This is a genomic window from Rhodococcus sp. 06-462-5 (assembly GCF_002258315.1).
In the GTDB taxonomy this organism is placed as follows: Bacteria; Actinomycetota; Actinomycetes; order Mycobacteriales; family Mycobacteriaceae; genus Rhodococcoides.
Map to the genome: position 1 here is coordinate 1 of NZ_NOYD01000045.1, position 51,994 is coordinate 51,994.

A 51,994-nucleotide genomic window follows, 5' to 3' on the forward strand; every position below is an offset into this window, starting at 1 on the left:
AATCACTAGCAGAAAAACTCAACTAGCATTTCAAACAACACCCGACAACAACCACCACAAGCGGATGGCTGATACATCGAATGCTTTCACCAAAACAAAATATTTCGGCACTGACATTCATCGACACACTGTTGAGTTCTCAAAGAACACGCACACACTCTCACCCCACGAACACACAGTCCGTCGGCCTCAAGGGCAACTGTTCCAGCCTATCCCAGCTTGGTCTCGGACACAAGGCCCGACTCTTGGGGGATAAAACCTGCCAGGCCACACGTCCAACCTCGTATCCCAGTCCGTGAAGACCGGGTCGGTGTCCGTCGCTCTGACTCGACAAAAGTTACGCCACCGACAACACCAACGCAAATCGCCTGCTCAGCGGCGGTCCTTCGCGGCTCGAGCCCCAATTCGGCCTTCCTGGGACCGCTTCTCGACCACTCAGCTCAGCAATGCGTCCCGTGCGAACCTGCGCGACCAGCTCGGCGAGTCCGATACCCCTTGCCGGAAGTAGAACCGCGGACCGTGTGCACCGATGAGATCGAGGAAGCTCACCGTGGCCTGCGCCGCGAACTGAGCGTCGAAGACACCGGAATCTTCGCTGGCCCAACCTAATTCGGCGACAGTCTCGATCAGCATCTCGTTGCGATGCGTCGCAGATGCCGATGCTGCGAGGGAGATCAGGAAGAGAGTCGCTGCGTCGGTCTCGTAGGTCTCCTTACCCAGGGGAAGACGAGAAGCCGCATGTCGCCACATGCCTACCGGGTCGTCGGCCAAAGCTGCACCGAGCTTTGTGCGCAGCAACCTGCCCTTCGATGTGCGGGTCAACCCGAGGTGTCGCGCCGCCTCGCGAAGATCGGTCACCTGGTGATGGTCGATCTCGCGATTGCTCGGCCCTACCCACCCCAGACCCCAGTCGAGCTCCTCGCGAATCGCCGCCACGAATGCGGGCTTGAGGTAGCCGGCACCGGTCAGGTCGGCTCCGTCGTCGCCGATTCTGCCCAGAAACCACGACAACTTGGCCATCGCAATCTCTGCGACGGGCAGATCGACCGAGCTCTCGATGGTGAGTTCGCATCGTGGAAGCAACGCCATCAGTGAAGGGACCTCGGTAGGACGCACTCGATCGAACAGCTTTCCGATGGCCGGAGCAGCAGCCACAGCTTCGGCAAGCACCGAACGCCCCACGTCGAACGAGTGCAGCACTGTGTTGACTGCATCGGCGTCGAACAGAGCCGGGTCGAACGCCGCGCCCCACCGCGCCAGCAGAGCTGCGTGTTCGGGATCGGACGGGTCGGCCGCGATCTCCAACGCCTGTGCGTAGCGCGAGGGCCCGCCGGATTCCTCGGGGGGGCACGCGCGCTCCCCGTCCAGGCAGACTGATCGGAGGTCGTCGATATCGGAATCGATCTGCTCCAGAACGATCGTGTGCGTCCATCCGTCACCGAAGTCGTACTCGTACGTCATGGTGGAACCCGGTGCCGTGAGTACTTCGTCGATCCGCACTCGCTCCTCGCTCGACGACTCGTCGTCCGGTTCGTCGTCGAGCGTCTCTTCCATCTCGAATCGACGCGTGGCACCGGCGGTCCTGACGCTGAACGCATGCAGATGCCGGTCCTCCCAACCGAGAGCCCTCTGCAGCACCGCGTGCAGCTCGGACAACAGCAGATCCGAGCGCACCCGCACCCGACGCCAGATCTGCGGACGGGTGTGATCAACGGTCACCCGAAGCACCAAGTTCACCAGGCCCCGCCGCGTGGCTTCTGTCGCGCTGTCGTCGGCCGGTTCGTCGGTGTCGGACAAATTCGGCACCACCGACAGGTGCCGGACGCGACCGGTTCTCATCGACATGAACAGGACCCTAGTCGGACCCGTGCGTCGGACGCAGGGGGTCGCGGTTCTCTAAGTACCGGTGGTCAAACCGTCGTTGATCGCAGCGACGTCGAACGCCAACGCATCGAGCTGAGATGCCAACGTCGTCACCGTCAACTGCACCAGGTACTGGATATCGACGCCCACCACCACATACCGCGTCGTCACGGCGGCTTCGAGTTGCTGCGCGACGTACGTACCCCGAATGAATCGCGACGGCCAGCCGAGCCACGACGCCGCGCTCGCCTCGCGCTCCACCCAGCCGGGCATCGCACGACCGTCGCCGAAACCCAATGCCATCAACGCTTCCGGGTCGATCGTGCGCGACAACGCACCGACCAGAAGCACCGCGTTGGGCGCGAACCCGTTCTCCACCAGGTTCGGTTCCACGATCACCTGAGTCGCCCCGGGAAACTGCGCGGGATCGAGCGTCTGCCATCCCGCAGGAATCGGCACGGTGATGCCGATCTCGGCCGCCGCGGCACCGTCGAGCGGCGACACGCGCAACGCGTGTGCGTTCAGGTACTCGGCGATCGTGGTGGGCTCGGAGGATTCCGTCGACAGGGCGTCGTTCACAGCAGGGCCTTTCGTGGTGGACGATTCACCGACACGCCAGAGGCTACCCGCGCCGGTCCGCTCGTCCGTAGATCCTAGAGGCAGTGACCGGCGGGGAGCTGAGCGCTGCGCGACTCCAACCATGCACCGACCGCGTCGAGCATGGCTGTTCCGTCGGTGAACGAACCCGAATTCGGTTGCGCGGCAATCGCTACACCGACTCGACCGGCAACGGTGGTGACGATACCGACCTGCCGCACGTCGTAGCCACCTCGGACGCTCGGCCCCCAGCCGCCTTTGAAAGCCGCATCGGAGAGCTTCGCCAGACCCCAATGCTGCTCGGGCACAACACTGTTCATCATCTCGACCACCGGTGCAGCGTCCGGGATACACGACAGACCCGCCGCGAACGTCGCCTGATCCTGCGTCGACCACTCGGTCTGTCCGAATGCGCTGAATTCAGGCCGGATTCGCTCCCTCTGCACCGCAGTGGCAGCGTCACCGCCCTGTCGCAGAACCGATTCGACTGCGGCACCTGCGGCAGCGGAATCTCCGAGCGACCCCCACAGCGCCTCGGCTGCTGTGTTGTCGGAGCTCTCGATCGCAGCAGTGGCGTCCGCGAGCGCGGCGTCGCCACCGCCACGCAATGCGGCCACAGCAAGCGGCACCTTGACCGTCGACCACGCCACACCGGAAGTCCAGGTGCCGAGCACCGTCGACGGGCCGCCACCGACCGGAACCAGAGCGAGGCCGATGGGCCCACCCGCCGTCGCCTCCAGTGCGCCGAACTCCGCGGCCAGATCCTCGGCCGGCAGCGTCTCGACGGACGGCGCGGTGGTCCACACTCCCGAATCGGACGTCGGCGGACTCTCCGGCTGCATCGGAGCAGCCGATGTGTCCGACACGACGGGTGCATCCGAGGCCGGGTCGTCATCGGTGGCGATGGTGCAGCCGGACACCAGAACACAGAATGTCAGGGCCACCGCTCCGACTCTTCCGACGCCGCGCGCCGAACTAGAAGAGGTAGACAACAGCGTTCTCGCCACCGGTACACGTCACCAACTGCGCAGACGAGACGCAGTTCATCTCGTACCGCTTGCCGGTGACCGGGCTGCTGGCCACCACCGTCCGCGAATTCCGATCCGAACCGGCCCGGGTGTATGCCAAGCGAACTTCCTCGGCGAACGGGCACGACGTGACCGTCGACCCCACTGCCGAACCTCGGAGGCCGCTGCTCGACGCCACGGTCGCCGGGCAGGTCTGCGCACCCGCGGGCAGAGTGGCCACGCCCGGTTGCGGTGAGCTCGCCGTGGGTGCAGGTTCACCGCCTGGAACACTGCCGTCGGACATTGCCGAGGACGGTGCAGCACCCGCCGACGACGCCGTTGGAGTTGCGTCGTCACGTGCGACCGACCAGGCGAACACCCCGCCGAGAATCACCGCGACCACAACCAGGACGGCCACCACGATCCAGATGCCACCGCTCCCGCGTCTCGGCGGTCCCGGTGGAGGAGCACCCGGGACACCACCGGTGCCGAACACCGGTGACCGGGGAACCGCACCGTACCCACCTGGCTGCGCCGTGGCACGAGACTGTGGTGCGCCATGTCCGGAGGACGGCGGCGGAATGACTCGATCGGATGGATTCGGTTGCGCGCCGTACTGTCCGTACGCGCGCTGCGAGGGGTCGCCCGAACCTGGATAGCTCACTGGTGTCCTTCTGCCGATGATGAGGCCAGCCTCTCACACGGCGTCGCAACGAGCAGACCGGACGTTACAGTCTCGCTCGGCGCGCGGTGAGTTCCTCCAGATAGCGCGCAACCGCGTCGTCGTCGTTGGATTCGAGGACTCGATCGGCAACGGATCGCACGGGCTCAGCAGCATTCGACGGGCACAACGCCGTACCCGCCCAGTTCAGCATCGGCAGATCGTTGCGCGCATCCCCCACTGCCGCAACCGAACCCGCAGATATCCCCCATCGCTCGCATAATTCCTGGAGCGCACTGGCCTTCGAGACTCCCGCTGCGGACATCTCGATGTACGGAGCACCGGAATGCGTCAACTCCACTCCGTCCACCCCCACAGCGGCGACGAGCTCGTACAACTCCTCGCTCGTCGTATCACTGTGCCGAGCAACGATTTTGACCGTCGGCTCGACGTCGGCCGACAGCCCGTGCTCCGACAGCTCCATCTCGTGCGGCTGCCGGTGATGGTCGGCGAACACGCACAGCTCGGCGTACCGAGCCTCGGCGACGAATCGCGTTGCACCGACGGTCGCGAAGGCCACGCCGGGAACGAGCGAGCGCACGACCGACTTGGCCGAGGCCACCGTCTCGGCCGGTACCGATCTGGTGCCGACGATGGCCGGGAAACCGTCGGCCAGGTCGAGGACGACAGCACCGTTGGCACCGATCGCCGTCCCGCGAAATCCGCAGGACGCTGCGAGTTCGTCGATGGAGTGGCGCGCGCGAGCCGTGGCCCACACGACCCTGATTCCGGCTGCGTCTGCGGCAGCCATCGCGGCGGCCGTCCGCGCAGACACGGTTCGATCCGAACGTAACAGGGTGCCGTCGAGATCGGTTGCGACAACGACGACCTCTTCGGTGCTCTTCACCCCGCCGATACTGCCAGGTGTCGATCGATCAGCCTGCGACCAATGTCAGAACGGAAATCTCACTGGGCGCGAACACCCGGAACGGCGGGCCCCAGAATCCCGATCCACGGCTGGTGTAGAGCTGAGTTCGCTCGCCGTGCCTGCTCAGACCGTGCACCACCGGTTGGTCGAGCCGAACCAAGGCCGAGAACGGCCAGATCTGACCGCCGTGTGTGTGGCCGGAGACCTGCAGGTCGACGCCTGCGTCGACAGCGTCACCGATCTGTTTCGGCTGATGAGCCTACAACAGCACGGGCATCGAGGGGTCGGTTCCGGCAAGTGCGCGAGCGAGATCGGCACCGTGGCCTGGCGCACCCGACCCTGCGGCGGTGGCGTCGTCGACACCCGCGATGATCAGTGCGTCCTCACCGCGATGCAGCACCACGTGGCGATTGTGCAAGGAGTTCCATCCGAGGTTCTCCATGTGATCGAGCCACTCCTGCGCCTCGCCGAAGTACTCGTGATTGCCGGTGACGTACACGCGCGCCGCACTCGCGAGCATCGACTCCAACGGCGCGGCCTGCGCTCGACGCCGATCGACCGAGCCGTCGGCGATGTCGCCGACATGAGCCAACACGTCCGGTTCGAGCGCATTGACGGCGTCGGTCAATCGATGCGACCACGTCGTGCGATCGAGCGGACCGAAATGCGTGTCGGTCACGAGAACCACTCGTAGACCGTCGAATCGAGCCCCGAGCCGATCGATCCTGACGGTCGTGTGTCGCACGCGGGGAGTTCGCATCGCCTCGTAATGACCCCACAGCGCCAGGACGACTACGACGACCACGGTTGTCACCGACACGATCCGCGACCGAAGGGGGTCGTCGACACCTGCCACCCACAGACCGAGCCGCAGCAGCAGCGAGAGTGCCGACCACACGAACGCGATCCAGACCGAGCCCAACAACACGTCTCCGACGCGAGCCCACGCGTCCTTGGAGGCACCCTCCGCGCTCGGCCGGTGGCCCAGATACATCGCTGCAGGCAAAGCCACGAATGCGGCGACCGCAACCGCGGAGCCGACCAACTGTGCAGCCAACGGCCACTGCGCGCCGGCTAACACGACGGTCCAGGTCGGCAGCGCGACAAGCGCAGCGCAGACGACGAGGACGATGGTCGGCACGACGATCCGCCTAGCGCGCGGCGACCGATTCGGTGCGACCGACTGTTCCGGTTGCTGCGTCTGTCGATCCGTCATCGGCGTCGAACCCTCTTCACTCGTACGTGCGCGCAATTCGAGGCCCAAGACTACGTCGACTTCGCTGGTTCGGCGCGGGCGCTGAACCTGCCTGACGTGAGCGGGAGTTACGGACGACGGCGGGTGGTGTATCCGCGAAGTCCGTTGAGCGGCAACTCGTGCTCTGCGATGTCCTCGTCCTCGGCTGCCTCTAGGCCGCTCGGCTCGCTATCGGCATCCGTTTCTTTCGCTGAATCGCCCTGCGCCTCGGCCGAATCGGACCCGTCGAGCTCGGCAGCCTCGACGCTTGCCCCGGCCTCGTCCTGTGCGACCGTCTCGTCGGCTTCCCCGATCCGGTCCGTGGGCGCAGTCGTGCTGTTCGCGGTTTCGCCGAGCTCGGTGGCCGAGCTGCTGCTCACCTCGGCCTCGCGCACCCGCGCGGACGCATCGCTCTCTGCATCCTTTGCCGGTGCGGATCCGTTGGTCATCGCCGAGCGGCTCGACGCCGAAGACTCGACCGGCCGAGCAGTGCCGTTGGTGGCGGCGGAGCCGTTGGTCCTTCCCGATCCGTTCGTCATGCCCGAGCCGTTGGTCGGCCCCGACCCGTTCGTCATACCCGAGCCGTTGGTCGGCCCCGACCCGTTCGCGGTGCCCGAGCCGTTCTCGACTCCGGCTCCGTTGGTGGTTCCGGATCCGTTTTCGGTCTTCGGTGCCGATCCTTCGCGGTCGGCTCCTCGCGCTTCCGAGACGGCCGGCTCCTCGGCGGGGATATCTATGCGCGGCATGGTCCACAGAGACAGCACCGACTCGTGGCGCGCGGGTGAGTCCGCGTACGTGGACGTCTCGAATACCCCGGAATCGTCGAACTGCGAGGACTCGAGTGGGACCGGGGTCCAGGCCCCGTCCGAGCTCTCCAGACCGTCCACGACAACGCTGTTGGGCTTGATTCCCAGACGGGCCAACGTGGCCCAGAGGCTTTCCAACGCCGCGTCACGGTCCAGGTAGTACTCGGATTCACGCACCCGCCAGAACGTCCAACCGCACCGCTTGAGCTCCTGCTCGCGCTGCAGATCCGCCAACCGCTGCGCGGGGGTCGACAGGAACGTGTCACCGTCGCACTCGACGGCGAGGCGCGAGGAATCGCCGGTCACCACCAGTGCCAGACGCCTGTTGTTCACCTCCACACCAGGATTGACGTGAAAACCTCGCTCGACGAGGTCGTTCCACAACTGCTGCTCGAGCAGCGTCTCGAACGGTGCCTTCCGGACCTCGCGCGAGACATCGACCGGCATGGGATCGGCCGGAGCGGGCGAGACGGAGGTGACGTAGCTCAGCAACGAGTTGCGCAGGTCCGCTCGCTTGAGTCGGTCGACGGTCACCGAGTGGAAGAGCCACAGCTGATCCTGTGCCCGTGAGGCCGCCACGTTGAACCGCCGCTTGTACTGATTGGCGGTGAGGGTTGCGAAGTTCTGATCGGGTGCCACCACCATCGACAGAAACACGACGTTGCGTTCGTCGCCCTGGAAGTCCGGTGGCGTACCGACACGCAGCCGACGCTGTTCCCACTGCTCGATACCGATCCGCTTGATCAACTCGTTGCGAATCTCGTCGACCTGCGATTGACCCTGCAGCACAACCACTCCGAAGGTCAGGTTGTCGTATGCGGAGTCCTCGAGGCAGTCGGCGATCTGGTCGGCGATCGCGATGGCCTCGGTACGGTTGACCAGTGATGCGTTCTTTCCGGTCACCGTCGCTCCGCGAACGTACGTGTGCCGCAACGGCGGTAGCCGATCCGCACCGAACTGTCGCACGGGAACGAGCGGGGAGTCCCCGTAGAACTGCTGACTCGACCAGTTGATGATCTCGGGCATCGAGCGGAAGTGCTCACGCAACCGCACCACCTGACCGAATCTGGTGCGCAGCATGGAGAACAGGCTCGACCTCGGGGTCAGCGTCGCTCGCACGTGTTCGGGTAGATCGGGCAGATAGACGTCCAACCGATCGAACACGTCCTCGAGCGTGCCGGTCTGCGGGACGTCCGCCGGTGCGCACTGCCGGTCGTCGCCCACCACGATCACGCGGGGTGCGAGGTACAGCAGGAAGAGACTCGTGATGTCGGCCTGACTCGCCTCGTCGACGATGACGACGTCGAAACTGCCCGGCACCGGCGGAATCGATGCCAGCACCTGGGACAGTGGCATGACCCATGCGGGGACCGCACTCTGCGCCTCACGCATCGCCGATCGTGCTGCACTGCGGTAGGTTTCGGCGTACTTACCGGCTCCCGAGCCGATGCTGGAGATGTGCTCGCGGTAGGTCTGCAGCGCACGCACCTCGACGGCGGTCATTCGTTGGAGACTGTTACGCCAGGCGCTGGCGGCGGCGAGACGTGTTGTGAGGTAAGCGATGTCGGTGTCGGCGGCGGCGAGCTCCGCTTCCAGTTGCTGTTCGAGACCACCGTGGTGCTGCTCACCGACCCACTCGCGTGCCCGACGCCACGCCCAGGCCTTCGACATCTGCCAGCTCAGTTCGTCCCATTCGACATCGCCTGCGGTGTCCTCGACCAGGTCGAACAATGCGGGTGCGACCTCGGACAGCGACGCCGACATCGATTCGAGCAGAAGCTGATCCTCCTGCTCGGAACACGCCTGCGAGTAGGCCGCAACGGCGGCAGCCAGTTCCAACGGATCCGCAGTGCTCAACGCGCTCACCAGATTCGAGCCCTCGGGCGACGGCCCGGCATCGATCCGAGTGGCGACCGCGAACTGCAGGGCGTCGAGCTCGGCGCGTGCGGCATCGATGTCGATGCGCGTGGCGATGGCGTCGGCCGCCCCGGCGATTTCCTGTGCTTCGGCCAGGCTCCGAATCCACGGTGCCGCAGGCGAAATGGTGTACAGCCGTTGCACCAGGGCGTCACGGGCAGCGACGACGGCAGACACCAGGCCCAGCCGATCGGCGATTCGCGCCACGTTGTTGACGCGAATCGAACGCGTGCCGTCGAGCGGAACGACGATCGTGAGGTCGGCCAGCAGCACCGCTGCGGTCTGCACGGTCTCGAGTGCGCGAATGTGCTCGGCCACCAAACGTGCGGCCCTCGCCGTCGTCGCGGGTTGTCCGTCGACGGTGGCGACGATGTCGAGCGCCTCGACTGCCTTCTGCTCCTCGCTGCGACGGAACCGGGGCTTCCACTCGATACCGGACTCCAGCGCGCCTGCGAACGCATCCATGGCCGACAGTGCCGCAGGCGAGCTCGACGAGCACTGCACATCGTGGGCACCGACGTAACGATCGGACGCAGCTGCCGTCTCGACCATCGCGTCGATTCCGCTGACCCGAGACCACAGGTGGGCGGCCTCGCCGGACAGCACGGAATCGGTCAACCGCGGGTAGGAGCCGTCGAGTTCGACGACCGCTCGCACTCGGGCGGCGAGCTCCTCGCACAGTTGCCTGATCTCCGAGGACACGCCGGGTTCGACGCCGTCGAGCAACGCCACGAGGTCCGCGGCCTGGGGCGAGAGAGTGTCGATCTGCGCACCTGCACGCTGGCAGAGCGAGGCGAGTTCGGCCGAATTCGGCAGCATGGTCTCCGGACGCGGCAGTACCTGGCGAGAGCGAAGTTCGCGAGTGCCGTCGGAGCCGGCAATGAGTTTGCGAAGCTGATCGACCTGTGCACCGTCGAGGGGTGGCCGATCGGCCAGCAGTGGGCCGGGTAGCCACTCGTGGGCACCTTCGGCCGCTTTGACCTTGCGCACGATGGACGACACGGTGCCGTCGTAACCGTCGGAAACATACTCGTGCACAACGGTTTCGGACTCACGAAGCGCGCTGACACGATCGAGCAGCTCGGCCCGGCGGGCAAGAGCCGCTGCGCGCTGCGTCGTCAGCGCCTCGATCTTCTGCACCTCACTGGCCTCGTCGAACGAGGTCTTGCGCTCGGCGATCTTCGCGACGCTGCGATTGAGCTCGTCCGAACCACCGCGAGAGAGGTCGGTGATGGACACACACAGCTCTTGCAGCTCCGGCGGGAGCTTGTCGCGCAGCACGCGCAAAGCTTGTGACTTTTCACTAGTGACCAGAACCCTTTGACCGCGCGCCAACAGCCCGGACATGAGGTTGGCGATCGTGTGGGTCTTGCCCGTTCCCGGCGGCCCCTCGACCACGACGCCGCTGTCACGCCCCAGCCGTTCGATGATCTGCGACTGCTCGGCGTTGGCCGGCAGCGGAAACAGCGGGTCCTCCGCCAGTGCCGCCGACTCCCCCGCCCCCGTGCGTTCGAGCCACGCCATCCGATCTGCCGGCTCGATGGCATCGACCAGTTGCGCGAGTCCCAGCGGTACCGGGGAGTCGGCGAACTCGAGGTCGGCGATCATCTGTTCGTAGTACTCGACCAGCGCGAACGAGTCTCGAACGCGGAGAACGAGGGCAGGCGAGACGGTCAGCGTGCGGTCGTCGTCGATATACGCGAGAGCCCCGGGCGGCCCGAGACGACCGAGCACCTCGATCTCGTGGCGTGGCACCCGCGCCGCCCAGTTCCTCAAGAACTGTTCGACGCCGTCCCCGATCGGCGAGCTGACAGTCTCACGCAGTTCCCGAGCCAGCGCGACGGAGCCGGAGGTGTCGAAATCGTCCGACCCGGTCAGCAGCTGGCCGTCCTCGAGCCTCGGGGTGGTACTCGCGGCGAGGCGAACCAGCAGGTCACCGGTGCGTACGTCCCGTTCGATGCTCGCCGATTGTGTGATCAGGTGAGTGCGCACGCTGCGCTGCGGATCGGTGTTGCTCGACGTCAACAGGCCGGACGCCACCACGAGCTCGATCGACTCCGGCCGCGACGCGAGCTCCTGCATCATCAGCTGCAGAGCCTGGTACAGAGCGGCCTGCGGTCGCCGCTCCCGATCCTCCTGCGCCCATTCCTTCCACGATTCGGAGTACTCCTCGAAGGCCTGCTTGATCTCGTAGGCCTTGCGGATGTCGAAGTCGGCGTCGGACTCCTGCGCCTCCTCTCGACGGCGGGACGTCACCGAGGATGCGTCGGCCAGCTCGAGCTCGCGGTAGCGGCTGTCTGCGACGACCTGAGGATCGAGCCAGCCCGATAGCAGCGCCGGCGGCTCGGGCGGCTCGTCGACCGCGATGCGAGGTGCACGGAGCACCACACCACCCTGCTTGGCTCGGGGGTCGAGCTGCATGGGAACGTCCCCGGCGTGGACCCACTCGATCTGCATGTGGTCGTCGAAACGCAGCACCGGGTTCGAGCGCGCCTCGACGATTTCGCGAAGGAAGCGCAGCAGGCGTTGCACCCTGCTCTTGAGCTCGTCGTCGTGTTCACGACCGGTAGCCGCTGCAGCCGTCACAGTTTCCCCACAAATACTCGAATGGTCGTCCGTTTCAGGGACGGTGTTTGCACACCCGGGCCAGACTAGCCGCTGAAAACAAGTTGTTCATCGCGTCCTGAGAACACAAAATACGTTCTAGTGCTGGGTCACAAAGACCCACTTCGGTCGCTGGATCCCCCACAGCGGACCGACCCGCCCTGACCACGGGTTCTCACCCCGTCGACCACGACAGGAACCGAATGCGCAAGCTGGTCTACTACATCGCCGTCACTCTCGACGGGTTCATCGCCGCGCCGGACGGCAGCTACGACAGTTTCGTGGCCGAAGGCGATCACCTCGATGCCATCGTGGCCGAGCTGCCCGAGACGTTGCCGGTGCACGTGCGGGCCATGTTCGGCCTGGACGGTCCGCCCGCTCGATTCGACACCCTCGTCATGGGGCGCGAGACGTTGCAACCGGCACTCGACGTCGGGATCGCCAGCCCCTATCCCCACCTGCGCCAGTACGTGTTCTCTCGCACCCTCGCCCCGTCGAACGACCCGACCCTCACCGTGGTGAACGACGATCCGATCGGACTCGTCAGGAGCCTCAAAGCCGAGGACTCCGAGCTCGACGTCTGGATCTGCGGCGGGGGAAACCTCGCCGGTCAACTGCTGCCCGAGATCGACGAGCTGTTCCTCAAGGTCAATCCCGTCGTACTCGGCCGGGGCATCGGCCTGTTCTCGTCCGGGACGGGTGTCGATCCGTTCCCCGCTCAGCGGTTCGCGCACCTCGAATCGCGCCAGTTCGAGAGCGGAGTGAGATTCACCCGGTTCATCCGACCGGAAGCTCGCGGAGAATGACGTATAAAGACTGAATGCCTGCCGCGCCGGAGTCCGACCCTGTGCTGCCGAATCGGGAGCTGCCGATCACCCCGCGCGGGCTGCGAACTCGATCCTCGCTCGTGGCGGCCGCCCGTCGAGTCTTCGAGGACAGTGGGTACCTCGACTCCCGGCTGATCGACATCACCAGCGCCGCTCGATGCTCGGCCGGCACCTTCTACACCTATTTCACCAGCAAGGAAGAGATCCTGGCCGCTGTGCTCGAGCAGGCCAGGGACGACATGCTGCATCCCGGTACCGAGCGAGTGAACCCGCACGACGATCCGGTTGCCGTGATCGCCGCCAGCAACCGTGCGTACTTCGAGGCCTACCGACGCAACGCGAAGCTGATGGCGCTGCTCGAGCAGGTATCGAACATCGATCCCGAGTTCCGACGCCTGCGCCGTGAACGCGCCGATGCCTTCGTCAGGCGCAACGCCCGAAGCATCGAGAGCCTGCAGAGCCGCGGTCTGGCCGACGCGGAACTCGATCCTCTGCTGGCCTCCCGCGCACTGTCGTCGATGATCAGCAGGCTGGCGTTCAATCACTTCGTCGTCGACGCCGCCGACGGCCGTCCGCCCGAGGACTCCGAGGAACTGCTCGCAACGGCCACGAGGCTGTGGGTCAATGCGCTGAGACTGCCGCCTGCGAGCGAGAGCGACAGGTGAGGGAGACCGCACTCGGCGACGAGCGAAGCAACTCGAGCCGATCGGCTCGAGTTGTACCCGTCAGTAATGTACTCGTCGGTAGCAACGAAAGTCGCCGAATGGCGAATTACGCCTCGCGCCAACGCTACTCGCGAGTACGTTTGCGAGGTGAACGGAACTCGACAGCCGGTACGCAGCCAAAGTGGTTGCCACAGAATATGATTCACTTGTTGGTGATCAATCACACTCACGCCGAACGCCGTTGGCGATGCACAGGGCCTCGTTACCGTTAGAATGAGCCGATCGGAGTGCCGCACGACGAGCGAGAAAATGGCATGCCCGGCACCAATCCACGTTCCATCGAGTGCACCGACGCGGTGCGCCCACACCGAGCGAAGAGAGATACGTTGTTCAAGCGGATTGCAGTAGTCAACCGAGGCGAGGCAGCAGTACGCCTGATCCGAGCCGTCCGAGAGCTCAACGCCGAACACGATTACGGCATCCGCACCGTAGCGCTGCACACCGAGGCGGAGAAGCGGGCCATGTTCGTCCGCCAGGCCGACGAAGCGGTCACGCTGCGCAAGCCTGCGCCCGGATCGGCCTACCTCGACTACGGCGTCCTCGAGGCCGCCCTGGTCGAGTCCGGTGCCGACGCGGTGTGGGTCGGCTGGGGCTTCGTCGCAGAGGACCCGACGTTCGCCGATCTCGTCGCCCGCCTGAACATCACCTTCATCGGCCCGTCGGCCGACGCGATGCGTCTGCTCGGTGACAAGGTCGAGGCGAAGATCCTCGCCGAGAAGGTCGGCGTCCCCGTCGCACCGTGGTCCGGCGGCCCCGTCGAGACCCGCGCCGACGCCAGGCGTCACGCAGCGGCGATCGGCTACCCGCTGATCATCAAGGCCCGCTCGGGTGGCGGTGGCCGCGGTATCCGCAAGGTCTTCCACGAGGACGAACTCGAACTCTCCCTCGAGCGCACCCAGGGTGAGGCCGAGCGCTCGTTCGGCGACCCCGTCGTCTTCCTCGAACGGCTCGTCACCGATGCCCGCCACGTCGAGGTTCAGGTCATTGCCGACAGCCACGGCAACGTCTGGGCCCCGGGCGTGCGCGACTGCTCCATCCAGCGACGCAACCAGAAGGTCATCGAGGAGTCCAGCTCGCCGCTGCTCACCAAGGAGCAGGCCGACCAGCTGCGCACCGCCTCGGCCGAGCTCGTCAAGGCCGCCGGCTACCAGGGCGCAGGCACCGTCGAGTACCTGTACCAGCCCGAGCAGAAGATCTTCACCTTCCTCGAGGTCAACACCCGACTCCAGGTCGAGCACCCCATCACCGAATACACCACCGGCATCGATCTGGTGAAGCTGCAGATCCTCGTCGCCGACGGCCAGGCACTGCCCGGCGAATGCCCGCCCGAATTCGGCCACGCCGTCGAAGCTCGCCTCAACGCCGAGGACGCCGACAACGGCTTCGCTCCGGCTCCCGGCACCGTCGAACTCCTCAAGTTCCCGCTCGGCACCGGCATCCGCGTCGACACCGGCATCGCCCAGGGCGACGTGATCCCGCCCGACTACGACTCGATGGTCGCCAAGGTCATCGCCTGGGGACGTGACCGCAGCGAAGCGCTGGCGCGGTTGCGCAACGCACTGCGTGAGACCACCGTCGTCATCGACGGCGGCACCACCACCAAGTCGTTCCTGCTGAGCCTGCTCGACCGCGAGGAAGTCATCTCCGCCTCCGCCGACACCGGCTGGCTCGACCGCACCGAGGCCGGCTCCCAGGTGGGCCCGACGGCCGTTGCCGACATCGCCATCGTCGCCGCAGCCATCGATGCCTACGACGCCGAGGAAGGCCGCGAGCGCACCGCGTTCCTCAACTCCGCCCGCGGCGGCCGTCCACGCGCCACCCACGCCATCGGCCGCACGGTCGAACTGAACTACCAGGGGCAGGCCTACAAGCTCGAGGTCGGCCAGACCGGCACGCACCGCTACAGCATCGACGGTGACGGCATCGGAGACCTTCAGGTCGACGTCGAACGCCTCGGCACGTACGAGAGCCGGCTGGTGATCGGCGACCGTCGATACCAGGTGGTCACCGTCGCCGGAGCCGCGCACTTCCTCGTCGAGGTCGACGGCATCAGCCACCAGATCTCGCAGGACGAGGCCGGGTTGGTCCGCGCACCGGCTCCCGCCGTCGTCGTTGCCGTGCCCGTTGCCATCGGCGACGAGGTCGAAGCGGGACAGACACTCGTCGTCCTCGAATCGATGAAGATGGAAACCGCCGTCCGGTCCCCCTACGCGGGCACCGTGCGTGAGGTACTGGCCTCGGTCAACGGACAGGTCGACGCCGGAGCGGCACTGCTGCGCGTAGATCAGGCCGGTGAGCAGAAGGTCTCCGAGCAAGCGCCGCGCGTGCAGTTCCGCGGTATCGACGACGCCGAGCAGCGTTCACCGCAGCGTCGCGCACTGGACCGACTCGACGAACTCGCCGCCCTCATCACCGGCTTCGACGTCAGCGGAGCTCGGGCTCGAAACCTGTTGTCCACCTACGAGACTCTGCGTGCCGACGTGCCGCGCAACGATTCGGGACTGGTCTCGGCCGAGCTGGATCTGCTCAACACCTTCGCCGACATCTGCGAGCTCTCCCGCAACCGGCCGACGATGGACGAGGAGAGCACCGACGAACGCGTCCACTCCCCTCGCGAGCACTTCCACTCGTTCCTGCACTCGCTCGACGCAGACGTTCAGGGGCTCCCGGATTCGTTCCGCACCAAGCTCACTCGCGCACTCGCGCACTACGATGCCGCCATCGACGAGGGCCGTACCCCCGAACTCGAAGAAGCCGTCTACCGCGTCTTCCTGGCACTGCAGCGCATGGAGAACCAGGTTCCGGTCATCGCGGCCCTGCTCGGCCACTGGCTCAGCGACTGCTCGGCACAGCCCGAGGCCACCCCGGCCATGGCCGAGGTACTCGAGCGACTCATCGGTGCCACCCAGGCCCGCTACCCCGTCATCGGCGACGTCGCCCGCAACCTACGCTTCCGGCTGTTCGACGAGCCACAGATCCGCAGTGCACGCGAGAAGATCTACGACGGAGTCCGCGGCAGCCTGCAGTACCTCGCCGAGAATCCCGACGCAGCCGACTACTCGGCGCGCATCGCAGCTCTCGTCGCCACCCCGGAACCGCTGATCGAGCTACTGGCACAACGGATCACCGATCCCGGTGCCCTGCTCGAAGTGATCACTCGCCAGTACTACGAGATCCGCACCCTCGAAGACGTCAAGGCCTTCGACCGCGACGGCAGGCACTTCGTCACCGGCAACTTCGAGCTCTCGGGCGAACGGCTGCATCTGGTGTCGACGGCAACCGACTTCGATTCGCTCGCAGCAACTCTGGATTCGGTCGACGACATCGCCGGACCGGCGCCGGAGAACCTGGCCGTCGACCTCTACCTGTCGTGGCCGGACGCACCGACCGACGGCGACGAGCTCTCGGCCCAGCTCCAGGCTGTGCTGGCCGCGCACCCCGGCACGGGCCGCTGGCGCCGCGTGACGGTGACCGCGTTCGGTTCCGCAGCGCGAAAGATGACCTACCGTCGCACCACGGTAGAGGGGTCCGAGCCTCTCGCCGAGGACACGATCATTCGGGACATGCACCCGCTGACCGGTCAGCGACTGGACCTGTGGCGACTGAAGAACTTCGACGGAGTTCGGTTGCCCGCCAGCGCCGGAACGTACCTGTTCCACCTGACGTCGAAGGCCAACCCGTCCGACGAGCGTCTGGTTGCCCTGGCCGAGATCCGCGGCGTCACAACGCAGTTGGACGACGCAGGCAACATCGTCGCGGTACCGGAGATCGAACGCACCGTCGCGGCCTGCCTCGACGGCATCCGCCGCGCTCAGGCCGGACGTGGCAAGAAGCGACTCGACGCCAACCGCGTCGTGCTCTACGTCTGGCCGGTACTCAACGTTCCCGCCGACCGCATCGCCACCATCGCCCGGCACATCGCGCCGCTGACGATCGGTGCAGGCCTCGAGGAGATCACCCTCATCGCCCGCCTGGCCGAAACACCGGGCGCGACGCCACGCGAGGTGGCACTGCGCCTGTCGTACCGCTCCGGTGCCGGCATCGTCGCCAAGGTGACGCCGCCGCCGACCGAGCCGATGCGTCCGCTCGACGAGTACACCCAGAAGGTGCAACGCTCGCAGGCCCGCGGCACCGTGTACCCGTACGAGCTGATTCCGTTGCTCAGCAGCAACGGCGGCACGTTCACCGAGTACGACTTCGACGCCGACGGCGTGCTCGCACCGGTCGATCGCCCCTACGGCCGCAACACCGCGGGCGTCATCGTCGGTGTCGCGACCACACCGACCGCCAAGTACCCCGAGGGCATCACCCGCGTCGCGCTGTTCGGTGACCCGACCAAGGCACTGGGCACCGTCGCCGAGGCCGAGTGCTCGCGAATCGTTGCGGCCATCGACCTCGCCGAACAACTCGGCGCACCCGTCGAATGGTTCGCATTGTCCTCCGGAGCAACGATTTCCATGGAATCGGGCACCGAGAACATGGACTGGGTCTCGCGCGGACTGCGTCGCATCATCACCTTCACCCAGGCCGGCGGTGAGATCAACATCGTGGTCGCGGGCATCAACGTCGGCGCGCAGCCGTACTGGAACGCCGAAGCCACGATGCTTACCCACACCAAGGGCATCCTGGTGATGACCCCCGACAGTGCGATGGTGCTCACCGGAAAGCAGTCACTGGACTACTCCGGCGGTGTCTCGGCCGAGGACAACTTCGGCATCGGCGGCTACGACCGCGTCATGGGCCCCAACGGCCAGGCGCAGTACTGGGCACCGAACCTGCGGGCCGCGTGCGACATCCTGTTCGCGCACTACGACCACGCGTATGCCGCTCCGGGAGAACGCTTCCCGCGCCGCGCAGCCACCGCAGACCCGACCGAGCGCGACGTACGCACGTACCCGCACGTGCACCCGTCGAGCGACTTCACCACCGTCGGCGACATCTTCTCCTCGGTCACCAACCCGGACCGCAAGAAGCCGTTCGACATTCGCACCGTGATGCGCGCCGTGGTGGACCAGGACCACTCGGTACTCGAGCGTTGGGCCGACATGGCCGACGCCGACACCTCCGTGGTGTTCGACGCCCACCTCGCCGGAATTCCGGTGTCCGTGATCGGCATCGAATCGCGGGCCATCCCCCGCAAGGGCTGGTTCCCGTCCGACGGCCCCGATCAGTGGACCTCGGGCACCCTGTTCCCGAACTCGTCGAAGAAGACGGCACGTGCCATCAACGCCGCCAGCGGAAGCCGGCCGATCGTGGTGCTGGCCAACCTCTCCGGCTTCGACGGATCACCGGAATCGCTGCGCAACATTCAGCTCGAATACGGTGCCGAGATCGGCCGCGCCATCGTCAACTTCGACGGACCGGTCGTGTTCTGTGTCGTATCGCGCTACCACGGCGGCGCGTTCGTGGTGTTCTCCGGAGCGCTCAACGACAACATGGAGGTCCTCGCAGTGGAGGGCTCCTTCGCCTCCGTGCTCGGTGGTGCCCCCGCCGCAGCAGTGGTGTTCACCCGCGACGTCAACGCCCGCACCGCAGCGGACCCGACCGTCAAGGAACTCGAGACTGCGCTGAACGCAGCCGAGGACGACGCTGCCCGCTCGGCCCTGCGCGTGGAACTGGCCACCGTGCGAGCGAACGCCCGCAACGCCAAACTGGGTGAAGTGGCAGCCGAATTCGAGGCCATCCACAACATCCAGCGTGCGCAGAACGTCGGATCGGTGCACCACATCGTCCCCGCCGCCGAACTGCGTCCGCAGTTGGTCGCCGCCATCGAACGCGGAATGGCGCGGTCGTTGGCCAAGTAGGGCCTGGGCTCGCTCAACGCAAACGCGCGCGCGTTTGCTGGATGCTCGCGGAACGGCTACCTGTTCCGCGAGCGTCTGGCGAATGCGCGCGCGTTTGTCGGTTCGGCTCAGGCCGCGTTACCAGTAGGTCACGTCTGTGGCGACGACACCGGTGCATTGACCGGTGAAAATGGTGACCGCGCAGGCCTCCCAGAGCCGCGACAGCATGTCGAAACCACCCAACACTCCGCTCGCGCTACCGGTGCTCGCGCTTCCGGTATCTGCCACCGCGACTGCCGGCGACGCGATGGCGATTACGGCCGCTCCCAACACAACAGCAATACGACGCTTCACGCTGTTCTCCTCTTCGACTCCGTCGGACATGGTTCGCTCGACACGCTAACCTCGCGTCCCCATTGTCGCAATCGTCCGATCGAACGATGCCGGGCCGTCAGCGCTCGAGGGTTCGGGCACTGACGAAGCGTCTCGGCTCACCGGTGAGCGGGTCCGTGAAATTCAGAGCCCGGGCCAGAAGTTGCAACGGCCGGGTGAAGTCATCGGCCGGGACCGATGTGTACACCGGATAGTACGGGTCGTTCACGATGGGAATCCCCAACGACGACAGGTGAATTCGCAGCTGATGGGTCTTACCGGTCTTGGGGAAGAGTCGATATCGGGCGGATGTGCCGAAAGTGTCGACCAGGTCGATCGAGGTCTCGCTGTTCGGCTCCCCCGGCTCCTCGTATGCCGTCATGACCCCGTGTTCTTTGAGGATTCGACTCCGGACGACGCGTGGAAACTCCAGCGCTGCATCGAATCCCGCAACCGCCTCGTATTCCTTGGTGACATTACGGGACGAGAAGAGTTCCTGATACGGCCGTCGGGCATGCTTGGTCTTGGTGAAGAGCAACACCCCGGCGGTGGCGCGATCGAGTCGGTGCGCGGGCGTCAGGTCGGGGCAGTCGAACCGCCTGCGGAGCCGTACCGTCGCCGTTTCCGTCACGTGTCGGCCACGTGGGATGGTGGCGAGGAAGTGCGGCTTGTCGACCACCAACAGGTCGTTGTCCTCGTGCAGGATGCCGATCTCGAACGGAACCGGAACCTCCTGCGCTGGAACGCGATAGAAGTACACCTGGCTGCCGGCGCGGTAACGCGTCGCGTCGGAGATGGGCCTGCTCTTCTCGTCGACCACTTCGGCGTCGCGCATCGCTCGTCGCCAGTCATCCTCGGGCATCGCACGTTCGAGATACTCCACGATGGTGGTGGCCGAATCACCGTGCGGCAACAGCAGTCTCAGCGGTGCGAGACCGTCCCGGAAGGGCAGCATGTCTCTACGCGCAGTCGAGACAGATCAACCGCAGACCACGGCCGGCGTCGCCGTCGAAGTCCTGATAGCGGGATGTCGGATTGCCACAGGCACTGCAGCGACCGATGACGGCGGTGTGATCGGAGAAGTTCTGTGCCATCCGCTTGTCGAACACGAACAGCGAACCCTCCCAGAGCGCGTCGTCGCCGAAAGTCTCTGCATACCGGACGATTCCGCCGTCGAGCTGATACACCTCCTCGAATCCGCGCGCGACCATCAACGACGAGAGCACCTCGCACCGCACTCCCCCGGTGCAGTACGTGACCACAGGGGACTGCTTCAGATGGTCGTAGGCACCGGAGTCGAGTTGGGAGACGAAATCTCTTGTCGTCTCGACGTCGGGCACCACTGCGTTCTTGAACTTGCCGATCTGTGCCTCGAAGGCGTTGCGGCCGTCGAAGAAGACGACGTCGTCGCCGCGGGAATCGACGAGCTCGTGCACCTGCTCAGGGCTCAGGTGAGTTCCGCCGCCGACAACCCCGTCGGCGTCGACCTTCAGTTCCCCGGGGGCACCGAAGGTGACGATCTCGTCCCGGACTCGAACGGACAGCCGCGGGAAGTCGTTACCGAGCCCCTCGGACCACTTGATGTCGGCCGCCTTGAACGCCGGATAGCTACGGGTGCCGCGGACGTACCTCTTGACGTCGTCGACGTCACCGCCGACCGTCGCGTTGATGCCGTGTTCGGAGATCAGGATGCGTCCGGTCAGATTGTTCGACGCGGCCAGCGTCTGCTGCCACAACCGGATCGCCTCGGGATCGGGTAGCGGAGTGAACACGTAGAACAGGACGATTTTCGGTACAGCCACACCGATAAGTATGGCGCGTTGTCAGGCAGGCGGTGCCGCCGCCCGGACGCGCTGGGTGCCGGAGTCCACGGTGAAGCCCGCTCCCCAGTACACGCCGGTCTGCGGATCCTCCTTGGCGGTGAGGAACCAGTGGTCCATCCGAGCCGCCGTCCGGGTGACCTCGAAGACGCCGAACCCGTGGCTGTCGAGGTCGACGAACTTCACGTGCTGGTTGAGCGCTTTGAATGCTTCCTCGGCGACGCGGCCCAGGGTGTGCGGCGGAGTACGCGTCAGGTCGTCGATATTGGCCGAACTCACCGAGGTGACCACTAGCTCGGTGGCGGCAGGCTCGGTGGTGGCATAGTGCGCCGCATCGAGCGGCACCTCGCAGGCCCATGCCGAGTGGATGTCACCGGTGATGAAGACCGTGTTGTCGACGCCCGCGTCGACGATGGCACCGAGCAGTTTGCGGCGGTCGGCGGTGTAGCCGTCCCACGGATCGGCGTTGTACGGCAGGCCGCCCTCCGGGATCCCGAGGAGCGAGGTGACGGCCCTGGCTGCGTCCCGGTCGAGCGGCGGGATCAGAGTGGGCGTGATCATCACCGGGTTGCCGACGATCTTCCACTGCGTCGGCGACGAGACGATGCCGTCGGTGAGCCACTGCATCTGCTCCGCGCCGGTGATGGTCCGGTTGGGAGAATCGACCTCGGGCCCGTTGAACGGCAACACCTGCTGCGAGCGGTAGGTACGCAGATCCAGCATCGACAGCTCGAGGAGGTTGCCGAACCGGAGCCTGCGGTACAGATGACGGTTGGTCGCGGTGCCTGCGGCGCGGACCGGCATCCACTCGTAGTACGCCTGCTCCGAATTGGCCTTGCGCGTGTACCAATCACCCTCGGTGGCCGGGGTGTGGTTCTCGGCACCGCCGTCGTACGCGTCGTTGGCCGACTCGTGATCGTCCCACGTGCAGATCCACGGCACGCCGACGTGCGCGGCCTGCAGATCGGGATCGGACTTGTACTGTCCGTGACGCTGGCGGTAATCGGCGAGCGAGACGATCTCGTGGGTGGGCGAATGCTGCCGGATCACCCCGTCGCGGCCCGGGAAACCGCCCGTCTCGTACTCGTAGATGTAGTCGCCGAGATGGACGATGGCATCGAGGTCTCCCCGGGCGGCCAGATGCCGGTAGGCACCGAAGTACCCCGACTCCCAGTTGGAGCACGACACGACGCCGAAGCGCATCGCGTCGATATCGGCATCGTTGCGCGGAGCGGTGTGAGTGGTCCCGACGGCCGAGGCCGCGTCGCTCGTCCGGAAATCGTAGAAGTACGTCGTGTCGGCAGCCAGGCCGTCGACGTCGACCTTCACGGTGTGGTCGGTGTCCGGGCCGGTCGAGACAGTTCCGGAGGACACGACGTCCCCCATGTCTGCACTGCGGGAAATCCGCCACGTCACCGATACCTGCGGTCCGACGCCGGAGCCAGGGGTGGCGTCGGGCGTGGGAGTGACGCGGGTCCAGAGAACGATCGCGTCGGGCAACGGATCTCCCGACGCCACCCCGTGCAGGAAGCCCTGATCGCTGCCCTGCGCGTGTGCGATTGCGGGCAGCGTCGTGGCGACTCCGGCCACCGCGACGGCCACCGACGACGAGCGAAGAAACGTCCTTCTGGAAAGCGCAGACTCAGCGTGCATCGGGTCAGTTCATGCGATGGATCGTCGGTGGTCAAGTAAGGCGCGCCTGGGTCGGCCACAGTGTTCACCGGACGGTCATGCGCCGGATGCTGGTTTGCCTTCGTCGCTGCGGGAGAACACTCCGGGAATGGACGCTCTGTGGTTGTTCGGTGATCAGCTCGGTCCGCACTTTCACTCGGTCGACGAGCATGCCGATCGGGATGTGCTGATGATCGAGTCGCGGCGCGTGTTCCGGCGTCGGCGATACCACCGGCAGAAGCTCCATCTCGTGTTGTCGGGGATGCGTCATCTTGCCGACGAGCTGGGCGACCGCGTCACCTACCTGCAAACCGAGACGTACCGGGAAGGATTGGCCGAGTACGGCAAGCCCGTGGTGGTGTTCGAGCCCACCTCACATGCGGCCGAGAAGTTCGTCGCCGCGCTGCACGAGGAGGGACTGGTCACGGAGATTCTGCCGACGCCGATGTTCGCGCTCCCCCGCGCCGAGTTCGCGGACTGGGCGGCCGAGCGTGGCACCTTCCGGATGGAGACGTTCTACCGGGAGCAGCGCAAGAAGTTCGGGGTGTTGATGGACGGTTCCGAACCGGTCTCCGGGAAGTGGAACCTCGACGCCGAGAACCAGTCACCGCCCCCGAAGGGACGCCTGACACTCGGAGTCGAAGAACCGTGGTGGCCGACCGAGGATGCCATCGACGATCAGGTGCGCGCGGACCTCGACTCTTGGGACCTCGACACCGTCGGAGTGGACGGACCTCGCGTGTTCGCGGTGACCGCGGCCGAGGCATCGGACGCGTTGGCGCACTTCGTGAATTACCGCTTGGACAACTTCGGCAAGTACGAGGACGCGGTGATGGCCGACGACTGGACGATGTCTCACTCGCTGCTGTCGGTGCCATTGAACCTCGGCCTGCTGCAACCGCTGGACGTGGCGCACGCCGCCGAGGACGCCCACCGCGACGGCACCCCGCTGGCGAGCGTGGAGGGCTTCGTTCGGCAGATCCTCGGCTGGCGCGAATACGTGTGGCACCTGTATTGGCATCTGGGTCCGGAGTATCTCGAGCGCAACAAACTCGAAGCCCATGAGCCACTACCGGATTGGCTGCTCGAGTTGGACGGCGACGCGGTGGTCGCGAAATGCCTGTCGTCGACGGTGGACGGCGTGCGCGAGCGCGGCTGGGTGCACCACATTCCCCGCCTGATGATCCTGGGAAACTTTGCGCTGCAACATGCCTGGGACCCACGAGCGCTGACCGACTGGTTCGCAACGGCTTTCGTCGACGGGTTCGCCTGGGTTATGCCGGTGAACGTGATCGGCATGAGCCAGCACGCAGACGGCGGCGTGATCGCCACCAAGCCCTACGCCTCGGGCGGGGCGTACCTGAACCGCATGACCGACTACTGCAAGCCGTGCGAATTCAACCCGAAGAAGCGACTGGGCGACGACGCATGCCCCTTCACCGCCGGCTACTGGGCCTTCGTGCACCGGCATCGAGAGATGTTGGCGCTCAATCACCGCACGGCGCGGCAGGTGTCGTCGATGAACCGATTGAGCGACCTCGAGCAAGTATTGGAACAGGAACGGCAGCGCGAGGTGTACTGATAAATCAGAAAATTCGGCGCCTCGCCCAAACCCGCATGCGGACGACCGTCAGGATCGACGGTCCAGAGGAAACGCACCAAAAATCGGGTGTGCACTCTTCGCCCACAATGACCGAGACTTGCGATCTTCGGGTGCCGACGGTCCCTTACCACGACGCACCGACAGGTTCAGGATCGCGAATAATTAAGCAGAGCAACAGTTTTCGAATCAACTATGGTTGTCAATCGAACGCGCGTTCGATACACTTGCTCCCATGACCGCAGCGATCTGGCAACTGAGCGAGAGTGAACTCCTCGCCGACGCCGCCGCGGTCTCCCACCAGATCCAACTGCTCGAAGCCCGACGCATCGCCCTCGTCGCCGACATCGACACCCGCGTGAGCCGGGAGAAGCTCGGCTTCCCCGGACCCGCCGGCTGGCTGACCTCCACCACCCTTCTCTCGCCGTCCAAGGCCACCAAGATCGTCGCCCTCGCCCGCGGACTGAAGAACTTCCCCGACATCGCCGACGCCGTGAACACCGGAGTCATGTCCGTCGACCACGCCGCGTTGATCCTCACCTTCGCCGAAACCCCACCGAAGGACCTCCCGGAAGAGGGGCGCGTTATGGCCCGCACCGCGATGATCGCCGCCGCGACCGGGCCCGACGCGCGCACCGGCCGGATCCGGGCAGCGATCACCAAGCTCGAGGACGAGTTCGGCGGCAAGACCCCACCACCCGAGAACACCGACCGCAACGAACTCTTCGCCTCCAAGACCTTGAACGGGCGGCTGGTACTCAAAGGAGACTTCGATGCGATCACCGGAGAAAAGCTGCTCACCGCACTCTCACCGCTGACCGAACCCCACCCCGCCGCCGACGGCACCCAAGACGAACGCAGCCCCGCCAGGCGCAGAGCCGACGCCTTCGGACACATCCTCGACCAGTACCTCGCCTCCAGTGATCGACCCATCGAAGGCGGTGAACGCCCGCACCTGAACCTGCACATCAGCCTGCGCGACCTCACCGACCTCCGCGACAGTGCTGACAGCGCCGACGCCGACGACATCACCGACGACGAAACCTCACGCGCAGCAGCCGAATCCGGCACCGACACCGTCGATCCGGTCGACATCAACACCGGAAACCCGATCCACCCCGACACGGCAGAGTCGGACGCGGCGGATGAACCCGAGGGCGGCAGTGCTGCCGGAGCGGCCGCCAATCGTGGCGCGTATCGCGACCTGTTCGGCGACGGCACTTCGGTTGGGTGGCTGCCCTGGATGGGACCACTGTCCCGCAACACCTCCCGCCAACTCGCCTGCGACTGTGTCCTGACAGCGATCGTCATGGACGAGAACGGCTCCCCGATCAACCTCGCCCGCACCGCACGCACCGTCACCGCAAAACAACGCAAAGCCCTCATCGCGAGAGATCACACCTGCGCCTTCCCCGGCTGTGGCAAACCCGCATCCTGGACAGAGGCGCACCATATTTGGCATTGGGCCGATGGCGGCCCCACCGACATGAACAACCTCGTCCTACTCTGCGGATTCCACCACCGACTCCTCCACCACAGTGACTGGGAAGTGTTCATCGGTATCGATCAGCACCCCTGGTTCGTACCCCCGGCGTCCGTGGACCCGTACCGACAACCCAGACCATCCCACGCCCGAGCAGGCCCCCACATCGCCTGAACCCGCCCAAAGACCACTCCAGCCCCGCACCGAAACACCGGTGCGGGGCTGGAAGAGATTGTTCGACAAGCTGATTCGGTCGAATCAAGGATCAGACACCGCGGTCGTGCCACATCACCTCGAGCAGGTGTTGGAACAGGAACGACAGCGCGAGGTCTACTGGCCTAGTTCGCGTCGAGCGTCGCCACCGCCTCGTCGATCATCGGCACGTATCGCTCGAGTGCCCACGGCACCGTCAGCGGGTTGATGATGGACGACCCGGTGACGAAGGACTGATCCGTCGGTGCCACAACAGAACCGCGAGATACGGCCGGGATCTGCTTGTACGCAGGCTGATTCTCGGTGTCGGTGCGGTTCTGGGGATCCGAGTAGAAGGTGAAGATCAAGTCGGAATCGTTCAGCAGATTCGCGTTCTCCAAACCGATGACCGCCGAGTCTGTGCCCTCGGTCTCGTCGAGCGTGTTCACTACCGGATCGACCTGCAACCCGAGCGCACGTACCATCGCGACGCGCTGCTCGTCGGCGAGGAACACCCCCAGCGTCCCCGGACCGGTGTTGTAGATGTACGAAAAGCTCACTCCGGCATATTCGGGATGATCGGTGGTGGCGTCGGCGAAGCGGGCCTTGATCTTGTCGATCTCCTCCGCTGCCTTCTGCTCCTCACCCATGGCCTTGCCGATGACGGTGATCTGATCTTCCCAGGTGATCGTCCACGGCTGCTCCTCGTAGGCGACCACCGGAGCGAACGCACTGAGCTTGTCGAACTGGTCCTGCGTCACTCCCGACCACGGCGCCAGGATCAGATCAGGTTCGAGGGCGGCGATGGCTTCGATGTTGAGTTCGGTTCCACCGGTGAATTGTTCGGGAAGTTCGGCACCCAACTCGGTGACTGCGTCGTGAACCCACGGCAGATACCCCGATTCGTCGGCACCCCACGAGTACTCCTCGACGCCGACCGGGACGGTGCCCAGTGCGATCGCCGTCTCGGACGACCCCTGACCGAGAGTCACGATGCGCTCGGGCTTCTCGGTGATGACGGCCTGCCCCAGAGCCGATTCGATGGTGACGGCCGCGAAATCACCGCCTCCCGACTGCTCGGGCTCGGTAGTGTCGGAGGACGAGCATGCACCGACCACCAGGGCCGACACCGCGAGCACGGACAGCAGGGACGCGCGGCGGGCAGTCCGTGGACCGGGCGAAGAAACAGAGAACATGGTTACCTTTCGACAAGCAAAGAAGCGTGAAGTAAGAGTAGGCTAACCTTCAGTACGGATTCAAATGCGCTGCGCAACGCATGTTCGCTACGGTGGGAGCCATGAGCCTTCCTCGTCCCGCCCCTGATCGGACAGCCGTCGTGACCGGAGCGTCCTCGGGAATCGGAGCCGCGATCGCCCGCGTGCTCGCATCCCGCGGCCATGGCGTCACCCTCGTCGCCCGGCGGGCAGACAAGCTCGAAGACTTGGCACAGGAGATCCGCGCACGGGGAGTCCGAGCCGAAGTGCTCGCCGCAGACCTGTCCGATCGCAGCGCTCGCGCCGAACTACTGGGCCGCATCACCGAACTCGGCCTCATCCCGGACATCCTGATCAACAACGCCGGGCTCTCCACCCTCGGACCGGTCGCAGAATCCGACCCGGACGCCGAGATGCACATGATCGAGGTAGACGTGGTCGCCGTCGCGGACCTGTGCACCCGATTTCTCCCCGGCATGATCGAACGACGACGCGGCGCACTGCTCAACGTGGCCTCGACGGCTGCTTTTCAGCCTCTGCCCGGACAGGCCGGTTACGGCGCGTGCAAGGCGTTCGTGCTCTCCTACACCCAGTCCCTGACCGGCGAGCTGAAGGGAACGGGCGTGACCGCAACTGCACTGTGCCCCGGCCCGGTGCAGACCGGGTTCGGCGAAGCCGCCGGCTTCGCGAAAGACGATGCAGAGAAAGCACTTCCGTCGATCATGTGGGTCTCTGCCGAGACGGTGGCCAGAACTGCCGTCGACGACATGACCAAGGGACGCATGGTGTCGATCCCCGGGCCCGCCAATCGAATCGGATCGATCTTCGCGCAGATAACCCCGCGCACACTGTTGGTCCCGATGCTCAGTCGTGTTCATCCCGGCCTGAAGAAGGGTGCGTCGTCGTGAAGCGCGAACTCACCGTTTCCGACAGCATCGTCGTCGATGCCGACGCCGACACTCTCTACGCTGCCATCAGCGACCCCACGAAAATGGGTCAGTGGAGCCCCGAGAACACCGGTGCCACCGTGCACGAACCCCGCGACACCGCGTACGTGGGAATGGTGTTCGACGGAACCAACAAACGCGGCCCGGCTACGTGGGTCACCCGCTGCACCGTCACCGCGGCCGACCCGGGCAAGACCTTCGAGTTCCGCGTCCACGCCATCGGCAAGAGCGCCCCGAAGATCAAGGGCGCGAACGCAACCTGGCGATACGACTTCGAGCCGGTCGAGGGCGGCACGAAAGTCACCGAGACCTGGACCGACGACCGCACGAAGTGGCCCGACGCACTGGCCCTCGTGTTCGACAAGATCGTCACCAGCGGAAAGACGTTCCCGCAGTTCCAGCGTCGCAACATCCGTAAGACGCTGGAGAACCTGCAGAAGCGTTACGCCTGAGCGTTTCTGGAGTACATCCCGAGCACGTACGACGCCTGCCCCGCGTGCTGGAGGTCGTCGGACAGGACCGAGACCAGCCTGGTGCCCAGGGTGACCGGCGGGTTCCAGTTCTCGTCGACGATCCGGTCCAGATCGTCGACCCCGACACTGCCCAGGTACGCAATGGTTTTCGAGTGCACTGCGTCGTAGTACTCGCGTAGTAGCTCGGCACTCGAGGCGACCTCGGCGACGTCGGAGGATGACTGGCCGTACCCGATGTCGGACTTGTCGAACGGGAGGCCGAAACGCTCGAACCACGAATCCGACGTCCAGACCTGTTCGCTCCCGGCCACACCCGCGATGTGGTCGTCCTGCACCCGAGTCAGGTGCCACACCAACCACGCGATGCTGTTGGCATCGGCGTCCGGTCGATAGGTCAACGCAGCCGCGGGGATGTCGTCCAGGACCGAATGAACAAGTTCCTTGATTCGATCGAACGTGTCGGTGAGCAGGTCGTTGTGATTCATGAAAGATCCATCTCTTCTGTGACAGCACTGATGACCACTCATGCATACCCCGATGGGGCCGCAGGGAACATCGGGGCGGGTTGAGCGCGTTGGACCTGACATGACTGCTCCAGCAATTGTGTACACCCGCACCGGCGACTCGTCCGTCCTCGAACTGAAGGATCGTGTGGTGACCGAGCCCGCCGCAGGTGAAGTGCGTGTTCGCATCGTGGTCTCGGGCGTCAATCCGACGGATTGGAAGAATCGAACCGGTTCCGGACCGGGTGAGAAGCTGGCTTTCGACGAGGTGGTACCCAACCAGGACGGTGCCGGAGTGATCGACGCCGTCGGCCCCGAGGTCGACGGCATCTCCGTCGGAGATCGAGTTTGGGTCTACCTGGCCCAGCATCAGCGGCCGACCGGAACAGCACAGTCCTTCGCAGTCCTGCCCGCCTCCCGGGTGGTCCCTCTGCCCGACGGCGTCGGCTTCGACGTGGGCGCGAGCCTCGGCGTGCCCGCGATGACGGCACACCGCGCATTGACCGTCTCCGAGGACGGACCCACGCGGCTGCACCCGGGTGCACTGGACGGCAAGTCGGTGCTCGTCGCCGGTGGTGCCGGTGCCGTCGGCCATGCCGCGATCCAATTGGCCCGCTGGGCAGGCGCGACCGTGGTCACGACGGTCAGCGGACCGGAGAAGGGCGCACTGGCGACCGCTGCGGGCGCGCACCACGTCGTGAACTACAAGACCGGCGACGCCGCCGCAGAGATTCGCAAATTGATCCCCGCCGGAATCGATCTCGTCGTCGAGGTTGCTCCCGCGCAGAACGCCGCGCTCAATGCTGCTGTGGGAGCGAACCGCGCCTCGATCGCGGTGTACGCCAACAACGGCGGCGACACCGTCACGCTCGACGTCCGACCGAACATGGTGCTGAACACTCGCTACCAGTTCGTGCTGCTCTACACCGTGGGCGACGAGGCTCTGCGTAACGCCGAGGCGGACGTCAGCGCGGCTGCGAAAGCAGGCGTTCTCGACGTGGGCGACGCCACCGGCCTGCCGCTGCACCGCTACTCGTTGAGCGAAACCGCAGCAGCACACGACGCCGTGGAGAACGGTGCCGTCGGCAAGGTGCTGATCGACGTCTCCAGCGAATGAATCAGGTGATGACCGGCAACGTGGACCAAGGAAAGTTGATCCACTTGTCGGTCTCACGCCACGAGTAGTCCGGCTGCACAATGGTTCTCGGCTTGGTGTAGATCACGGCCGACCGCACGTCGGGCGTATGCGCCTTCAGCAGGTCGATCACCAGCGCCAGGGTGCGGCCGGAATCGGCGACGTCGTCGACCACGAGCAACTTTTTGCCTACGATCGCATCGGTGTCCAGAAGTGGTTCGAGGACAACGGGATCGGGAAGGGTCTCCTCGATGTCGGAGTAGAACTCGACATTGAGGGTGCCCGCTGCCTTGACGCCCATCGCGTAGGAGATCGCTCCCGCGGGAATCAGTCCGCCGCGAGCGATCGCGATGACGATGTCCGGGACGAAGCCGTCGTCGACGATCTTCCTGGTGAGTTCGCGCGAGGCATCCCCGAACGTCGCCCACGTCAGTACTTCACGTTCCTGATCACTCACGAAGGACCACTCTACCCAGAACCCGATTTTGCCAATCGAGCAAATTTATTTGCGCACCCGTCCGTGAGCGGGCATTCTCGAACCATGGCCGACCACACGCACGCTCACACTCATGCCGCCGACCGGACCCCCGCAGAGCCGGACTTCGAGAACGGTGCCTTCGACGAAGCATTCTGGGACGACCTCTACAACCAGCGCACCACCATCTGGAGCGGGAATCCCAATGCCGTGTTGGTACAGGAAGCGTCCGAGCTGACTCCGGGCCGCGCCCTGGACATCGGCTGCGGGGAAGGTGCCGACTCCCTGTGGCTGGCCGGTGAAGGCTGGCACGTGACCGGCGTCGACATCTCCGACGTCGCCCTCGGCCGCGCCCGCGCGGCACAACAGGGACTCGAGCCGAAGGCAGTCGCGGTGAACTGGCAGCAGCAAGACGTTCTGGACTGGACTCCCCCGGCCGATTCGTTCGATCTGGTGTCGGTGCACTTCCTTCAGGTGCCACCGGACGAGCTCGAGTTGACCACCCGCAGGTTCGCCGCAGCCGTCGCACCGAAGGGGCGTCTGCTGATCGTCGGCCACAGTCCCAGCGACAGCCACGCCTCACAGCATCCGGCCAAGCACCGACTCTTCGCGCCGGAACCGGTCGTCGCTGCGGCGGGCGACGGGTTCGAGGTGATCCACGCCGAACACCGCACCCGCATGACGCCGGACGGCGACGATCGCATCGACACGGTCGTGGTGCTGCAACGTCGGTAGGCTCGGACGGTGTTCACGCCGACGACGTTACGAATTCCCCTGGCCGTCACCTTCGTCGTCGCGCTGATCGTGCTCTTCACCCCCGCATCCGGGGTGCCCTCGGGATTTCAGCACAGCGACAAGATCATCCACTTCGTACTGTTCGCAGCCCTGGCGTACACCTCACGCATGGCCGGAATCGACTGGATCCGAACCGCACTGTGGGTACTGGCGTTCGCGGCGATCTCGGAGGTCCTGCAGGCGATCCTGCCTCTGGGACGCTCCGGATCGCTCGCCGACGCTCTCGCCGACGCCACCGGAGTTGCTGTGGGCCTGGTCGCAGCGAGTCGGGTTCTACCGCAGCGCGTCGAACGCGCCCCGGGCCTGCACTAGACTGACCCTGCACCGGGGTCCCTCGGCCAGCGCGCGACTCCGGAAGGAACGTCATCACCTCGTCTTCTGCCCCGCACGATATCTACCTCGTTCCACCGGAGCACGAGACCAACGATGCCGTCACCCGAGAATCTGCCGCATCCGCAGCGCGACTGAGCGAACGATCCGACGTCGTCAGCCACGACGGCCGCTACGCATTGACCATCACCTCCACCACCCCGCACCAGGCGATGGTCGAGGATCTGCTGTTCGTGCGCGCCGTACTCGACGCCGCACACATCAAGTACCTGCTCGTTCGCGGCAACGACGAACGGCCCGTCATCGCCATCGAACTGGCCGCACGCGAAGCGTTGACCACGGCACTGGTGCACGCCTGCCGCGCCGAGCCGTTCTACTCCAAGACCGTCGACGCCCGCGGTAAGGCAGTGCTGGTGGCCGACGGGTCGCTGTCGCCGTCCGCGAACGCACGCATCGTGCGCCTGTACCGCCCGCGGGTCGAGCCGTTCAGCGGTCTGTACTACGGTGCGTCCACGGCGGTGCAGATCGAACTGTGGTCGTTCTCCCCGGCCGAAATCGTGCTGCCGATCGAGAACTCCCTGACCAGACGCAACATCCGGCCCGACGAGGCCGTCCGCGGCACCGTCGAACGCTTCGGCAGAACGTGGCCGACCATCGAGAACATGTTTGCCGACCACGCGTCGGACATCAATTTCGACATCGACATCGTGTTCTCGTGGGTCGACGGCTCCTCGGCCGAATTCCAGGCTCAGCGGGCGCGCCGGATGGCGAACTACGTCGTCGGTGAGGGTGACGATTCAGCGGCCCGCTACCGGCAGATCGACGAACTGAAGTACGCCCTGCGGTCGATTCACCTCTACGCACCGTGGATCAGGCGCATCTTCGTGGCCACCGACTCGCCGAGGCCGGCGTGGCTCGCCGACCATCCCAAGGTGACATTCGTGCCGAGCGAGGCCTTCTTCGTCGACACATCCGTGCTGCCGACCCACAATTCGCAGGCCGTCGAAAGCCAGCTGCACCACATCCCCGGCTTGTCCGAGCACTTCCTCTACTCGAACGACGACATGTTCTTCGGTCGTCCGGTGAGCCCGTCGATGTTCTTCTCCCCCGGCGGAATCAGCATGTTCATCGAGGCTACGACGCGAATCGGGTTGGGCTACAGCGACGCCGATCGCAGCGGCTTCGAGAACGCGGCGCGGGTGAACCGTCGAATCCTGCAGGACAGATTCGGTATGACCACCACGCGACATCTCGAACATGCAGCAACTCCGTTGCGCCGCAGTGTGATGCAGGAGATGGAAAACGAGTTTCCGGACGAGTTCGCGTCCACAGCGGCGAGTGCATTTCGCGCGAGCACCAACATCTCGGTGACGAACTCGCTGTACCACTACTACGCACTGATGAGCGGACGCGCAGTGGTCCAGAAGGACGCCAAGGTTCGGTACATCGACACCACCACGGTCGCGGGCCTCGACGCCATGGAGAAGCTGCTCCCGAAAAGGTCGGTGGACTTCTTCTGCCTCAACGACGGCAGCTTCCCGGAGGTCGACCTCGACCTGCGCACCCGAACGGTGACGCAGTTCCTGGACAAGTACTTCCCCATCGTCGCACCCTGGGAACACTCCAGAACCGACGAACGCTGACGCTCAGGCGTCGCTGAACGTCTTCCGTCTCGCACTGTCTGCGATGGTGACTCCCGCTGCGCTCAGCCTGCGTGCGGTCTCCTGAGCCGAGACCGGTTCTCCCACAGTGTCGTACGAGCCCGTCGGCACCACCGAATGCACGACGGTGTCCTCGTAGACGTGGACCAGGTTGTAGCCCTGGGCACCGTCGCGACCGCGCAGTCCACCGGCGGGCACGTTGAGATCCTGGGTGTAACACGTGGCCGACGCCACCGAGACGGGAATACCCGCGAACGTGGCCGTCGTCGAATAGTGCAGGTGCCCAGCGAGAATCGATCGCACGTCGGTTCCGCGCAGCACGTCGGCCAGGCGCGGCTGATCGATCAGCTCGACCAGCACTGCGAGGTCAAGCACGGTCGGCACCGGCGGATGATGCATCGCCAGGATCGTGCCGAACTCGGCGGGCGTGGCGAGAGTGTCTGCCAGCCAAGCCAATTGCTCGTCGCCGAGCTCACCGTGATGGCGGCCGGGAACCGTGGTGTCGAGCGTGACGACACGGAGACCGTCGACGTCGTGGACGCGATCTATGGACTGCACGGTCGGTTCGGCGTCGAGAAGCTTCTGGCGGAACGTCGCCCGGTCGTCGTGATTGCCCATCGCCCAGACGATCTGCGCACCGAGTTCCTCGGCCACCGGCTCGACCAACGCCCGCAGCTTCTCGTAGGCACCGGCCTCCCCCTTGTCCGTCAGGTCTCCGGTGAACACCAACGCGTCGGGACGCACACCCGAGTTGCGTACGTCGGTCATCACCTGTTCGAGCCGCAACTCACTGTCCACGCCGCCGTACAACCGGCCGCCACCGTCGACGAGATGCGTGTCGCTGATGTGCAACAAGCAGTGATGGGGGCGTGGGTACTCGGCCATCCGAGACTTCATCGAACTCTCGCTCACGATCATCACCTACGGTTTTGCGATCGCCCGGGTCGGACGAACGCCACTGCTGCAAGCCAAGCATACGAGCGTTCACTGAGAGGAAGCTGGTCGGATCTCGGCGGTGAACACCGCACGAACTTCCGGCGTGTGACAGGTTGTGAGCATGACGAAACCGAAGCTGACCACCCTTCTGGCAACTGCAGGACTGACGGTGGGAGCGATGGTCGGCATCGGCGTCGCGCCCGCTGCCGCGCAGGAGCTGCCGACCGTGGTGCTGGTGCACGGAGCCTTCGCGGACAACACCAGCTGGGACGGCGTCGCCGAGAACCTACGCGGCCGCGGCTACCCCGTGGTGACGGCGGACAATTCGCTGCGCGGGCCCGCAATCGACGCGGCCTCGGTCACCGATGTAGTCGAGAGCATCGACGGGCCGGTGATCCTGGTGGGCCACTCGTACGGCGGCACGGTGATCAGCAACGTGCACGCAGACAACGTGGAGGCTCTGGTCTACGTCGCCGCATTCATGCCCGTCGAGGGCGAACCCGTCGCCCTCGAACTCGACCCCATCCGATTCCCGGTGACCGCGCTGGTACCGCCGGTGATCGGCCTCACCATCGTCGACGACGCGTCGAACATCATCGGTCGCAACGTGGACTCGTACATCACTCCCGCGCTGTTCCGTCCGTTCTTCGCCCCGGATGTCTCCGAGGCGCAGGCCGCTCGGATGGCCGCGCATCAGAAGACGATCGCTGCCGGTGCGCTGCTCGAGCCGAGTGGTCCGCCGTCGTGGGCACACACGCCGTCGTGGGCGTTGATCCCCCAGCAGGATCAGATCATCCCCACATCCGCCGAGCGGTTCATGGCGCAGCGGGCGGGCGCTCAGGTGACCGAGGTGCCGGGTTCGCACGCGATCCTGGTCTCCAACCCCACGGCCGTGGCCGACCTCGTCGCCGCGGCGGATGCGGGCAGCTGACACCTCCCCCGAAACGACCTCGGGCCCGGCCACCTTCGAAGGTGGCCGGGCCCGAGGCGTCTTACGACGAGAGTCAGATCCCGATGAGATCGTGATCGGCAACCTTCGACGCCAGGATGCGCAGGTGCTCGTCGGCACCACCGAGAGTGTGCTCGATGGCCACCAGCCGACTGGTGTAGTGCCCGACGGGATATTCGGCCGTGACGCCGATTCCGCCGTGCAACTGGATGGCCTCCTGGCCGATCTTGCGACCGGACCGCGAGATCTGCAGCTTGGCGCGCGAGGCGATGGTCGGGTCGACGTTGCCGTCCGCCAACGACATCGTGGCGTACAGACTCATGCTGCGGGCGAGCTCGAGCAGCACGTACATGTCCGCGGCGCGGAAGGTGAGCGCCTGGAACTTGGCCAGCGGAACCCCGAACTGCTTGCGCGCCTTGAGGTAGTCGGTGGTCAGCCGCAGTGCCTCCTCCATGGCACCGATCGCCTCGGCACACAGTGCGGCCTGAGCACGCACCTCGGCCCCGGTGATCGCCGCTGCCGCGTTCTCGGCGGTGCCGAGCGGTTCGGCTGCGACATCGACGAATTCGATCTGCGCGGCGCGCTGACCGTCGTGGGTGGCGTAGGACTTGCGCGTGAGACCGGTCGCGTCGGCGTCGACGACGAACAGTCCTGTTCCACCGGCGGGAAGCGTGGCACTGACCACGATCACGTCGGCGCTACCGCCGTGCGGAACCGGGTTCTTGACGCCGTTGATCGACCACGATCCACCGTCCTCGGTGGCGGCGGTGGCGACCTCGATGTTGGGCCAGCGGCTGCCGGATTCGTTGTGCGCGAACGCCAACATCGACGATCCCTCGGCCACCGGCGGCAGGAGCCGCGCGCGCTGCTCGGCACTGCCGAGCTCGGAGATCAACCCGCCCGGGACGAGCACGGCGTCGAGAATCGGCTCGGGTGCGAGGCGTCGTCCGACCTCGGTCATCACGGCCATGATCTCCACGGGACCGGCGTCCATCCCGCCGTCCTCCTCGCTGAACGTCAGACCCAGCAGACCGACCTCGGCCAACTGCTTCCAGACGTCGGTGCTCCAGCCCAGCTCACCGGCAACGATCTTGTTGCGCTTCTCGGTGTCGTAGGCCCGCGTGAGCACCTCACGAGTGGTGTCGCGCAGCAGCTTCTGCTCTTCGTTGAGTTCGAAATCCATGTCTTTCAGATGCTCCCTTACAGTCCGAGAATCGCAGAGGCGATGATGGTGCGCTGAACCTCGTTCGAGCCGCCGTAGATCGACACCTTGCGGTAGTTGAGGTACCCCGGTACCGAGCGCTGCGCCCAGCCCTCGCTCTCGATGTCCTCGCCCGCCTCGTAGGGCAGTGAGTCCGGCCCGGCGACGTCCATCAGCAGCTCGGTCGTCGCCTGCTGCAGTTCCGATCCTCGCAGCTTGAGGATGGACGACGCCGGATTCGGCTTGCCGTCGTCCGAGCTCGACACCAGGCGCAGCTGAGTCAGCTCCAGGGCGAGCAGTTCGTTCTCGACCTCGGCCATCTTGGCCGCGAACAAGGGGTCTTCGAGCAGCGTGCCGCTGCCGACCTTGGTCTGTGCTGCGTGCTTCTTCGCCTGTCCCAGATGCACTTTGGTGTGTCCGGCACGGGCGACGCCGGTGCGCTCGTTGCCGAGCAGGAACTTGGCGTAGCTCCAGCCCTGGTTCTCCTCGCCGACGAGGTTCTCCGCCGGAACGCGGACGTTGTCGAAGAAGACCTCGTTGACCTCGACACTGCCGTCGATCAGCTTGATGGGGCGCATCTCGATGCCGGGAGTGTTCAGATCGATGAGCAGGAACGAGATTCCGGCCTGCTTCTTCGGCGCATCCGGGTTGGTGCGCACGAGCGCGAAGATCCAGTCGGCGTACTGGCCGAGCGTGGTCCACGTCTTCTGTCCATTGACGATGTAGTCGTCGCCGTCGCGGATGGCGGTGGTGCGCAACGACGCCAGGTCCGATCCGGCCTCGGGCTCGGAGAAGCCCTGGCACCACCAGATGTCGAGGTTCGCCGTCTTGGGCAGGAACTTCTCCTTGAGCTCCTGAGAGCCGAACGTCGCGATGACCGGGCCGACCATCGAGGCGTTGAACGCCAGCGGCTCGGGCACCGACGCCAACTGCATCTCGTCGAGCCAGATGTGACGCTGCACAGCGGTCCAGTCGCGGCCACCGAACTCGGCGGGCCAATGCGGCACCGCCAAGCCGTTCTCGTTGAGGATTCGCATGGTCGTGACCACCTCGTCCTTGCTCAACTCCTGACCCGTCGCGCTCTTCTCACGAATCTCGGCGGGGACCTTCGTGGTGAAGAACGTCCGCATCTCGTCACGGAACGCGGCCTCTTCTTCAGTGAGGGCAAGATTCATCGACAATCCTCCAAGCTCGTTCGCGTATCTTCGTATCGACCGTACTCCCTGGTAACTCTGGGATATTCTCCGCTCACTATGACTCTTCTGGCACTGGTTCGGCACGGTGAAACGAACTGGAATCTGCACGGGCGTCTGCAAGGCTCTTCGGACATTCCTCTCAACGACACCGGGCGTGCCCAGGCCCGCGAGGCCGGCCACGAACTCGAGTACCGGACGTGGGACCACCTGGTCAGCTCCCCGCTGATCAGAGCGGCGGAAACCGCGGACATCATCGGCGCGCATCTGGGCCTGACCCGCACCGCCGAATTCCCCGATCTGGCCGAGCGACACTTCGGTGAGGCCGAAGGATTCACCGACTGGGACGCGTACTCGCACTGGCCGGACGGCCGGTATCCGGGCCTGGAGCCGCGCTCGAACCTGATCGTGCGTGGCGTGCGCGGCGTGGACGAGATCGCCTCGCGCTATCCGGACTCCGCGGTGATCGCCGTGGCGCACGGAGGCGTCATCCGGGCGATCTTCGACGCGATCCGGCGACGCCACTCCCCGCGCATCCTCAACGCGGGCGTCTCGACCCTCGAACACGACGGTTCTCGCTGGACCGTTCGTACCATCAACGGCATCCCGGTCTGACAGAGTTTTCCTTCATGGAGATCGAACGTCGCATCACCGAACTGGGCTTCACGTTGCCCGGCGAACCGACCGCCCCACCCGGTTTCGAGTTCTCGTTCGAGTGGGTTCGCGTGCGCGGCAATCGCGTCTTCGCCTCGGGCCATTCGCCTCTTGCGCAGGACGGTGCCCTGGCAGGCCCGTTCGGCGCGGTGCCGTCGGAGGTGAGTCTCGACGCCGCCACCGATGCCGCGCGCGACGCGGCTCTTGCCGTGCTGGGCAGCCTCGCCCGTGCGATCGGCGACCTCGATCGAATCAGCGCGTGGCTGACCGTCACCGGATCGGTCAACGCCGACCACGGTTTCACTCAGACCACCACGGTCGTCAACGGCTTCTCCGATCTGGTGCTCGCAATCTTCGGTCCCGAGATCGGTGCCCATGCGCGCACCGCACTCGGGGTGGCTGCATTGCCGATGAACAACACCGTCGTGGTGTCAGCGGAACTGGAGATCGACGGGTAGGTTTTGCTCCACTCGTACATACGGCGAAAGCGGGCGCAGATGGTGCGCAGATCGATTCTTGCTCTGGTCGCGATTCTGATCGCCATCCTGGGGTTGTCCGGCTGCAGCTCGTCCTCGCAGTCATTGTTGGACCGGGTGAAGGACGAGGGCGTACTGGTCGTCGGTACCGAGGGCACCTACAGTCCGTTCAGCTATCAGGGCGACGACGGACAACTGACCGGTTACGACATCGACGTCATCAACGCGGTCGGTGCAGAACTTGGCGTACGCGTCGACTTCGTGCAGACCCCGTTCGACTCGATCTTTGCCGGCCTGCAGTCCCAGCGCTTCGACCTCATCGCCAACCAGGTCTCGATCACCCCTGCGCGCCAGTCGGCCTACGACCTGTCCACGCCCTACACGGTGTCGGAAGGCCAGATCCTCACCGCCGCAGACGACTCCACCATCACCTCTCTCGCCGACCTGGCCGGCAAGACCACCGCCCAATCCTCGACGAGCAACTGGGCGGAGGTCGCGGCGAACGCAGGCGCGAACGTCGAGGCCGTCGAAGGATTCGTTCAGGCGGTCACGCTCGTCAAGGACGGCCGCGTCGACGCCACCGTCAACGACTCCCTCGCCATCGCCGAATACCTGCAGCAGACCGGCGACACCGGCGTGAAGATCGCAGGCGAGACCGGAGACACGACCCTGCAATCCTTCGTGGCCCGCAAGGACAGTGGGCTGATGGACGAGGTCGACACGGCCATCGACACGCTGCGCGAGAACGGCACCATCGCCGAGATCTCGAACAAGTACTTCGGCAGCGACGTCGCCGCACCGACCGCGGACACCGTGGTTCCGGAGAGCGAGGACGCGGGAACCACTGCACCGTCGAAAATGCAGTTGGTGCTCGACAACCTGTGGCCGATGCTCAAAGCCACGGTGACCATGACGATTCCGCTGACCGCCATCAGCTTCGTGATCGGACTCGTCATCGCCCTCGCGGTGGCGCTCGCTCGCATCTCGTCGATCACACCGCTCGCCGCCGTTGCCCGGTTCTACGTCTCGATCATTCGCGGCACTCCCCTGCTGCTGCAGCTGTTCATCATCTTCTACGGGCTGCCTCAGTTCGGCATCGTGATCTCGCCGTTCCCGGCCGCGGTGGTCGCGTTCTCGCTGAATGTCGGCGGCTACGCAGCCGAGGTGATCCGTGCCGCGATACTGAGCGTGCCCAAGGGCCAGTGGGAGGCCGCACAGACCATCGGGATGGGATACCGAACCACGTTGCAGCGCATCGTGCTTCCACAGGCACTGCGCACCGCGGTACCGCCCTTGTCGAACACACTGATCTCACTGGTCAAGGACACCTCACTTGCCTCGACCATTCTGGTGACGGAGTTGCTACGCGTCGCGCAACTCGCGGCGGCACCGACCTTCGACTTCTTCACCCTGTATACCGTTGCAGCGCTGTACTACTGGGCGATCTGCATCGTTCTCTCGTTCTTCCAAGGCAAACTCGAAGTCCGACTCGACAGGTACGTGGCCAAATGACAGACCTGCTGGAAGTATCCGCACTGAAGAAATCGTTCGGGCCACTCGAGGTGCTGAAGGACATCTCGTTCGGCGTGCCGTCCGGCACCGTCACCGTCATCATCGGACCGTCAGGATCCGGCAAGACCACGGTGCTGCGCACACTGAACGCACTCGATCAGGCCGACGCAGGCATCATCCGTATCGGGGACGTGTCGGTGGATTTCGCTCAGCCCGTCGGCGCACCGCAGCTCCGACATTTCCGCGCCCAGAGCGGCATGGTGTTCCAGAGCCACAACCTGTTTCCGCACAAGACGGTGCTGCAGAACATCATCGAAGGACCGGTGATCGTGCAGAAGCGCGCCAAAGACGACGCCATTCGCGACGCGCACGCAATCCTCGATCAGATCGGTCTCGACGCCAAGTCCGACCAGTACCCGTTCCAGCTTTCCGGAGGCCAGCAACAACGCGTCGGAATTGCCCGAGCGCTGGCGCTGCGCCCCAAGCTGATGCTGTTCGACGAGCCCACCTCGGCACTCGATCCCGAACTCGTCGGCGAAGTACTGACCGTGATCAAAGGCCTTGCCGCGCAGGGCTGGACGATGGTGATCGTCACCCACGAAATCCGCTTCGCCCAGCAGGTCGCCGATCAGGTGCTGTTCATCGAGAACGGTGTCGTCCTCGAACGCGGCACGCCGGAGCAGGTGTTGGTCAACCCGACCGAGCCCCGCACCCGGCAGTTCCTGCAGCGGATATTGGCCTAGCGGCCAGTGGAGTGGTTAAGTGCTGCCTGGGGCACTTAAACACTCCACTGCGTCAGCACCTTGTCCAGGGTGATCGGCAGGTCGCGGACTCGGACGCCGGTGGCGTTGTAGACCGCGTTACCGATGGCCGCCGAGGATCCGACTGCGCCGATCTCACCGATTCCCTTGCCGCCCATCGGCGCGAGTTCGGTGTCGACCTCCTCGATCCATACGGCCTCGAGGTCGGTGACGTCCGCACACGCCGGGATGTGGTACTCCGCGAGATCGTGATTGGCGAACCCACCGAACTCGTGATCGGTGATGCCGTTCTCCATCAGTGCCATGCCGAGTCCGAACGTCATACCGCCGATGAGCTGAGACCTGGCCAGCCGCGGATTCATCACCGCGCCGATGCCGAACACACCGAGCATCCGGCGCACCCGCACCTCACCGGTGTCGATGTCGACCGCGACCTCCGCGAACTGAGCGCCGAATGCCATGCGCGCCAGTTCCTTCTGGCCCTCGACGTCGTCGGTGGTGTCGGCCTCGGCCGAGTTTCCCGGCTCGTACGAACCCTGAGCCTTCAAGGAGTGGCAGACCTTTGTGACGGCCCAGCCCCAGGACGAGGTACCCGAGGAGCCACCGGCTCCGGGTGCTTTCGGCAGAGCGCTGTCGCCTAGTTCGAGTGTGACGGCATCTGCGTCCACCTCGAGAGCATCGGCCGCAATCTGACGCAGCACGGTGCGCGCGCCGGTACCGATGTCCGACGCGGCGACGGACACCGAGATGGTGCCGTCCTGCTCCACCCGCGCCGACGCGGTACTCGGTGAGATCAGCACCGGGTAGCTCGCCGTCGCGACTCCCATGCCGATCAGGGTGTTGCCTTCGCGACGCCGACCGGGCGTGGCGTCGCGGCGGTCCCACCCGAACTTCTCGGCACCCTCGCGCAGGCACTGCACCACGCTGCGTGAGCTGAACGGGTTGCCGCTCGCGGGATCGACGTCGGGCTCGTTGCGGATGCGCAGTTCGATCGGATCGATACCGGTGGCCACGGCCAGTTCGTCGATGGCCGTCTCGACGGCGAACATGCCCGGAGCTTCGCCGGGTGCCCGCATCCACCGCGGAGTTCCGACGTCCAGCTGTGCGAGTCGGTGGGTGGTGCGACGGTTCGGGGACGCGTAGATGTGGCGAGTGGATTCCGAGGTCTGCTCGCAGAACTCGAAGATCGTGCTGGTCTGCTGAAACGAATCGTGCGCGATCGCCTGCAGAGTTCCTGTCGAATCAGCGCCCAGCCGAACGTGATTGAGCGTCGGGGTTCGATAGCCGACTACGTCGAAGAGAGCTTGCCTCGGCAACACCAACTTGACGGTGCGGCCGGTGGCTCGCGAGGCCATCGCTGCGAGGATCACGTTGGGCCGAGTACTGCCCTTTGCTCCGAACCCGCCGCCGACGTTCTCCGCGATCACGCGAACGTTCTCGGGCTCGAGGTCGAAGGCCGTGGCGAGGTCGCCCTGAACACCGGACGGCGCCTGCGTCGAATCCCACACCGTCAGAACGCCGTCGGACCACTGCGCCGTGGTGGCATGCGGTTCCATCGGACTGTTGTGCATCGGCGCGGTGGAGTACCAGTTGTCGACGAGGTGCTCGGCCGATGCCAACGCCGCATCGGGATCGCCGACGGTGACGTCGGTGGGAAACCCCGCGTTGACGGACTCGGGTGCGTACAGCGTGCTGTGCTCCGCAGTCAGACCGTTGTCGGGCGAACGGACATCCGCGTAGCGCACGTGCACTCGGGCCGCGGCGGCGCGGGCGTCCTGGAGGGTGTCGGCCACGACGACGGCCACGATCTGACCTCGATAGGCGACGGTGTTCGACTGCAGCACGTGCAGTTCGGCGTCTTCGAGATTGCCCAGTTGCTCGGCGTTGCCGTGCCACAGGACTGCGTGAATCGCGGCATCGGCGTCCAGTTCGACACGTTCGACCGTGCCGGCGGGGATTGTCGCGGGCACGTACCAGGCGAACAGCTGCCCGACCGCCGGCGCCTGTTCGGCGGCGTACCGAGCCCGGCCGGTGACCTTTGCGATCGATTCGGTGCGCTGAATCGGTTGTCCGATGGATGCAGTCATGACCGATCTCCCGAATTCGTGAGTTCGACCAGGGTGCGGGCGACGAGGTTGGTCACCAGTGGGACTTTGAACGCGTTGTCGCGCAACGGCTCTGCTGCATCGAGTTCGAGTGCGATCGCCCGCCGGAACGACGCCTCGTCGGCAGCCGCGCCGAGCAGCGTGTGCTCGGCCGTGCGGGCCCGCCACGGTTTGTGCGCGACACCGCCCAGCGCGATCGACACCCCGCGCACGATCCCGTCCTCGACATCGAGAGTGGCGGCGACCGAGGCGATCGCGAAGGCGTAGGACTGCCGATCCCGAACCTTGCGGTAGGTCGAGACGGTACCGTCCGCCGGTGCCGGAATCTCGATGGCCGTGACGATTTCGTCTCGGGCCACGGTGTTGTCGCGCTCGGGCGCGTCCCCGGGGAGCCGGTAGAAGTCATCGATCGCGAGGGTGCGCTCACCGTCGGCCCCACGCACGACGATGCGAGCATCGAGCGCCGACAGCGCGACTGCCATGTCCGAGGGGTGGGTGGCGATGCACGATGGAGAAGCTCCGAGGATCGCCAGGTTGCGGTGCTCACCGGTTCGTGCCGGGCACCCCGAACCGGGTTCGCGTTTGTTGCACGGCTTCGACGAATCCATGAAGTACACACATCGGGTGCGCTGGAACAGGTTTCCGCCGGTGGTGGCCATGTTGCGCAACTGACCCGAGGCACCGGAGAGGACGGCCCGTGAGAGCACCGGATAACGCTGACGAACCACCGGGTGCACCGCGAGATCACTGTTGCTCACCCCGGAACCGACACGAAGCGAGCCGTCGTCGGATACGTCGATGTCGTGCAACGGAAGTCGCGTCACATCGATCAACGTCGTCGGGCCGACGACACCGAGCTTCATCAGGTCGACGAGGTTCGTTCCCCCGCCGAGCAGCATCGCGTTCTCGTTGTCGGCGAGGCGGGCCACGGCGTCGTCGACGGCGGTGACTGCGTCGTACTCGAAGGTCTTCACGATGCGTCCCGTACGGCCGAGACGATGTTGCAGTAGGCACCGCAACGACAGAGGTTGCCGCTCATACGTTCTCGTACTTCGTCGGAATCGAGTTCGACGTCGGCGGCCTCGATGTCCTCGGTGACCGCGCTGGGCCAACCCTGCTTGGCCTCTTCGATCACCGCCACCGCCGAACAGATCTGCCCGGAGGTGCAGTACCCGCACTGGAACGCGTCGCGATCGACGAACGCCTGCTGGACCGGATGCAGTGTGTCGCCGTCGAACAATCCCTCGACCGTGATGATGTCGCGATCCTGCTGGGCAACTGCGAACGTCAGGCAGCTGTTGATCCGTCGGCCGTCGACCAACACCGTGCAGGCTCCGCACTGCCCGTGGTCACAACCCTTCTTGGCACCGATGAGGTCGAGGTTCTCTCGGAGAGCGTCGAGCAGGGTGGATCGGGTATCGCAATCGATCTCGCGATCGATCCCGTTGACACGGAGGGTGACGTTGGTCATGCACAGGCGGATACCCGAGGCCAGGCCCGCCAAACGCTAACGCTGGGGTCGTGCACGGACCTTCGTAACCCACTGCGAGATCGGAGTGGAGCCTGCGGAACGACCGCAGGCTCCGCCGCGCACGTGCGCGTAGCGCTCTAGCGCCTGCCCTTGTACTTCCCGCCGCCGCTGCGTCCGGGAGGACCGGAATCGGGTTGCAGTTGAATCAACACGCCACTGATGCGGGTGCGGCGCAACGCCTCGACCGTCTCGTCGGCGAGATCTGCGGGCAGCTCCACCAACGAATGGTCGGGGCGAATGCTGATGTGCCCGAAGTCGCTTCGACGCAGACCGCCCTCGTTGGCGATGGCACCGACGATCGCACCGGGAGCGACGTGATGCCGCTTGCCGACGCTGATGCGGTACGTCGCCATCTCCTGGCCCGTCTTGCGGTGATGCGAGCTGGCCGCATCCTCGTCGAACGTGCGCGGCGGCCGCGGTTCGCGCGGCTCACGGGGTGCGCGCGGCGGGGCAGGCGGCTCCGGCTTGAGCAAGAACGCCTCGCCGTCGCGCGACTGGATCGCCAGCGCCGCTGCGATGTCGACCAACGGCACGTCGTGCTCGCGCTCGTAGTCCTCGATGAGGCGACGGAACAGCGCCAAATTCTCGTTGCCCAGACTCTCGGTGATGGAGTCCTTGAACTTCGTCACGCGCTGTGCGTTGACGTCGTCGACACTCGGGAGCTGCATCTCGGTGATCGGCTGACGCGTCGCACGCTCGATGGCCTTGAGCAGGTGCCGCTCGCGCGGTGCGACGAACAGCAGAGCCTGCCCCGCCCGGCCCGCGCGACCGGTACGACCGATGCGGTGCACGTAGGACTCGGTGTCGTGCGGGATGTCGTAGTTGATGACGTGCGAGATGCGGTCGACGTCGAGACCGCGGGCTGCGACATCGGTGGCGACCAGGATGTCGATCTGACCGTTCTTGAGCTGACCGATGGTGCGCTCACGCTGAGCCTGCACGATGTCGCCGTTGATCGCGGCGGCCGAGAAGCCCCGTGCCCGCAGCTTCTCGGCGAGTTCCTCGGTGGCCTGCTTGGTGCGCACGAACATGATCATGGCCTCGAACTCTTCGACCTCGAAGATTCGAGTCAGTGCCTCCAGCTTGCGCTGATGGGCCACCTGGACGTACCGCTGGGTGATGTTCGGTGCCGTCGATGTCTTGGTCTTGACGGTGATCTCCACCGGGTCGTGCAGGTACTGCTTGGAGATCTTGCGGATCGCGGCAGGCATCGTGGCCGAGAACAACGCGACCTGCTTGTACTCCGGGGTATCGGAGAGGATGCGCTCGACGTCCTCCTGGAAGCCCATCTTGAGCATCTCGTCGGCCTCGTCGAGCACCAGGTACTCGAGGCCGGACAGGTCGAGGGTGCCCTTCTCGAGGTGGTCGATGACACGACCGGGGGTACCGACGATGATCTGCGCGCCCTTGCGCAGGCCCGAGAGCTGGATGCCGTACGCCTGTCCGCCGTAGATCGGCAGGATGTGCAGACCCGGAATGTGCGTGGCGTACTTGCCGAACGCCTCGGCGACCTGGAGCGCGAGCTCGCGGGTCGGGGCGAGCACCAGTGCCTGTGGCACTCGACGAGAGACGTCGAGACGCGACAGGATCGGCACCGCGAACGCGGCGGTCTTGCCGGTTCCGGTCTGCGCGAGGCCGACGACGTCGTTGCCTGCCATCAGCGGTGGAATGGTGGCGGCCTGGATGGGCGACGGGGTCTCGTACCCCACGTCACGCAGGGCCTTCAGGACCCGCTCGTCGATGCCGAGATCGGCGAAAGTGATGTCGTCACCCGTCGCCGAGGACGACTCGCTCGCGCGTACCGGAGCGGAGGCGGACTCCTGAGGGGTCGAATTCGTCTCGTCGGACGTCACGGCGGCATCCTGTTCAGTTTCTGAAGTGCTCATATGTCGCACGAGTTTAGTACCTGCTCGGGCGCTGCGAACCCTTCTACGCTGATCAGGTGACGAAAACGGTCGAGACGGCATGGGGTGCGAGCGGCATCACACCGGCGACCCGACACCCGAATGCGACCGCAGGCGGTTAAGTTGTACCCCGAGTCACACTCAACTCCCCCGGACTCGCGGCAAAGTCGACAAACCGGACACCCCGGATGGTGCGCCACGGCCTCGAATGTGATGAAATGCACAACTACCACGCTATTTTTCCGTAAGGGGTCCAGCAGTGCGCGAATATTCTGTGCCGGCGTCGTTCACCATTCCTGACGACGCATCCATGGCCGACACCGTCTACAGGTACGAGAAGGAATCGCCGAACTTCGTACCGTTCCAACGTCTGGAGAACGGTAACTGGACCGATGTCACCGCAGCTCGGTTCGCCAAAGAGGTCGCGGCAGCAGCCAAGGGACTGATCGCCTCCGGGATCGAGCTCGGCGACCGGGTCGCCATCCTCAGCGCGACGCGATACGAGTGGGTCGTTCTCGACTACGCCATCTGGTCCGCAGGCGGATGCACCGTCGCGATCTACGAGACCTCCTCCGCCGACCAGGCACAGTGGATCCTCGAGGACTCCGCCACCAAGCTGCTCGTCGTCGAAACCGCAGCGCACGCGTCGAACCTCAAAGAGGTCACCGAAGGTGCCAAGGATCTGCGTGAGGTTCTGCAGATCGACGCCGGAGCCATCGAAGAACTGACCACCCGCGGATCCGGGGTCAGCGACGAGGATCTGCACGCGCGACGCCATCAGGTCAGCGCCTCATCGCCCGCGACCCTGATCTACACCTCGGGCACCACCGGCCGCCCCAAGGGCGTCCAGCTCACGCACGCCAACTTCTACGCCGAGGTTCAGGCCACCCAGATCGCGCTGCACGACTCGATGAAGGAGGGCAACCGCACACTGATGTTCCTCCCGATGGCGCACGTGTTCGCCCGCGCCGTGTCCTTCGGTTCGTTCGAGTCCAAGGTCACCGTCGGACATACCTCGGACGTGACGACGCTGGTGGATCAGTTCGCCGTGTTCAAGCCGGACTTCATCCTGTCGGTTCCGCGTGTGTTCGAGAAGGTCTACAACTCCGCCAAGCAGAAGGCGCACGACGGCGGCAAGGGGTCCATCTTCGACAAGGCCGCTGCGACGGCCATCGAGTGGAGCGAGGCCCAGGAGAAGGGCGGAGCCGGACTCGTCCTGAACCTCAAGCACACCGTGTTCGACAAGCTCGTGTACTCCAAGCTGCGCGCAGCACTCGGCGGCAACTGCACCCGCGCGGTGTCCGGCGGCGGACCTCTCGGTGCGCGCCTCGGCCACTTCTTCCGCGGTGCAGGCGTCCCGGTCTACGAGGGCTACGGACTGACCGAGACCAGCGCGGCCATCACCGTCAACACCACCAAGGAACAGCGCGTCGGCACCGTCGGCAAGCCCATCGACGGCCACTCGGTGAAGGTCGCCGAAGACGGTGAACTCCTGCTCAAGGGACCGGTCGTGTTCAGCGGCTACTGGCACAACGAGAAGGCAACGGCCGAGGCCATCGTCGACGGCTGGTTCCACACCGGCGACCTCGGCACGATCGACCAGGAAGGCTACGTCTCGATCACCGGCCGCAAGAAGGAGATCATCGTGACCGCGGGCGGCAAGAACGTCGCCCCCGCAGTGCTCGAGGACGCCCTCCGCGCGAACGCGATCATCAGCCAGTGCCTCGTCGTCGGCGACGCCAAGCCGTTCATCGGTGCGCTCATCACCCTCGACCCCGAGGCGATGCCGGGCTGGCTCGAGCGTCACAGCCTCTCCGCCGACATCCCGTTCTCGGAGCTGTCGAAGAACGCCGACCTCGTCGCCGAGATCGACAAGGCCGTCGCCGAGGCCAACAAGAAGGTCTCCAACCCCGAGCAGATCAAGAAGTACACGATCCTCGAGAACGACTTCACCGTCGAAACCGGTGAGCTCACCCCCACGATGAAGCTCAAGCGCAACATCATCCACGCCGAGCGTGGCAGCGACATCGAGGCGATCTACTCGTAGATCGATCTCCCGACAACGAGGGCCCGGTGCGATCGTCGCACCGGGCCCTCGATGTCGTGTCAGGACATGTGGTCGTCGAGGAACTCCGCCACCACCGAGGTCACCTGCAGGTGGATCTTCTCGTGCAGCAGGTCGTGGCCGCCGTCCTCGAATTCACGCAGGGACGCGTCGGGAACACTGCCGATCCACTCGCGCACCGCATCGATCGGAGCCAGGCGATCGTCGACTCCGTGCACGGCGAGGATCGGAATCACGTTGTCCGCGAGATCGGTGGCCGAGCCGGTCACGGACTTCGGGGTGCCGCACAGCACGGCGCACTGCACCGCCTTCGGATGCGCGCTGAGAGCCGCGATGGCCGTCGCCGCCCCCAACGAATGGCCCATCAGGGCGAACGACAACTCGGGGTGCTCGGCCTCGGCGATATCGAGCAACTGCAGCGCGTTCTGAGCGAGGCCGGGGATCTGAGCGGCGTCGGTCAACTCACCTTCGGTGAGGCCGTGTCCCACGTGATCGACCGCCCACACGTCCACTCCGCGTCCGTTGAGGACCCGAGCGAAACGGTGGTAGTGGCCGCTGTTCTGGCCGAGACCGTGCAGAAAAACGAGACCGAAACGAGCATCGGGAACAGTCCAGTTTCGGTAATGGACAGCACCGGTGGCTCCGTCGAAAAAAGGCATTCGATCATTTTGCCTCCTCGCGACGGCATCCGCGCGCAACGTGACCGGTACCGCTCGCGTTGGTGACTAGGGTGGGCGCGTGTTCCTCATCGGCGATCGCGTCATCTACAGCGCCAGCGACCTCGCCGCGGCAGCGTCGTGCGAATTCGGGCTGCTGCGCCGACTCGACGGGCTGACCGGGCTGATCCCGCGGGCAACTGCCACCCCCGATCCGATGCTCGACCGCACCTCTGCACTCGGATTCGAGCACGAACGCCGTCAGCTCGAGACCTTCCAGCAGCGGTTCCCCGGCGGCGTCCTGACGATGGACCGGCCGGGGCGCACCGATCAGGAACTGGCCGATGCCGCCTGGGCGACCTTCACCGCTCTGACTGCGCGCACACCGGTGGTGTATCAGGCGACCTTCTTCGACGGCCGATTTCTCGGTTTCTGCGACTTCCTGGTGGCCGAAGGCGATCGGTACGCCGTGTACGACACGAAGCTGTCGCGACACGCCAAGGTTCCGGCACTGCTGCAGTTGGCGGCCTACGCGGACGCGTTGCGGTCCGGCGGGATCACTCCGAGCGACGAGGTGCACCTGATGCTCGGCGACGGCAGCGACTCCGCGCACTCGCTCGCCGAGATCCTTCCGGTCTACCGACAGTCAAGAGAACACCTGCAACACATCCTCGACGAGCACCGCGCCGAAGGCACCGTCGTCGACTGGTTCGACTCGCGCTACTCCGGCTGCGGGCAGTGCGAGGCATGCACGATCGAGGTGGAACAGCACCGCGACCTGGTTCTCGTCGCCGGTATGCGCGCGAGCACCAGGGACAGACTGCTCGACGCGGGAATCGCGACGGTGGACGAGTTGGCTGCGTCGACCGGGACCGTGGACGGCATGTCGTCTCGCACACTTACAAACCTGCGAGCTCAGGCCGCGCTGCAGGTGCGCCAGGAGAACAGCGGCGACGCCGAGTTCGAGATCTTCGACGCCGACGCCCTCGGCGTGATCCCCGAGCCCGATCCGGGCGACATCTTCTTCGACTTCGAGGGCGACCCGCTGTGGGCCGAGACGGGCAGTTCCGAATGGGGGCTCGAGTACCTGTTCGGTGTCTACACCGCCGACGGTGAGTTCCTGCCGTTCTGGGCGCACGATCGCGCGCAGGAACGACGCGCCCTGATCGACTTCCTCGACTACGTGACCACCCGTCGCGCGGCCTACCCGAACATGCACATCTACCACTACGCGCCGTACGAGAAGACCGCGCTGCTGCGCCTCGCCGGACGCTACGGCGTCGGTGAGGACGCGGTCGACGACCTACTGCGAGACAACGTTCTGGTGGACCTCTATCCGATCGTGCGATCTGCGGTACGCATCGGAGCCAGGTCCTACAGCATCAAGAAGCTCGAACCCCTGTACATGCCCGCCGCCCGCGACGGAGACGTCACCGACGCGGCCGCGTCGATCGTCGAATACGCGAACTGGTGCGATCTACGAGACCAGGGCAAGGACGCAGAGGCCGCGGCGCTGCTCGCCGACATCGCGGACTATAACCGCACCGACTGCGAATCGACACTGCGACTGCGGGATTGGTTGCTGGCACGCGCGTCGGATGCCGGTGTGCACCCGCGCGCGCCGCAACACCTCGAGCTCGAAGACGGTGCCGTCGACACCGCGAGCCCACTCGAGCTCGAACTGGCCGATTACGCCGGTCTGCCGTGGGAGCGCACCTCCACGCAACAGGCCGTCGCACTGTTCGCCGGATCCATCGGATATCACCGACGCGAACGAAAGCCGTTCTGGTGGGCGCACTTCGATCGTCTGACCCACCCACTGGACGAGTGGGCCGACGCCGCCGACGTGCTGAAGGTCGAGCGTGCCGAACTGGTGCACGACTGGATGAAAACTGCACCGAATCAACGGGTCCTACGACGGCAGCTCAAGCTGCTGGGGCACCTGACGGGCGGCGTTCTGTCGAGCTCGAAGGTCAAGCTGCTCTACGACGACCCGGCCCCGGAGGGATTGCCGAAGCAGCAGCCGACCCATCGCGCGACCACGACGGTCGAGATCGTGCAGGCCGGCTACGAGGGCAACCTCGACATGGTGGTGGTGCAGGAGAACCTGCGCAAGGGAGTGGACGGGTACTCCGACTTCCCCGTCGCCACCGCACCCGAACCGCCCCCGGCGACCAAGTATTTGGAGCAGGCGATCGCCGGCGTCGCCGCCGAGGTCGGTGCGGCACTGCCGCACCTTCCGCGCACGGCCGTCGCCGATCTGCTGACGCTCTCGCCACCCCGAACCCGTTCCGGCACCGGCCTTCCCGAGGTGCACGCCGGTGACTACGCGACGGCCGTCACGGCGGCGCTGCTCGATCTCGATCACTCCTACGTTGCCGTACAGGGGCCGCCCGGGACCGGGAAGACGTACACCGCTGCCCGGGTG

At 65.5% G+C, this 51,994-nt stretch carries 39 protein-coding genes and 1 pseudogene; 18 read left to right on the plus strand and 22 right to left on the minus strand.

Annotated features, from left to right (window positions below):
- Window positions 1-435: 435 nt before the first annotated feature.
- The 7 genes and pseudogenes from CH251_RS19690 to CH251_RS19720 all read right to left on the minus strand — a co-directional run bounded on the left by CH251_RS19690 (window position 436) and on the right by CH251_RS19720 (window position 11,599).
- Window positions 436-1,845 carry a plasmid pRiA4b ORF-3 family protein gene (locus tag CH251_RS19690; RefSeq protein WP_094614653.1) on the minus strand — a complete coding sequence of 470 codons (1,410 nt, stop codon included), beginning with the start codon at window positions 1,843-1,845 and terminating at the stop codon, window positions 436-438.
- A 51-nt stretch (window positions 1,846-1,896) separates the two neighbouring features.
- Window positions 1,897-2,442 (minus strand): LpqN/LpqT family lipoprotein, encoded by a 546-nt coding sequence (locus CH251_RS19695; protein WP_094614654.1) that lies wholly within the window; start codon window positions 2,440-2,442, stop codon window positions 1,897-1,899.
- A 74-nt stretch (window positions 2,443-2,516) separates the two neighbouring features.
- Window positions 2,517-3,404 (minus strand): hypothetical protein, encoded by an 888-nt coding sequence (locus CH251_RS19700; protein WP_094614655.1) that lies wholly within the window; start codon window positions 3,402-3,404, stop codon window positions 2,517-2,519.
- A gap of 31 nt (window positions 3,405-3,435) precedes the next feature.
- Window positions 3,436-4,131: a hypothetical protein gene (locus CH251_RS19705; protein ID WP_143537887.1), complete on the minus strand. Its 696-nt coding sequence runs from the start codon at window positions 4,129-4,131 to the stop codon at window positions 3,436-3,438.
- 64 nt (window positions 4,132-4,195) lie between these two features.
- Window positions 4,196-5,035, minus strand: a complete 840-nt coding sequence (locus CH251_RS19710; RefSeq protein ID WP_094614657.1) for an HAD family hydrolase — start codon at window positions 5,033-5,035, stop codon at window positions 4,196-4,198.
- Between the two features lie 28 nt (window positions 5,036-5,063).
- Window positions 5,064-6,272, minus strand: a pseudogene (locus CH251_RS19715) (metallophosphoesterase).
- Between the two features lie 107 nt (window positions 6,273-6,379).
- On the minus strand, window positions 6,380-11,599 hold the full coding sequence (locus tag CH251_RS19720) for an AAA domain-containing protein (protein WP_094614658.1): 5,220 nt from the start codon (window positions 11,597-11,599) through the stop codon (window positions 6,380-6,382).
- A 221-nt stretch (window positions 11,600-11,820) separates the two neighbouring features.
- Here CH251_RS19720 and CH251_RS19725 point away from each other — a divergent pair, with 221 nt between their 5' ends.
- The 3 genes from CH251_RS19725 to CH251_RS19735 all read left to right on the plus strand — a co-directional run bounded on the left by CH251_RS19725 (window position 11,821) and on the right by CH251_RS19735 (window position 18,973).
- Window positions 11,821-12,423, plus strand: a complete 603-nt coding sequence (locus tag CH251_RS19725; protein ID WP_094614659.1) for a dihydrofolate reductase family protein — start codon at window positions 11,821-11,823, stop codon at window positions 12,421-12,423.
- Window positions 12,424-12,437: 14 nt separating this feature from the next.
- The gene (locus CH251_RS19730; protein ID WP_094614660.1) at window positions 12,438-13,109 is read left to right on the plus strand and encodes a TetR/AcrR family transcriptional regulator; all 672 of its coding nucleotides are present in this window, start codon (window positions 12,438-12,440) and stop codon (window positions 13,107-13,109) included.
- 386 nt (window positions 13,110-13,495) lie between these two features.
- A complete protein-coding gene (locus CH251_RS19735) occupies window positions 13,496-18,973 on the plus strand; it encodes a carboxyl transferase domain-containing protein (RefSeq protein WP_094614685.1) in 5,478 nt (1,825 codons plus the stop codon).
- Between the two features lie 117 nt (window positions 18,974-19,090).
- On the opposite strand, the gene CH251_RS19740 is transcribed toward CH251_RS19735, so the two are convergent.
- The 4 genes from CH251_RS19740 to CH251_RS19755 all read right to left on the minus strand — a co-directional run bounded on the left by CH251_RS19740 (window position 19,091) and on the right by CH251_RS19755 (window position 22,797).
- Complete coding sequence (locus tag CH251_RS19740) at window positions 19,091-19,336, minus strand: hypothetical protein (protein WP_094614661.1); 246 nt, start codon at window positions 19,334-19,336, stop codon at window positions 19,091-19,093.
- A gap of 67 nt (window positions 19,337-19,403) precedes the next feature.
- Window positions 19,404-20,279, minus strand: coding sequence for a pseudouridine synthase (locus tag CH251_RS19745; protein WP_094614662.1), 876 nt, complete (start codon window positions 20,277-20,279; stop codon window positions 19,404-19,406).
- A gap of 4 nt (window positions 20,280-20,283) precedes the next feature.
- A complete protein-coding gene (locus CH251_RS19750; protein ID WP_094614663.1) occupies window positions 20,284-21,126 on the minus strand; it encodes a rhodanese-related sulfurtransferase in 843 nt (280 codons plus the stop codon).
- 21 nt (window positions 21,127-21,147) lie between these two features.
- Window positions 21,148-22,797: an alkaline phosphatase gene (locus tag CH251_RS19755; RefSeq protein WP_094614664.1), complete on the minus strand. Its 1,650-nt coding sequence runs from the start codon at window positions 22,795-22,797 to the stop codon at window positions 21,148-21,150.
- A 127-nt stretch (window positions 22,798-22,924) separates the two neighbouring features.
- On the opposite strand from CH251_RS19755, the gene CH251_RS19760 reads away from it, so the two are divergent.
- Together CH251_RS19760 and CH251_RS19765 are read left to right on the plus strand one after the other, a co-directional pair.
- Window positions 22,925-24,397 carry a cryptochrome/photolyase family protein gene (locus CH251_RS19760; protein ID WP_094614665.1) on the plus strand — a complete coding sequence of 491 codons (1,473 nt, stop codon included), beginning with the start codon at window positions 22,925-22,927 and terminating at the stop codon, window positions 24,395-24,397.
- A 253-nt stretch (window positions 24,398-24,650) separates the two neighbouring features.
- On the plus strand, window positions 24,651-26,072 hold the full coding sequence (locus CH251_RS19765; RefSeq protein ID WP_094614666.1) for an HNH endonuclease signature motif containing protein: 1,422 nt from the start codon (window positions 24,651-24,653) through the stop codon (window positions 26,070-26,072).
- 164 nt (window positions 26,073-26,236) lie between these two features.
- On the opposite strand, the gene CH251_RS19770 is transcribed toward CH251_RS19765, so the two are convergent.
- Window positions 26,237-27,286: an iron-siderophore ABC transporter substrate-binding protein gene (locus tag CH251_RS19770; RefSeq protein WP_094614667.1), complete on the minus strand. Its 1,050-nt coding sequence runs from the start codon at window positions 27,284-27,286 to the stop codon at window positions 26,237-26,239.
- 101 nt (window positions 27,287-27,387) lie between these two features.
- Between CH251_RS19770 and CH251_RS19775 the strand changes: the two genes are divergently transcribed.
- The gene (locus CH251_RS19775) at window positions 27,388-28,212 is read left to right on the plus strand and encodes an SDR family oxidoreductase (protein ID WP_094614686.1); all 825 of its coding nucleotides are present in this window, start codon (window positions 27,388-27,390) and stop codon (window positions 28,210-28,212) included.
- Window positions 28,209-28,703: an SRPBCC family protein gene (locus CH251_RS19780; RefSeq protein ID WP_094614668.1), complete on the plus strand. Its 495-nt coding sequence runs from the start codon at window positions 28,209-28,211 to the stop codon at window positions 28,701-28,703. Before CH251_RS19775 ends, CH251_RS19780 begins: the two co-directional genes overlap by 4 nt.
- Here the strand turns inward: CH251_RS19780 and CH251_RS19785 are convergent.
- Window positions 28,694-29,209 (minus strand): DinB family protein, encoded by a 516-nt coding sequence (locus CH251_RS19785; protein ID WP_094614669.1) that lies wholly within the window; start codon window positions 29,207-29,209, stop codon window positions 28,694-28,696. The genes CH251_RS19780 and CH251_RS19785 overlap by 10 nt on opposite strands.
- Window positions 29,210-29,309: 100 nt before the next feature.
- On the opposite strand from CH251_RS19785, the gene CH251_RS19790 reads away from it, so the two are divergent.
- On the plus strand, window positions 29,310-30,344 hold the full coding sequence (locus CH251_RS19790) for an NADPH:quinone reductase (RefSeq protein WP_094614670.1): 1,035 nt from the start codon (window positions 29,310-29,312) through the stop codon (window positions 30,342-30,344).
- Between the two features lies 1 nt (window position 30,345).
- Here the strand turns inward: CH251_RS19790 and CH251_RS19795 are convergent, their stop codons facing one another.
- A complete protein-coding gene (locus tag CH251_RS19795; protein WP_094614671.1) occupies window positions 30,346-30,819 on the minus strand; it encodes a phosphoribosyltransferase in 474 nt (157 codons plus the stop codon).
- 84 nt (window positions 30,820-30,903) lie between these two features.
- On the opposite strand from CH251_RS19795, the gene CH251_RS19800 reads away from it, so the two are divergent.
- The 3 genes from CH251_RS19800 (at window position 30,904) to CH251_RS19810 (ending at window position 33,605) form a co-directional block, all read left to right on the plus strand.
- The gene (locus CH251_RS19800; RefSeq protein WP_094614672.1) at window positions 30,904-31,572 is read left to right on the plus strand and encodes a bifunctional 2-polyprenyl-6-hydroxyphenol methylase/3-demethylubiquinol 3-O-methyltransferase UbiG; all 669 of its coding nucleotides are present in this window, start codon (window positions 30,904-30,906) and stop codon (window positions 31,570-31,572) included.
- A 9-nt stretch (window positions 31,573-31,581) separates the two neighbouring features.
- On the plus strand, window positions 31,582-31,944 hold the full coding sequence (locus CH251_RS19805) for a VanZ family protein (protein ID WP_094614673.1): 363 nt from the start codon (window positions 31,582-31,584) through the stop codon (window positions 31,942-31,944).
- Window positions 31,945-32,096: 152 nt separating this feature from the next.
- The gene (locus CH251_RS19810; protein WP_179273556.1) at window positions 32,097-33,605 is read left to right on the plus strand and encodes a stealth family protein; all 1,509 of its coding nucleotides are present in this window, start codon (window positions 32,097-32,099) and stop codon (window positions 33,603-33,605) included.
- A gap of 3 nt (window positions 33,606-33,608) precedes the next feature.
- Here CH251_RS19810 and CH251_RS19815 read toward each other — a convergent pair whose 3' ends face one another.
- Entirely contained in the window at window positions 33,609-34,520 is a 912-nt protein-coding gene (locus tag CH251_RS19815) for a phosphodiesterase (protein WP_094614688.1), read from the minus strand.
- Window positions 34,521-34,680: 160 nt separating this feature from the next.
- Between CH251_RS19815 and CH251_RS19820 the strand changes: the two genes are divergently transcribed.
- Window positions 34,681-35,490: an alpha/beta hydrolase gene (locus CH251_RS19820; RefSeq protein WP_094614674.1), complete on the plus strand. Its 810-nt coding sequence runs from the start codon at window positions 34,681-34,683 to the stop codon at window positions 35,488-35,490.
- A 73-nt stretch (window positions 35,491-35,563) separates the two neighbouring features.
- On the opposite strand, the gene CH251_RS19825 is transcribed toward CH251_RS19820, so the two are convergent.
- Both CH251_RS19825 and CH251_RS19830 read right to left on the minus strand, forming a co-directional pair.
- The gene (locus tag CH251_RS19825; RefSeq protein WP_094614675.1) at window positions 35,564-36,691 is read right to left on the minus strand and encodes an acyl-CoA dehydrogenase family protein; all 1,128 of its coding nucleotides are present in this window, start codon (window positions 36,689-36,691) and stop codon (window positions 35,564-35,566) included.
- 17 nt (window positions 36,692-36,708) lie between these two features.
- A complete protein-coding gene (locus CH251_RS19830) occupies window positions 36,709-37,884 on the minus strand; it encodes an acyl-CoA dehydrogenase family protein (RefSeq protein WP_094609740.1) in 1,176 nt (391 codons plus the stop codon).
- Window positions 37,885-37,962: 78 nt separating this feature from the next.
- Between CH251_RS19830 and CH251_RS19835 the strand changes: the two genes are divergently transcribed.
- Genes CH251_RS19835 through CH251_RS19850 form a run of 4 tightly spaced genes read left to right on the plus strand, consistent with a single transcriptional unit; the run spans window position 37,963 to window position 41,287 of the window.
- Window positions 37,963-38,517: a histidine phosphatase family protein gene (locus tag CH251_RS19835; RefSeq protein ID WP_094614676.1), complete on the plus strand. Its 555-nt coding sequence runs from the start codon at window positions 37,963-37,965 to the stop codon at window positions 38,515-38,517.
- A gap of 14 nt (window positions 38,518-38,531) precedes the next feature.
- Entirely contained in the window at window positions 38,532-39,014 is a 483-nt protein-coding gene (locus CH251_RS19840) for a RidA family protein (RefSeq protein ID WP_094614677.1), read from the plus strand.
- A 39-nt stretch (window positions 39,015-39,053) separates the two neighbouring features.
- Window positions 39,054-40,544 carry an ABC transporter permease subunit gene (locus tag CH251_RS19845; protein WP_094614678.1) on the plus strand — a complete coding sequence of 497 codons (1,491 nt, stop codon included), beginning with the start codon at window positions 39,054-39,056 and terminating at the stop codon, window positions 40,542-40,544.
- The gene (locus CH251_RS19850; protein ID WP_094614679.1) at window positions 40,541-41,287 is read left to right on the plus strand and encodes an amino acid ABC transporter ATP-binding protein; all 747 of its coding nucleotides are present in this window, start codon (window positions 40,541-40,543) and stop codon (window positions 41,285-41,287) included. The genes CH251_RS19845 and CH251_RS19850 overlap by 4 nt, the downstream gene beginning before the upstream one ends.
- Before the next feature lie 35 nt (window positions 41,288-41,322).
- Here the strand turns inward: CH251_RS19850 and CH251_RS19855 are convergent, their stop codons facing one another.
- From CH251_RS19855 to CH251_RS19870, 4 genes are all read right to left on the minus strand, one after another.
- Window positions 41,323-43,392 carry a xanthine dehydrogenase family protein molybdopterin-binding subunit gene (locus tag CH251_RS19855; RefSeq protein ID WP_094614680.1) on the minus strand — a complete coding sequence of 690 codons (2,070 nt, stop codon included), beginning with the start codon at window positions 43,390-43,392 and terminating at the stop codon, window positions 41,323-41,325.
- Window positions 43,389-44,384 carry a xanthine dehydrogenase family protein subunit M gene (locus tag CH251_RS19860; protein WP_094614681.1) on the minus strand — a complete coding sequence of 332 codons (996 nt, stop codon included), beginning with the start codon at window positions 44,382-44,384 and terminating at the stop codon, window positions 43,389-43,391. The genes CH251_RS19855 and CH251_RS19860 overlap by 4 nt, the downstream gene beginning before the upstream one ends.
- On the minus strand, window positions 44,381-44,881 hold the full coding sequence (locus tag CH251_RS19865) for a 2Fe-2S iron-sulfur cluster-binding protein (RefSeq protein WP_094614682.1): 501 nt from the start codon (window positions 44,879-44,881) through the stop codon (window positions 44,381-44,383). The genes CH251_RS19860 and CH251_RS19865 overlap by 4 nt, the downstream gene beginning before the upstream one ends.
- Before the next feature lie 137 nt (window positions 44,882-45,018).
- The gene (locus tag CH251_RS19870) at window positions 45,019-46,827 is read right to left on the minus strand and encodes a DEAD/DEAH box helicase (RefSeq protein WP_256979190.1); all 1,809 of its coding nucleotides are present in this window, start codon (window positions 46,825-46,827) and stop codon (window positions 45,019-45,021) included.
- Window positions 46,828-47,104: 277 nt separating this feature from the next.
- On the opposite strand from CH251_RS19870, the gene CH251_RS19875 reads away from it, so the two are divergent.
- Window positions 47,105-48,892, plus strand: coding sequence for a long-chain fatty acid--CoA ligase (locus CH251_RS19875; protein ID WP_179273539.1), 1,788 nt, complete (start codon window positions 47,105-47,107; stop codon window positions 48,890-48,892).
- 59 nt (window positions 48,893-48,951) lie between these two features.
- On the opposite strand, the gene CH251_RS19880 is transcribed toward CH251_RS19875, so the two are convergent.
- Window positions 48,952-49,569, minus strand: a complete 618-nt coding sequence (locus CH251_RS19880) for an alpha/beta hydrolase (protein ID WP_094614683.1) — start codon at window positions 49,567-49,569, stop codon at window positions 48,952-48,954.
- Window positions 49,570-49,648: 79 nt separating this feature from the next.
- On the opposite strand from CH251_RS19880, the gene CH251_RS19885 reads away from it, so the two are divergent.
- The coding region (locus CH251_RS19885; protein ID WP_094614684.1) for a TM0106 family RecB-like putative nuclease at window positions 49,649-51,994 on the plus strand (2,346 nt) is incomplete at its 3' end.

Bases quoted from the DNA above. Each gene is read 5' to 3' on its own strand.
- CH251_RS19690 (WP_094614653.1), bottom strand. From the start codon at position 1,845: ATGTCGATGAGAACCGGTCGCGTCCGGCACCTGTCGGTGGTGCCGAAT.
- CH251_RS19725 (WP_094614659.1), top strand. From the start codon at position 11,821: ATGCGCAAGCTGGTCTACTACATCGCCGTCACTCTCGACGGGTTCATC.
- CH251_RS19730 (WP_094614660.1), top strand. From the start codon at position 12,438: ATGCCTGCCGCGCCGGAGTCCGACCCTGTGCTGCCGAATCGGGAGCTG.
- CH251_RS19740 (WP_094614661.1), bottom strand. From the start codon at position 19,336: ATGTCCGACGGAGTCGAAGAGGAGAACAGCGTGAAGCGTCGTATTGCT.
- CH251_RS19745 (WP_094614662.1), bottom strand. From the start codon at position 20,279: ATGCTGCCCTTCCGGGACGGTCTCGCACCGCTGAGACTGCTGTTGCCG.
- CH251_RS19755 (WP_094614664.1), bottom strand. From the start codon at position 22,797: ATGCACGCTGAGTCTGCGCTTTCCAGAAGGACGTTTCTTCGCTCGTCG.
- CH251_RS19760 (WP_094614665.1), top strand. From the start codon at position 22,925: ATGGACGCTCTGTGGTTGTTCGGTGATCAGCTCGGTCCGCACTTTCAC.
- CH251_RS19765 (WP_094614666.1), top strand. From the start codon at position 24,651: ATGACCGCAGCGATCTGGCAACTGAGCGAGAGTGAACTCCTCGCCGAC.
- CH251_RS19770 (WP_094614667.1), bottom strand. From the start codon at position 27,286: ATGTTCTCTGTTTCTTCGCCCGGTCCACGGACTGCCCGCCGCGCGTCC.
- CH251_RS19775 (WP_094614686.1), top strand. From the start codon at position 27,388: ATGAGCCTTCCTCGTCCCGCCCCTGATCGGACAGCCGTCGTGACCGGA.
- CH251_RS19785 (WP_094614669.1), bottom strand. From the start codon at position 29,209: ATGAATCACAACGACCTGCTCACCGACACGTTCGATCGAATCAAGGAA.
- CH251_RS19790 (WP_094614670.1), top strand. From the start codon at position 29,310: ATGACTGCTCCAGCAATTGTGTACACCCGCACCGGCGACTCGTCCGTC.
- CH251_RS19800 (WP_094614672.1), top strand. From the start codon at position 30,904: ATGGCCGACCACACGCACGCTCACACTCATGCCGCCGACCGGACCCCC.
- CH251_RS19815 (WP_094614688.1), bottom strand. From the start codon at position 34,520: ATGAAGTCTCGGATGGCCGAGTACCCACGCCCCCATCACTGCTTGTTG.
- CH251_RS19820 (WP_094614674.1), top strand. From the start codon at position 34,681: ATGACGAAACCGAAGCTGACCACCCTTCTGGCAACTGCAGGACTGACG.
- CH251_RS19825 (WP_094614675.1), bottom strand. From the start codon at position 36,691: ATGGATTTCGAACTCAACGAAGAGCAGAAGCTGCTGCGCGACACCACT.
- CH251_RS19830 (WP_094609740.1), bottom strand. From the start codon at position 37,884: ATGAATCTTGCCCTCACTGAAGAAGAGGCCGCGTTCCGTGACGAGATG.
- CH251_RS19835 (WP_094614676.1), top strand. From the start codon at position 37,963: ATGACTCTTCTGGCACTGGTTCGGCACGGTGAAACGAACTGGAATCTG.
- CH251_RS19840 (WP_094614677.1), top strand. From the start codon at position 38,532: ATGGAGATCGAACGTCGCATCACCGAACTGGGCTTCACGTTGCCCGGC.
- CH251_RS19845 (WP_094614678.1), top strand. From the start codon at position 39,054: ATGGTGCGCAGATCGATTCTTGCTCTGGTCGCGATTCTGATCGCCATC.
- CH251_RS19850 (WP_094614679.1), top strand. From the start codon at position 40,541: ATGACAGACCTGCTGGAAGTATCCGCACTGAAGAAATCGTTCGGGCCA.
- CH251_RS19855 (WP_094614680.1), bottom strand. From the start codon at position 43,392: ATGACTGCATCCATCGGACAACCGATTCAGCGCACCGAATCGATCGCA.
- CH251_RS19865 (WP_094614682.1), bottom strand. From the start codon at position 44,881: ATGACCAACGTCACCCTCCGTGTCAACGGGATCGATCGCGAGATCGAT.
- CH251_RS19870 (WP_256979190.1), bottom strand. From the start codon at position 46,827: ATGAGCACTTCAGAAACTGAACAGGATGCCGCCGTGACGTCCGACGAG.
- CH251_RS19880 (WP_094614683.1), bottom strand. From the start codon at position 49,569: ATGCCTTTTTTCGACGGAGCCACCGGTGCTGTCCATTACCGAAACTGG.